Genomic DNA, 57,671 nt, shown 5'->3' on the forward strand with positions numbered 1-57,671 from the left:
TTTTTTCGGACCCGAAAGTCCTGCTCAATGAATTCTGTCGATTCGATGATAAATCACCGAATTTGCATGTTATGCGGACATCTTCGTTGAAGTCTCTTGCGAGACGTTTTAAATCGTTGTCGATTTATCAACTACTGTGAATGTCCACACAGATTTGCTTGTCTTCTACTTGTTAAAGAACGTTGCCGCTGTGGGCTAGGGATGCGTATTCTACGCATTTCCTTGAGTGGGTCAAGCCCTTTATCAGGCCTTGAATCTAAGTGGTTAAACTTTCGCCTAGCGCCACTTAATTCACTCAGGGTCACTTACCTTGTAAGTCCCGTCCTGACTGGTGTTCGGTTGCTTTGCAGCGCCGTATTCCGTGTCAGTGGGGCGCATTATAGGGGCTTGCGCAGATTGCGCAAGGGCTATTATAAATAAAATTAGTGGTTTCACGTCGTTCGCTTAGATTTCAACCTGACTGCTGGTTTTTTTAGCTTTATACTGGCTTTTTTGCCGGATGATGAGAATTTTTGATGAACCATTTACGTTGCTACCAAGGCATTAGCCCACAATTCGCTGATTCTGCGTATATCGATAAGAGCGCCGTGTTAGTGGGAGACATTCATTTAGACGATGATGCCAGTATTTGGCCTTTGGTTGCCGCTCGCGGAGACGTCAATCACATTAGGATAGGTAAACGCAGCAATGTACAAGATGCTTGCGTATTACATGTGACACGAGTGTCGGCAGCCAACCCGCAAGGATACCCACTGATCATTGGTGACGATGTCACCATCGGACACAAGGCCATGCTGCACGGTTGTACCCTTGGTAATCGTATCTTAATTGGTATGGGCGCCATTATCCTCGATGGGGTGATCATTGAAGACGATGTAATGGTGGCAGCGGGATCATTGGTTCCTCCCAATAAAACCCTTAAATCTGGTTTCTTATATGTAGGGAGTCCCGTTAAAGCGGCGAGACCCTTGAGCGCTGAAGAAATGGCATTCCTCGCGCAATCAGCCGATAACTATGTACGCCTTAAGAATGATTACTTAGCTGAGTGTTAACTCAGTAAGATGGGGGCATCAAACTCGCCCCCACTGTCTTCGATAAATTGCTCTATCTCATCTTCAATATCAAAGCGCTTGGCATTGAATACCTTCATAAGTTGTGCCACATCAGTGCTATGGGCTTGTCCGTCCAACAGGTACTTGACGCTAATATGGCAATCTACCGTCACGCCATTAATTTGTACTGGCAGCACCATCACATGTAACTCGGGTTGCCAATACTGTAATTCGGTAAAAATAATTGCTTGATTCATGCTTGTTCCAATTGCTGCCTTAGTGCAGCCAATACAGGCTTAGTTATAGGTTGTTGATTACGCCACCAGCCAAAACTCACCGCGGCTTGGCCTACCAGCATTCCTAAGCCATCATAGACTTGACGAGCCCCAGCCGCTAATGCCCATTGATTAAATACTGTGTTGCCCTTGCCATACATCATGTCATAACAAATGCAATCTGTTACTGTGTGCTCTGGAATAGCTGGTAGCTCTCCGGTGAGACTCGCTGAGGTGGAGTTGATGATGATGTCATAATCGTTACTAAGATTTGCTAGCTCGTCACACTTAAACTCAACACCAGCTGGAACGTGTGGGGCAAACAATGAAACTAATTGCTGCGCTTTGCTTGCCGTCCGATTGCTCAAAGATAGCGATGCAATCCCAGCCTGCAACAAAGGTAAGATACAGCCTCGCGCAGCCCCTCCGGCACCGATTAACAATATCCGTTTATTGGTCAGCGTGGTGATCACTTGTAAGTCATTAACCAACCCTAGCCCGTCAGAGTTATCCCCCTTAATCTTACCTTGGGGAGTAACGATTAAGGTATTGACGGCCCCAGCCAGCTCAGCCGCCACTGAAAGCTCATCACACACGCTAATCGCCAACTCTTTATACGGGACAGTCACATTCGCACCTTTGCCTCCATTTTGGATAAAGGCCTGCACCTTCGCGGTAAATTCATCCGGATGGTTAATGCAAATTGCTTGATAGTCGATAATTTGATTAAACTGACCGGCAAAGCAAGTGTGGATATATGGCGAGCGACTATGACTCACTGGATTGCCAAAGAGTGCGTATTTTTCAGTCATTTATCAACCTTAATCCTCATCAATATTGTCAGTCTATTCAGGGCAACACCATGCGCTACTTATCAAAGTTATTCGCATGCACCCCCTAGTAAGTAACAAGGTGTCATTATTTACCATGAAGTGGTTTTCTAAGATATTTAGCCGCCAGCGGCGCACTCCAGAGACACTCGGTCAAGCCGAATAATCTAATGCCTACCAGCTTATCGGTGGCGAACCTACCATTGCTAACCTGGCAGCAGCCTTCTATCAAGAAATGCAGCAAAACCCCAACACCCGAGCACTATTGGCAGTGCATCGAGCACCCATTGCAGAATCACAACAAAAATTATATGAATTTTTAAGTGGTTGGCTTGGTGGCCCAGACCTTTATCAACAAAAATATGGCCACCCGGCCCTTCGCGCCCGACATATGTCTTTTGCTGTCACCCCAGCATTAAAAGACCAATGGTTGCTTTGTATGGATAAAGCTATCTCAACTCAAATAAAAGATCCGGCCCATCAGGTCGTTATCTATCGAGCTATTAGTCAATTAGCCGCGAATATGGTAAACCAATAACCATTGATTTAGATTATTGGTTATTCATAGCAAACAATTATAGCGATAACCAATCTCTTGGGACTAAAAAGTCACGATAGAGCTCGGCTTCGGGGCTGTCGGTTTCAGGCTGGTAATTATATTGCCAGCGCACCAAAGGCGGCATCGACATCAAAATAGATTCAGTGCGACCTCCCGTTTGCAAACCAAACAAGGTACCGCGGTCATAGACTAAGTTGAACTCAACATAGCGACCTCGACGATATAGTTGAAAGTCACGCTGACGCTCACCATAAGGTGTGTCTTTACGGCGGTCGACAACGTTGGCATACGCCGGCAAGAAACCTTCACCGACAGCACGCATAAAGGCAAAACTATCGTCAAATCCCGCTTGATTGAGATCATCAAAAAATAAGCCTCCGACCCCGCGAGTCTCTTGACGATGTGGCAGATAAAAGTAATCGTCACACCAAGATTTGTACTTTGCATACATCTCGAGACCAAAAGGATCACAAATATCTTTGGCCGCTTGATGCCACTCCACCACATCCTCTAAAAAAGGATAGTAAGGTGTTAAGTCAAAGCCGCCACCAAACCACCACACAGGATCCGCGCCAGGTTTTGACGCAATAAAAAAACGAACATTGGCATGAGTGGTTGGCACATAAGGATTACGGGGATGGATGACTAATGACACTCCCATAGCCTCAAAGCTTCGACCCGCTAATTCTGGTCGATGAGCCGTGGCCGATGCAGGCATTGCGACTCCAGTCACGCGGGAAAAGTTCACCCCGGCCTGTTCAAATACAGCGCCATCGGTGAGCACTCGACTGGCGCCGCCACCACCTTCTGCTCTTTGCCATGAGTCCGTCGCAAATCGGACGCGGCCATCGAGTTGCTCTAACCCTTGCGCTATGTTTTGCTGAAGTTCAAGCAAGAAGGCTTTTACTGCATGTATATCTGGAGCGGTCATCTTATTATCCCTGTCTAAGTACTCGACCCGTGATGGCATCCATGATGGTCGAAGGTTGCTCGCTGCCACCGAGTTCACCCACAATTAACGCGTCCACTTTGCCATTAAATTGTTCGACAATATCAGTTGCCAATACGACTGGCGGCTCACCGGCAAGATTAGCGCTGGTCGACACCAACGGTTTGCCCAAGGCTAAACATAGCTCTTGCACCACGCGATGAGCCGAGATACGAACTGCAATAGAATTAAATTCACCTCGTAATAAGGTCGAGGTAGACGGTAGCGTTGGCATAATAAAGGTAAACGGACCAGGCCAATGACTGGTGACAAACGCCAATTGTTGCTGGCTCAACTGAGAAAAATCAACAAAGTCATGGAGTTGTTCCGTATTGGCCGCGACTAAAATCAATCCCTTCTGCCACGGCCTTTGTTTAATGGCTAAGATTTTTTCGACTGCGGCTGCATTATCAGGATCACAACCCAAGCCATACACAGCTTCGGTGGGATAGGCGATGACACCGCCTTGTTGCAACAAAGACACCGAATCAGATGGGTTAATTTGCTTCATGCCGTAGATACCTTCCATTCAAATTTATGTTTGATTATTTCACCAGTAAATAATCCGCCTCACCGTAACCCCATCTATTACAGTGGCGAAATTATACATAAGGCGAGATGTCCTGCAAAACTTTGATGATCGAGATCACACTAATCGACTGCACACTTATATTTGCAAGGTTTATTCGGACATTCGAGACGATTGCCGGCCGCACCTTTGCGCTCAACCAATATGCCAAAATCACAACTAGGACAAGCTTGAGCCACTGGGGGGTAATTGACTAAATATTTGCATTTAGGGTAATGGTTACACGCGTAAAAGTTTTTGCCATAACGGCTAGTTCTTTGCTCTAAGCTGCCCTTGCGGCATTGAGGGCAAGCAACCGGCTGATGATCATCCACTGTTTTTTCAATGTGTTGGCAAGAGGGATATTGAGTACAACCAATAAAAATACCAAAACGCCCTGATTTGACGGCTAACTCATGACCACACTCAGGGCATTCAGAACCTTCAATCACTTGTGCTTCTATGCTTTCATGTTGAACCAGCGGCCGAGTGTAATCACAATGGGGATAATTATTACATCCGATAAATCCACCGTGTTTACTGTGTCGCACCGATAATTCAGATCCGCACACAGGACATTGTTCATAGGCCTTTTCTAGCGCATGCTCATGAGCCGTAAATAATTGCTGATCTATTTTAGACATCGCACTCTCAATGCTTAGTAAGATTGGTCATTTTACTCGCAAGCCCCTTGTGAGGATACCGCTAAATCACGCGTTATCGATAAAGACTGGTCATGACACTAAGGCTTGTTATATTGTATACAAAAAATATTCAAGGAATGAATCATGCCCCCCCATCGCCTCGCATTATGCTTACTCTTATCGTTACCCTTAGGGGCATGTCAGCAATTGAGCTTGCCACCAGCCCCCTTAGCCAAAGCTGATCGACTGTTAGCATTAAACAGCGACGACTTTTTCGCTGCCAGCCAACATCATTTATTGACCCCTGCCTTCTATAACGAGGTGGTTGCTAAGCTTGAGCGGAAACCTACACCTGCACAGCAGGAGATCTTATTCGGTTATTTGCGCGCCTATAGTTACTATGGAGATATGCAAACGATTGCCAGTCAGAGCCCAGCTCTCGCCTCGGCCCTGGCGACCATTAGTGATACTAATGAGTTTAGCTCCAACCCAAGATTGCAGGAGCATTTTGCGGTTACTTTATATCGCTATTTCCAAGATGATGCGCAAGACAGCCAATATATTGCGGCGCTCTTGCCACGGCTTAAGCATCAACTACAGCAATTAGCTTGCCAAGAGGTCACGCTCGCCAACGATTACGCCCTGTGGGAATCTTTGCGCGCAGCAGGCTTTTTGTATTATCGCAGCAGTAGAGATAACACCAGCGCGCTGGCGCAAGTATTGTTGTCGAGCCAACTTGATCAAGCTCTGCTCCATATCGCTCAGGTTAACGGAGTAAGACATGGCCAAGATTGGGTTAAACAGAATGCCTATTGGGCTATCGCACAGTATCGTTTAAGTCTACCAAGCAATCAGGATGGCTCCAGTAGTGATGCGAAGACCGCCATCGATGCCAAAGTGGCTCAAATTGCCGCTGAAGATGTAAATCAGCGTGGATTAGCAGCCAAACAAGCGTATACCCTAGGCTACCATGTCAATATTTTTGGCCGTAAAGCCCGCTGTGAACAACAAGCAAATATTTGTCACATCCCCGATATCTCTGAGGTTTTACCCATACGTCATCAATGTAATGAGCGCCTATCGATTGTGACTCAAGCGCTGAGCCGTGAACAGATGCTATCGAGTTGCCAGACGCTCGAACAGCAAGAGCTCGGCTTCCATCGCTTGTTGCAAACTCAATCGGTGGCCGTCGCCAATGATTTTAATCAAACACTTGAGTTAGTGATCTTTGATAATTGGAGTCAATACAACGCTTATGGTCAGTTAATTTTTGATATTGATACTGATAATGGTGGCATGTATATCGAAGGTCAGCCGGCTAAGCCTGGTAATCAAGCGCGATTCTTTGCGTTTAGACAATGGTGGGTCGAGCCAGAATTTGCTATTTGGAACTTAGCCCATGAATATGTGCATTATCTTGACGGCCGTTTCGTCAAGTATGGGGGCTTTGAGCACTTTCCCAGTAAACAGGTGTGGTGGTCAGAAGGATTAGCCGAGTATGTCGCTAAAGGCAATCATAATCCGGTCACGTTATCCTTTGCCCAAAAACAATGGCAACAGGGCCTCAATGCTGGGCAGCAAACTCTGGATGACGATATTGAGGCCATTCCAGACTTAGCGACTATTTTTGCCACCGAGTATGCTGACGGCCAAGCGCGGACCTATAAGTGGAGTTATCTCGCCATTCGTTTCTTAGCTGAACATCACCCGCAGCAGCTAGTTAACTTGAGTCAATTTTTAAAAACCGATTATTTCCAAGGGTATGAGCAACTGTTAGCTGAACTGACACAGTATCAGTCGCAATATCAATCTTGGTTAACCACGTTACTTGAGGACGCGCCAAAGAGCTCACTCAGCCCAGCAACAACGCTTAAGCCCAATCGGATTGCACGTTATGCATATCGGGACTATTTAATCCCAAGTCACCTACCGTCAGTGACCAAGCACTGGTACTTGTAGAAACAAACAAGGAGGCAATGCCTCCTTTTATTCACCGACTTAGGAGTGCAGCATGCCATCGGGCTCTTCAAAGATTAAATCTTCCATCTGCTCGTAGGCAGATTCATGACCCGGCACGTTAAATAGCACCATTAAGATCACCCATTTAAGATCATCTAGAACCATCACTTGTTCATCAAGCTCCATGACTCTATCGATAACCATTTCACGGGTTTCAACATTCAGCACTTGGATTTGCTCTAAAAACAGCAAGAATCCCCGACATTCAACATCGATTTTGGCCATTTCAGCCGCAGTATATATGCGAAATGACGTTTGCTTATGATTGCATAAATACGGCTTATCGCTTTCCTGAAGCTCGGCGAGACGCTCCAACCAGCTGAGGGCTTTGAGGATATCTGCTTGATGAAAACCGGCACGGGTTAATTCTTGTGTCAGCTCATCTTCATCCACCATTAGCTCTACTTCACTGTGAACATAGTTCTCAAATAAGTACATGAGGATATCGAACATAACTAGTTCCTCTTTAGTCTGACGTAACCACCGGGTACCGCAGCAACCCACCCTTGTAACTCAAGTTCAAGCAATTGCTCTAATACAAGATCCACTGGTTTCCCACTATGCTCAATGACCTCATCTATTGATGTCGCTTCATATTTTACACTAGCTAACAGAGAGGCAAATGGCAACTGACAGTTGTCCGAGTCGACCTTGGGCGCGCATTTTCGCATTTCTTGCAAATGTAGACCACCTAAACCGTGTAACTCTTCAATAATATCGGCCGAATTCTGCACAAGCTTAGCGCCTTGTTGAATAAGATAATGACACCCTTCGTAATCGCCACTGGCCACACTGCCAGGAACAGCAAAGACTTCCCGCCCTTGTTCTAACGCTAATCTTGCGGTCACTAATGAGCCACTTTGCAGCCGAGCCTCCGTCACCACGACCCCAAGACTCATGCCCGCGATAATCCGATTACGCCGCGGAAAATTGCCGGCAAAGGCCTGAGTGCCTGGCCAATACTCTGAAATGAGACAACCTTGAGCGGCAATCTGATGATAAAGGCTATGGTGACGCTTTGGATACACAACATCTACGCCAGTCCCCAACACGGCCACCGTGCTTCCTTTTTGGGCTAACGCCCCTTGATGCGCCACGCCATCGATCCCCGCCGCCATCCCACTGCTAATGGCCAACCCTTGCGTCACTAACGCCGCACTTAAGTCATAGGTGAATGCTTTGCCGGCAAGCGAAGCCTGACGACTCCCCACCAATGCAATACAAGGCTGCAGCAAGTGATCACAGTCTCCCTTGGCAAATAAAACTAAAGGAGGATCGCTAATCTTCTTTAATAACGGAGGATAATGCCCATGGTTGATATCAATAATATGATGAGAACGAGATTGAGCTTGCCACGCTAGGGCTTGATCCACTTTTTGGGGTTGTAACTGTAGGCTAGTTTTTACCGCGTTAGACAAAGGTAAAGAATCGATATCAGACTCGAGTCGCTGCCTTAATTCAGGCAGCGACATCTGGTGTAATAGTTGTTGGATCCTAGCCGGCCCAAGGCCAGAAACAGCTGCAACAATTAATGCATCAGGCACATATGCGCTAATGGTTATTCTCGAAGTACAGTCACTAGCTCAGGACTTAATAAATTATCGTTTATCCGAACAGGACGCTCATTCACCATGATCAAACCTAGGCTGGTATTATCAAAGGTTTTAAATACCATAATGTTGCCACGATAAGTCGCGGGCATCTGCTTAGATCGGTCATCAGAAATCATGGCAACGACTTCATCATAGGTGGTTCTGTCACTACTCGGAACCGGCACACCCTCCTTGTTAATCACCACGACATCACCATCACGGCTAATCGCAAAGACATCGCCCGCACTCACACCATCGAGCTGACCGCGATCGATATAAGCAACATCCAATTTACCCATTTCACGCATATTGATGGCCGAAGCTAATATTTTAGCCTGGCTAGTTGAGGCGGCCTTTGGCATAAACTGAGCCGACATTAACGAATCATCTTCCAATGCCAGCACTCGGTCGCCAGGTTTGGTTTCTCGATAACTGCTTAACAGCTCCACTTTAGACACATCACCGGTTTCGATCACCCGCCCAGTTGCCGTCAAAATGGCCTCTTGGCCCAATTCAGAACCATCATGCGACCGAACAAACTCTCTGCCCTGCTGGTATAAACCCACTTTAGCGCCTAAGGTCATTGCCGAGGCGATATATATAATTTCATTCGCCACATGGTGGCGTGACGGGCTTTCACCGCCTAACACCATAGGTTGCTGGGCAAGCCAGTCGGCATCAACTACCCTATTATGTAATAAATAAGGACGGATCAACGCCAAATCAACCACCGGGATCGCGCCACCTTTAGGCTGAATTCGCCCCTGGGGTTGCTTTGATAGCATGGGCTTTTTGACTAATCTTGGCTGGCCATCAATAAAGACTAAGGTCAGTTTATCCCCAGGAAAGATAAGGTGCGGGTTGGCAATTTGAGGATTGGCCCCCCACAACGTTGGCCATCGCCAAGGGTTTTGTAAAAAATGAGCAGAGATATCCCACAAGGTATCCCCTTTTTCAACCACATAGGTCTCAGGATGACCCGGTTTGAGTGTAATCGTATCAGCATGAAGTGGGGCTGCACTCAATAATAGAGTCACTGAAAGTAGCAGTCGTTTCATCGGACCATCCTTGTAATCAACACCTTCAACAAGCTTTTACTGTTATTGCTTGCCATGAAGGATTAAAATTAATCCAATTCTTGTTGCCAGTATAACCAACTGGTGTAATTTTGACAGACTTGTTAAGAGTTTATCCATGGCTTTACTAAATGTTTTACGCTTTCCCGACGAACGGTTACGCACTGTCGCTACTCCGGTTACCGATTTTGGTGATGCACTGCAACAGCAAATAGATAACATGTTTGAAACCATGTACCACGAAAAGGGCATTGGACTGGCTGCGACTCAAGTCGACTTTCATCAACAATTAATCGTCATGGATTTACAGGATGAAGTTGAACGCCCTAAAATCTTCATTAATCCGGTACTATCAAAGCAAAGCGGCGATTTCAGTAATGATGAAGGCTGCTTATCTGTGCCGGGCATTTACGCCAAGGTTGACCGTTTCGAACAAGTCACCATCACGGCGCAAGATCGGCTGGGTGAAACCTTTACGGTAGATGCTGATGAACTGTTTGCCATCTGTATTCAACATGAAATGGATCACCTGATGGGCAAGCTATTTGTTGATTATTTATCGCCGCTCAAGCGCCAGCGTATCCGACAAAAGCTTGAAAAAGCCGCCAGACAACAATCAAAAGACTGAGACAATAGGAAAGCACTTGAAAGCACTAAATATTATTTTTGCCGGTACCCCGGATTTTGCCGCTCGCCATCTGCAAGCCTTGATTGACTCACATCACAACATTGTCGCGGTTTATACTCAGCCAGATCGCCCCGCCGGTCGTGGCAAAAAACTGACACCAAGCCCAGTGAAGTCACTGGCACTGGAACATGATATCCCTGTTTATCAACCCGCATCCCTGCGTAATGAAGAAGCGCAGCAGGAGCTGGCCGCACTGAACGCCGACCTGATGGTGGTTGTAGCCTACGGCCTTATCCTGCCCAAAGTAATACTGGATATGCCAAAGCTGGGCTGTATTAACGTCCATGGTTCTATTCTGCCCCGCTGGCGCGGTGCTGCGCCGATCCAGCGCGCACTGTGGGCCGGTGATGAAGAAACCGGTGTCACCATTATGCAGATGGATGTCGGTCTGGATACTGGCGATATGCTGCTCAAGACTCAGCTGAAAATTGAAGATGAAGATACCTCCGCCAGCCTGTATGAAAAGCTGGCTGCTCAGGGGCCTGAAGCTCTGTTGGAAGCCCTGGATGGTTTGGCTGCGGGGACCTTGCCACCGGAAAAGCAGGATGAATCTTTGGCTAACTATGCTGAGAAGCTGAGCAAAGAAGAAGCCCGCTTGGACTGGAGCAAGCCTGCGCTGAATCTGTGGCGTGAAATCCGAGCCTTTAACCCATGGCCAATCAGCCACTTCGATCACGAAGGCAATACCATTAAAGTCCAGCAGGCAAGCGTGAAAGTCGAACCTGCAAATGCTGCGCCGGGCACGATTATTGCCGCCGGTAAGCAAGGGCTGGAGATCGCCACCGGCGAAGGTATTCTGGTACTTAATATGATGCAATTGCCGGGCAAGAAACCTCTGGCCGTTGCCGATATCCTCAATGCCCGCGGTGAATGGTTTACCCCTGGTACTGTATTGGCCGGTCCACAAGCAGAGTAATCAATGAATATTCGAGCACTGGCGGCCAAAGCCGTCTATGACGTTCTGGAACGCGGCGTATCGCTATCAGTCGCCCTTCCTCAGCAACAACAAGCGCTTGCCAATGGTAAAGACAAAGCCTTATTGGCCGAAATTTGCTATGGCGTGATGCGAGCGCTGCCACAATTAGATAACTGTGTCAGTGACTGTTTGAGTAAACCCTTTAAAGGAAAACAGCGGATAATCTACCAACTCTTATTGGTCGGTTGTTATCAACTGTATTTTACTCGTATCCCCGCTCATGCTGCTATTTCTGAAACCGCAGAAGCCTGTCGCCAGTTGAAGTTTGAGGGCATGGTTAAGGTGGTTAATGGAGTACTACGCACCATCCAGCGTAACGAGACTCCACTCAGTGAAGCCAATGACACCCTAAAATTTAATACGCCCGCTTGGATCATCAAACGTCTACAGCAAGCCTATCCTGATGATTGGCAAGCGGTCATTGAACAAAGCCATCAGCGGCCACCGATGTGGCTGCGCAACAATCGCCGCGGCCAAACTAGAGACGCCTACTTAGCGCAGTTACAGCAAGCCGATATTAGTGCATCTGCCGGTTCTAGCCCCGACGCTATCTTACTCGAAAGCCCCAAAGATGTGGCCTTGCTGCCCCACTTCTTTGACGGTGCGGTTTCAGTTCAAGATGGTGCGGCGCAATGGGCTGCAACCTTATTAGCCCCTCAAGATGGCGAGTTAGTGCTTGATGCCTGCGCCGCCCCTGGTGGCAAAAGTTGTCACTTATTAGAGCAAGCCGACATCAATCTAGTTGCGGTTGACTTTGATGAGGCTCGACTGCAACGAGTCAAAGACAATCTCCAGCGCTTACAGTTAAGTGCCGAAGTTATCCATGGTGATGCCGCCAATATCGATGCGTGGTGGCAGGGCAATAAGTTTGATCGCATTCTGCTCGACGCCCCTTGCTCAGCGACAGGAGTGATCCGTCGCCACCCTGATATTAAGTGGTTACGTAAATCACAAGATATTGAAGAGCTGGCGCAGTTACAGCGCCAAATTTTAGATCATTGCTGGCAATGGTTGCAGCCAGGTGGCCAGTTACTTTATGCAACTTGCTCTATTTTGCCCCAAGAAAATGCTCAGCAAATCCAAGCCTTTCTTGAACGCACAAAAGATGCCACACTGCTGCCAATTGCACAGCAATCTCCGGCGGAAATTGGTTGGCAAATTTTGCCAGGCACCCAAGGGATGGACGGCTTTTATTACGCCATATTGCAAAAATCAGCACAATAAAACACAGGCAACGACATGAAAATTATTATCTTAGGCGCAGGCCAAGTGGGCGGCACCTTAGCTGAAAACTTAGTTGATGAAAACAATGACATCACCATAGTCGACAGTGACCGCGACCGCTTAAGAATGCTGCAAGATAAATTCGATTTACGTGTCGTTGTCGGTCATGGGGCTCACCCCGATGTGTTGAAGGAAGCCGGGGCCGAAGACGCCGACATGCTCATTGCGGTCACCAATAGCGATGAATGCAATATGGCGGCATGCCAAATTGCATTCACCCTCTTTGGCACCCCAACGAAGATCGCTCGTATCCGCTCAGAACCCTATCTTAATATGCAGGATAAACTGTTTATTAACAGTGAAACCAAGAACGCAGATTGCCGACCTCGCGGGGGGTTTGTGATTGATGAGCTGATTGCCCCCGAACAGTTGGTGACCGCTTACATACAGCGATTGGTAGCATATCCTGGCGCTTTGCAAGTCATGGAGTTTGCTGAAGGCAAGGTGAGTTTGGTGGCAGTGCGTGCTTATTATGGCGGCCCTCTGGTGGGTAATGCCTTGGCAGCACTGCGCGAACACATGCCAAATATTGATACCCGGGTGGCCGCCATTTTTCGCCAAGGGCGACCGATTATGCCGCGGGGCACAACGATTATTGAGGCTGACGATGAAGTTTTTTTCGTTGCCGATAGTCGCCATATTCGTGCGGTAATGAGTGAAATGCAAAAACTGGATAACTCCTACCGCAATATTATGATTGCCGGTGGCGGCAATATCGGTTTAGGTCTGGCGAAGAAATTAGAGCGCAATCATTCGGTCAAACTCATCGAACATAATGCCATTCGCGCCGAGGTGTTATCGGAAAAGCTCGAAAACACCACCGTTTTTTGTGGCGATGCTTCAGATCAAGAATTATTGCTCGAAGAGCACATAGATCAAACCGATGTGTTTATCGCCGTCACCAATGATGATGAAGTCAATATCATGTCGGCCCTGCTCGCTAAACGCATGGGGGCCAAGAAAGTCATGGTGCTTATCCAGCGAGAAGCCTATGTCGATATTGTTCAAGAAGCCAATATTGATATTGCTATTTCACCACAACAGGCCACAATTTCAGCGTTACTTACCCATATTCGCCAAGGGGATATCTGTAACGTTTACTCGTTAAGACGTGGTGCCGCCGAAGCCATTGAAGCCATTGCTCACGGTGATGAAAGCACCTCGCGAGTCGTGGGCAAACAAGTCGGAAGTATTAAGTTACCGCCGGGCACGACCATTGGTGCCATTGTTCGTGATGATGAAGTCTTGATGGCACACGACCGCACGGTGATAGAACAAGGTGACCACGTCATCTTATTTTTGGTGAATAAGAAATTTATCGGTGAAGTAGAGAAGTTGTTCCAGCCGAGCGCCTTTTTCTTTTAAAAATTTGGTAGTGCCCATGCTCAACCTGCGGCCACTGATGTTTATCTTGGGGGTTTTTCTCTCCATGATGGCAGGCTTTATGCTAATCCCGTTAATTTTCTCGTTACTCAATGGCGAGGAAACTTTAGGTGCTTTTAGCATATCGCTGCTAGCGACTGGCGTCGTCGCGACCTTGTGCCTACGCGGAGGTCAACGTCGGCAGTTGCAACTCAATATTCGCGATATGTTTTTACTCACCAGCCTCACTTGGCTTGTGGTTAGCCTCTTTGCCGCCCTGCCGTTTACTCTCTATCATGGTATCAACTATACCGATGCCTTTTTTGAAACCATGTCTGGCGTCACGACCACCGGCTCGACCGTACTATCCAATTTAGATCAGATGGCGCACAGTATTTTAATCTGGCGCTCATTACTGCAATGGCTCGGTGGCATTGGCTTTATCGTGATGGCGGTGGCAATCTTACCCTTTCTCAATGTCGGCGGTATGCGCCTTTTTAGAACAGAATCGTCTGATTGGAGCGATAAAACCGTACCTCGCACTCAAAACATGGCCAAGCACTTGTTCTATGTCTATGTTTTTCTAACGTTCCTTTGTGCGCTTGGATACCACTGGGCTGGCATGAGTTGGTTTGATGCCTCAAATCATGCCATGACGACCTTATCGACAGGGGGCTACTCGACCTCTGATAAGTCCATGGCTAACTTTAGTGATTCCGCTCAATGGATTGGCACTATTTTCATGTTTGCCGGCGGCCTGCCATTACTGCTATTTATGCAAAGCTTACGGCAAAAGAGTCTCAAGGTTTGGCAAGATGCCCAAGTGATCGGCTTCTGTAAATTTGTCACCTTAGTGTCATTCTGCCTAGCGCTGTGGTTATGGTCACAACATACCTTCACCTTCAATGATGCCATTCGCCTAGCCAGCTTCAACGTCGTCTCGGTTGTCACAACCACCGGATACGGCTTAACCGACTACAGTCAGTGGGGCGCACTGGCTAATATCACCTTTTTATTTTTGATGTTTGCTGGCAGCTGTTCGGGTTCAACGTCGGGCGGAATTAAAATCTTTAGATTTCAAATTGCTGGCGCCATCATGCGCGAGCAATTGAAGCAACAAATTCACCCGAGCGGCGTGTTCCGCCAACGCTACAATCGCCGCCTGATCGCCGATGACATCGTGCGTTCAATCGTTACGTTTTTCTTATTATTTTTTGGCGTTATCGTGGCGCTGTCGATTGTGTTGGTGCTGACAGGCCTAGATCCTGTCACCAGCTTTACTGGTGCATTAACCGCGGTATCGAACGTTGGCCCTGGGCTTGGAGACACTATTGGGCCGGCGGGTAATTTTGCCAGCCTTCCCGATGTAGCCAAGTGGGCACTGGCCGCAGGCATGCTATTAGGTCGACTGGAAATTCTTACTATTGCGGTATTGTTTCACCCTAGTTTTTGGAAATACTAGGGCGAAGCTTGATGCTAGCGATTTAACAGGGTCGGCAAATGATCGGCGTAAGTATCAACATCTTGCCAATCGGTGTAGTCAATCACTGCTTTCGGATCGGTGGGGCCATCAGTCATTTTCATGATAAATCGAATGGCAATACTGTCGAGCCACGGCCATGACGGATAGTCCACCTTACCGGCAATGATTTTGACGTCTTGCGGATGCCAAGGCGATAGAGTTAAAAATTTCTGCAAATACTTATTGTTTTCCGGAATGCGCTTTTCAGGTTTGCGCGCCACCACGTTGACACAAAAAAAGCTATTCGCTAACGAGGCCAATTGCGCTTGATGTTGCTCAATGAATTTAAACACTGACTTATCATAAGTGCCGTAGAGAACGCAGGCACCAAAGCAGACCACATCATAATCAGCCCAGCGGATCTCTTGAGGTAAGGCGTTAATATTAAAGCAGTCGCAATGATGTCCTTGGCTGCTGAGCCGAGTTGAAATCGCGTTGGCGATCTTAGCCGTGTGCCCACCGCGCGTAAAATACAATACCAATACTGAAGCCATACTGTTCCTTGCTGAAAGTTTTGCTGATTGTGGCAATATTTCGCCAGAGTGTCATGTGCCGAGTCACTAATTACCAAGCTCCATCACACACCATTAGCGTAGCAATAATTGGGTTAACCAATTAGAATAAGCTAATGAATTGGTTGAGAGGATCTTAAAAAGCATGGAAAAAGTTATTGATAAGACTGAAATGGTCAATAATGCCGAGCAAGCTGCTAAGTGGCTCAAAGCGATTGCTAACCCTTATCGCTTAATGATTTTGTGCCAATTACTCGACCATGAATATTGCGTTAACGAGATGAATGAGCATATTCCACTAAGCCAATCAGCCCTGTCACAACACTTGGCCGTGTTACGCAAAGAACAATTAGTCGATTGCCGAAAAAGCTCGCAAATCGTGTATTACCGCCTTAAAAACGATAAGGTGCGCGAAGTTATCGCCATCATGTACAAGCAATTTTGCAGCTAAAGTTGAGCGAATTTTTCAGCCAAATCATCGACACTCTGCCAATCGGTAAACTCATAACTTTGACGGGTATCCGTCGGTCCCTTGGTCATCCATAAGATAAATTGGATCATTCTTTTATCAAACCACCCCAAGGCAGGAAAGTTAATACGACCGGCTAACACCCACACTAATTTAGGCTGCCACGGACTCTTTATTAAGAATTTAACCATATAGGGGTTGGTGTTAGGGCGATTTTTATTGGCTTTCCTTGCCACCAGATTCACGTTAAAAAAGCCACTCTGGCATTGATTTAAGCGCTGCTGATGACGCTCAATAAAGCGACACAGCTCTGGACGATAGTGTCCATAACGAATGCTAGCGCCAATTAATATCTTGTCACTTTCAGCCAAATCCTGAGCACTGGCTTGCTCAATCGATAGCAATTTAACCGCATGATGGGACAAACAATGCTGCTGGATCCGCTCAGCAATCCGTAATGTTTGTCCATCAACGCTAGAATACAAGATTAAGGCTTGGCGCATTAATTTTTCCAAAATGTCGGGGTGAATAACACCAATAACGTGAAGACTTCCAGTCGACCAAACATCATAGCCACCAATAACACCCACTTGGCACCATCTGAAATACCAGCGTAATTACTGGCCACCTCACCGAGCCCTGGGCCCAGGTTATTTAAACAGGCGGCTGTCGCACTAAAGGCGGTAATGTTATCAAGCCCAAGCGCCATTAGGATCAGCATACAAACCACGAACACTAAGGTGTATGCCGAAAAGAATCCCCACACCGCATCGATCACTCGATCCGGCAATGCGGTGTTACCTAAACGAATCGAAAACAGCGCCTTGGGATGGACTAAGCGCTTGAGTTCGCGTGAACCTTGCAACAACAACAAGATCATTCGCATGACCTTAATGCCACCAGCCGTCGAGCCACCACAGCCACCGATAAAACTAGAAAAGAGCAGCAACATAGGTAAAAACAACGGCCATAAATGGAAGCTTTCTGTGCCAAAGCCGGCGGTGGTCGAAATAGAAACCGATTGAAACAAGGCGTAATCTAAGGTTTGCTCGGCGGAATCATAAATCCCACTTTGATAGAGAGTTACAAAACAAATAGCCGTTAATATCAGCTGGATGGCGATTAATATTTTGAATTCGGTATCGCGAAAATAGACTTTAAAATTAATCCCGCGCCGTGAAAACGCCGCAAAGTGGACACTAAAGTTCACTGCGGCCACCAATAGGAAAAACACGCAAATAAGATTAATCGCAGGACTATTGAAATAGCCCATACTGGCATCGTGAGTCGAAAACCCGCCAATGGCAATAGTGGAGAATGAGTGACAGACGGCATCAAAAAAACTCATACCAGCGACCCAATAGGCCAATGCACAGGCAATAGTGAGTAACAAATAGATATACCACAAGGCTTTCGCGGTTTCCGCTATCCTTGGCGTCATCTTACTGTCTTTGACTGGCCCAGGTATTTCTGCTCGATAAAGCTGCATCCCCCCAACCCCCAATACTGGCAGAATCGCCACCGCCAGCACAATGATCCCCATGCCGCCTAGCCATTGCAGTAAATGCCTATAAAACAAAATGGCTTTTGGCAGGGTATCTAAGCCAACAATCACCGTCGCTCCCGTGGTGGTCAAGGCTGAAAATGATTCAAAGAAACTGTCAGTGACGCTGAGATCTGGCTGATTAGAGAAAATAAACGGCAGCGCACCGATGGACCCCAGTACGCCCCAGAACAACACCACAATCAGAAAGCCTTCGCGAGTGCGCAACTCACTCTTAAATTGACGGTTCGGATACCACAGGACAAACCCCATCAACAGGCTCACAAAAAATGACTGAATAAAGGCCGCCCCACCGCCGTCTTTATACAGAACAGCCACCATCGCTGGTGGCAGCATTGTGATAGAAAACAGGCCTATCAATAGCCCGGTAATTCTAATAATTGTTCGATATTGCATGATTTTTATGTTGTCGCCCTAATGAGGCTCATTCAATTAAACGCTATTTTGGCATAACTCGCTGATTTGGCATAACACCAAGACTAGTTTAACCGCACGCTCAAGGCCATTAGCTGCAACCGTCCTTGAAATTGTGCCTGCACTGCCGTTAGTAACGCTGGCCATTGCTTAATGCTTACTTCAAACTCGACCCGCACTTCTTGCTCGAAGTAACGGGCCGTCAATAAAGCATCAAATTTATTCAGTAAATATTCCATATCCATCAGCTCGTGATAACCGCAGACGACTTGTGCCGGATACCTTAACTGTTTTTGCCGCTTTGCCACCAAGGTCAGGCAGTGACGCACCCCTGAAGTATATGCTCGAACCAAGCCCCCGACACCAAGCTTGGTGCCGCCATAGTATCGTACGACCACCGCGCCAACCTCCCCTAAATCACTGCCTGACAATAACGCTAACATGGGCCGGCCCGCGCTGCCCGCCGGCTCACCATCGTCACTGGATTTGATGCTGACATCATTATCTGGCGCAGCCCACCTCGCCGCATAACAATAGTGGCTGGCATTGGGCCATTGCTGGCGGATCTCCGCCAGTCGGTGGTTAAACTCAGGTTCACTGGTCACTGGAAACACAAAAGAGATAAAGCGACTCTGCTTTATCTCTTCTTCAAACTGTACCTCTTGATCAGGTACAAAGTACGATTCAATCAATTAAGCCCGACTCCCGGGTCATATTCTCAGTGCGATCACTGTGAATAATGACATTATCTTCAATGCGGATCCCGCCAAAAGGCCTAAACGCATCAACCCGTGACCAGTTTATCAGTTGCTTTGCCGGTGTGTCGGCCAAATCAGCCAACAGACTATCGATGATATACAGTCCTGGTTCAACGGTTAGCACCTGATTAGCCGCTAACGTTCGAGTACAACGTAAAAACGGATGCGCGGGTGGTGGCGCCATATGGGTGCCGCGTTCATCATGCATAAAGCCGCCCACATCATGCACTTGCAAACCAAGCATATGGCCCAAACCATGCGGGAAAAAAGTGCGGGTCACGCCTGACTCAATCAGGGAATCAACATCGCCACTGGCCAACTGATGGTCAAGTAACACCTGTGCCAACAACTGATGAGTTTGCACATGCAGATCGACATAGCGCACTCCGGGCTTCATCTGGGCAATGATCTTGCACTGGAGCGTATCCATATCTTGGATAAGGTGATAAAAATCATTGTGCTCAAATGCATAAGTTCGCGTGATATCGGCGGCGTAACCCCTTACTTGTGCGCCTGCATCAATCAGTAATGAACGATGAGCACTGGGCGCTTCATAGGTTAGATCGGTGTAATGCAAAATAGCCGCATTTTCATTTAACGCAATAATATTGCCATAGGGCATATCGTTTTCTAATTGACCAGTGGCCTGTAAATACGCCTGCTGTACCCCATACTCACTGGCACCGGCAAAAAAAGCCTCTTTGGCAGCATGATGGCCAAGCACAGCCAAGCGGTTAGCTGCGCGCAGGCAGTCAAGCTCGTAAGCCGTTTTCTCAACGCGATGGAAATGAAGGTAATTCATCACACCATCAGGGTTACGATGCTTAAAGCCAAGTACCTCGGCCACATCTAAGTGTTCACCAACATAGGCCCACTGCTGAATATTCGCCGGCAATAGTTCAGCGATTTTATCTACCTTGGTTAAAATTTTGATATTTACGCTGGCGGTCCAGTCATCCGTCGGCACATCACTGACTTTATGCCAAAAGTCGCTCGGGCGGTAAAAGACTAAGGTAGGCTTATCAGTGCCATTGATGATTAACCAAGAGTTTGGGAGGTTTAACAAAGGTACCCAAGCCTTAAAGTGCGGATTCACTTTAAAGGGGTAGTTCATATCATCCAAAAATTGACGATGAGGCTGGCCAGAATGTATCACCAAGCCTTGCAGGCCTTCGCGAGTCAGTATTTGTTGGGCTCTATGATTAAGTACGTCAATATGCTCTTGATAATGTTCTGAATTCATTGTTGTTTTCTCATCCTTTAGCCATACAGCTTAATTTTTTACACCTCGTTAAGCCTAACACAGCCACCGCCACCATCCCATAGCAACAAAAATTAAACGATCGTTTAAATTGGTTGTTGAATTTTTTTTCATTTAGTCGCACACTGAGCAACAAACAGCCAACATCAGTTTACATCAATGGCGGCTGGCCCACTTGCTCACTGAGTGCAGCAAAATCAAAACCTAACTAATCATTAGAACAAGGTTTAGCAAAAAGGAAGCGTGCAATGATTTACCAAAGTCCCATGATTCAGGTTGACCTGCTAGACGACAATATTGCTCGGTTGTGTTTTAACGCACAGGGATCCGTCAATAAATTCGACAAAGCAACCCTTACTTCATTTAACGAAGCGCTCGATGCTATTAATGCCCACCAGAAGATTGCCGGGTTAGTCCTGACCTCAGCCAAGGACGCTTTTATTGTTGGAGCGGATATTTCTGAGTTTTTAGGCATTTTTGCCCAAGAGGATGCCGTACTACTCCAATGGCTTGAACAAGCTAATGATATATTTAATAAGTTAGAAGATTTACCTTTCCCAACGATTTCAGCCATCAATGGCTATGCACTGGGTGGCGGTTGTGAAACCATCCTCGCTACCGACTTACGCATTGCCGATACAAACGCACGCATTGGCTTACCGGAAACCAAGTTAGGGATTATTCCAGGATTTGGCGGCACGGTTCGTTTACCACGCGTCATCGGCGCAGATAACGCCTTGGAGTGGATCACCTCGGGTAAAGATAATAAGGCAGACGCAGCCCTTGCGGTTGGCGCCATTGACGCTATCGTCGAGCCCGCCAACTTACTTGAGGCAGCGCTGCACATGCTAAACGATGCCATTGGTGAAAAAATTGATTGGCAATCTCGCCGTCAACGTAAGCTAGCACCCCTGAATTTGCCCAAGCTTGAAGCCATGATGTCGTTTACCACGGCCAAAGGCATGGTCTTTAGTATTGCAGGTAAGCATTATCCGGCGCCGATGGCAGCGGTCAATGTGGTTGAGTCTGCCGCGACCATGGACAGAACCCACGCCCTCAAAGTTGAGCATCAAGCCTTTTTAACCTTAGCAAAAACGCCTGTCGCCACTGCGCTGATTGGTATTTTCTTAAATGATCAGGTCGTTAAAGGTAAAGCCAAAAAAGCCAGTAAAATAGCCGCGCCAGTGAATCAAGCGGCTGTGCTAGGTGCTGGCATTATGGGTGGCGGCATTGCCTATCAAAGTGCCAGTAAAGGCACTCCAATTGTCATGAAAGACATTGCCACGCCAGCGTTAGAGTTGGGATTGAATGAAGCCTCTAAATTATTGACTAACCAAATCAAGCGCGGTCGCTCGACCCCAGCCAAAATGGCACAGGTGCTCAATAATATTACTCCAAGCTTAGAATACTCTGCCATTAGCCATGCCGACATCGTGGTTGAAGCTGTGGTTGAAAACCCGAAGGTTAAGGCGAGTGTGTTGGCAGAAGTTGAGCAACATGTGGCTGAGCAGACAGTGATCACCTCCAACACTTCGACCATCTCCATCAACTTATTGGCTAAGAGCCTGAAAGATGCCAGCCGCTTCTGCGGTATGCACTTCTTTAACCCGGTTCATAAAATGCCCTTAGTCGAGGTGATTCGAGGCGAACACACCTCAGATGAAACCATTGCCACCGTCGTCGCTTACGCCAGTAAGATGGGCAAGACCCCAATTGTCGTTAATGACTGCCCTGGCTTCTTTGTTAACCGAGTGCTGTTCCCTTACTTTGCGGGTTTCAATGGCTTGTTGGCTGACGGTGCTGATTTTAGCGCTATCGACAAAGTCATGGAGAAGCAATTTGGCTGGCCAATGGGCCCGGCCTACTTGTTAGATGTTGTCGGTTTAGATACCGGCCATCACGCCCAAGCCGTAATGGCTGAAGGCTTCCCTGACCGTATGGCAAAACCAGACAATGATGCCATTGACATCATGTTCTCCAACCAACGTTTTGGCCAAAAGAATGGTAAGGGCTTCTACCAATATGGCTTAGATAAAAAAGGTAAAGTCAGCAAAGCTATCGATCCCGTCAGTATTGATTTGCTCCAGCAAGCTTATGGCGAAATACAAGCTTTTGATGCTGATACCATTATTGCCAGAACCATGATCCCGATGATTATCGAAACCGTTCGTTGCCTCGAAGAAGGCATAGTCGCCAGTCCGGCCGAAGCGGATATGGGCTTAGTGTTTGGACTGGGCTTCCCCCCATTCCGCGGTGGTGTATTCCGCTACCTAGATACCATGGGCTTAGCAAACTTTGTGGCATTAGCTGACAAATTTGCGCATTTAGGTGGACTGTATCAAGTCACTCCAACCATGCGCGAAATGGCTGCCAACAACACTAGTTATTACCAAGCTTAATCTCGGGTAAAGGAATTTAATCATGAAACAAGCTGTTATCGTAGACTGTATTCGCACTCCCATGGGCCGCTCTAAAGCCGGGGTATTTCGTCATGTACGCGCTGAAACGCTGTCGGCGGAATTGATGAAAGGACTGATGTTGCGCAACCCACAATTGGATCCCAACACTATTGAGGATGTCATTTGGGGATGTGTACAGCAAACTCTCGAGCAAGGTTTTAATATTGCCCGCAATGCCGCCTTGTTAGCTGGCGTACCGAAAACGGCTGGCGCCGTAACGGTTAATCGCTTATGTGGGTCTTCCATGGAAGCAATTCATCAAGCCGCGCGAGCCATTATGACTGGCATGGGTGACACCTTTATTATTGGTGGTGTTGAACATATGGGCCATGTTCCAATGAATCATGGTGTCGATTTTCATCCCGGCCTAGCCAATAATGTCGCCAAAGCGTCGGGCATGATGGGCTTAACCGCCGAAATGCTGGGACGCATGCATGGCATTAGCCGCCAAATGCAAGATGAATTTGCCGTGCGCTCGCATCAACGCGCCCACGCGGCCACCCTAGAGGGACGCTTTGCTAATGAGATTTATGCTATCGAAGGCCATGACGCCCAAGGCGCCTTGATTAAGGTCAGCCATGATGAAGTGATCCGCCCCGAGACCAGCCTTGAGTCATTGGCAAGCCTGCGCCCTGTATTTGACCCAGCGAATGGTACCGTTACTGCAGGAACATCCTCGGCGTTATCTGATGGTGCTAGTGCTATGTTAATCATGGAAGAGTCGAAAGCGCGCGCCTTAAACTTGCCTATTCGTGCTCGCATTCGCTCAATGGCTGTGGCCGGTTGTGATGCGGCCATCATGGGTTATGGCCCAGTACCAGCCACCCAAAAAGCATTGGCTCGAGCCGGCTTAACGATTCAAGATATGGATGTCATTGAACTCAATGAAGCGTTTGCCGCGCAATCACTCCCTTGCGTCAAAGACTTAGGTTTACTCGATGTGGTTGACGACAAAGTGAACCTTAATGGTGGCGCCATAGCTCTAGGCCATCCATTGGGATGTTCAGGGGCGCGCATTTCAACCACCTTGATTAACTTAATGGAGCATAAAGATGCCCAACTAGGCCTCGCCACCATGTGTATCGGCTTGGGTCAGGGCATTGCCACCGTGTTTGAACGAGTCTAATCCTGTCTGACTAAAAGCCGGAGTTTATCTTCGGCTTTTTATTCACTTTTTATTTGAAAATCAGTGCTCAATAAACTTTACTTGAACAATATTGCTAGTGTGCAACGAGCAAGAAAATCAAGGATAGATAATGCAGCAAACTGAGCAAACGCTGGTTGAACAATTACACATCACTGAAGCTGAAATTGAGTTCCGCAAATCCCTCTTTTCCCTGTCAGACAGCGACATCGAGGCCTTAACTCAATGTAAAAGACTGATCGAAGACAACATAGATGAGTTAGTCGAATCCTTTTACAAAATGCAAACGGACATTGCCGAAATAGCCCTGTTAATTGGCGATTCCGATACGCTCATGCGTTTACGCAATGCCCAAAAACAATACGTACTCGACTTATTCAATGGCAATGTTGATCTTGAGTATATTAACAATCGCCTACGGATTGGCTTAGTACACAAACGCATAGGTGTTGAACCTAAACTATATCTCTCTGCAGTCCACAGCTTAAAATTTCTAATCATTGAGATGCTGACCAAAACCATTAACGATACTAAGCAGCTACGGGCGGTGACAGTAGCCTTGGATAAATTAGTCTTGTTTGACGTCAACCTAGTCTTTGATACTTACATTCGCAGCCTAGTATCAGAGATCAAGAGCGCCAAATTAAAAGCGGAATTGTACGCCCAAAACATGGAAAACATGGTTAAAGATAGAACCCGCCAACTAGAAGAGTTATCGCAAACAGATCCATTAACTTCCTTACTCAATGTTCGTCATCTGGATGAAATTGCCAATCGATTATTTAAAACGGCACAGCGCCGTCAAGAGTTTGTGTGTGCGATTTATCTGGATATCGATAATTTCAAGCTGATTAATGATACCCTCGGCCATCAAGCGGGTGATGATACCTTATGCTTGGTAGCCAACACTATCCTAGCCAATACCCGCGTTGAGGACTATTGTTTTCGTTATGGCGGCGATGAGTTTCTTTTATTATTACCGGCGTGCAATCACCAGCAAGCTGAAGCAGATTTCATGCTTAGAATCCTCAAGCATATTGAGGAACAAACAAATACTAAAGTCCGCCTTAGTTATGGTATCGCTGAAACAGGCCCTGAACAGTTTTGTTCTACCAAAGAGCTAATCCAAGCTGCCGACCGGCAGATGTACAAGATGAAACGCAGCGCCAAGAGTGACTAAAGTAAATCCTAACACCGTCAATATCATATTGGTTGGTCATGTAAATAGCTGCATGTTTCACGTGAAACACTGTTAGCCCGTCATCGAAAACTCAGGAATCTTAAGTCATTTCCTTGGCATATTTGAGGCGCGAGAGTAACATTACTTCATTAATATTTCGGATTATGCTGTTATGTCGACTCCCTTTGATCAAGCGCAACACCAGTTAGATACCCTTGGGCTTCGTTGTCCAGAGCCGGTCATGATGATACGTAAAACCGTCCGTCACATGGCCGAAGGTGAAACTTTATTGATCATCGCCGATGATCCAGCGACTACTCGAGATATTCCGAGTTTTTGCCAATTTATGGACCATACCCTTATTTCAAGCGAGACAGCCACCGCCCCCTACCGTTATCTTATTCAAAAAGGAACCTAACCATGAAGCTCATCGGTATCGCTTATAAATCAAAAAAGTCTGGGCCGATGATGACGCTCACCCGCGCGGATGTCAGTCTTGAACATGGGGTCGCACAAGATGTATTTGGCAAGCCGGGTAAGCGACAAGTCACAGTGATGTCACAACCGCAATGGCAACAGGCATGCGAGCAAATCAATATGGATCTCGATTGGCTGTGTCGGCGCGCCAATTTACTGATCGCCGATTATCAATTTAGCCCCGCAGATATGGGTAAACACATCTTGATTGGTGCCGAGGTTAAACTGTTAATTACCGGCGAAACCGACCCCTGTTCAAAAATGGAAAAACAAGCCAGCGGTTTACTGCAAGCACTGTTGCCTGACTGGCGCGGCGGCGTGACCTGCCGAGTTATCTGTGCCGGCCAAATACACCACAATGATGCCATTCAAATCGTTTAAACCAGCTGCTACCGAATAAGCGCAGCTCGAGTTGCATTTATTCGGTAAATCAACCGCCCAACTTGTTGCTAAAAAATGATAATGACGTAAAGTTGCTGTCAAATAATAAAGCAATAACAATGGAGTGGTTATGAAAAAGCGTCTACTTACCCCACTTGCGTTAGCCATCGCATTTAATCTTCAAGCAGATCCTAGCCCTGAGTGGCAAGTGAATGCTCCAACCAATGCCCCGCTAGAAATGGTCAACATTCAAGTGAATGAAGGCACCTGGATGAATATCAGCAGTAGTCCCGACAATCAATATATTGTGTTTGATCTACTAGGTGATATTTACCGCATTCCCGTTAAAGGCGGTAAAGCCGAAGTCCTCGCCAGTGGTATTGCTTGGCAAATGCAGCCTGTGTACAGCCCAGACGGCCAATACATTGCATTTACCTCTGATGAAGATGGCGCGGATAATATTTGGGTAATGAATGCCGACGGCACCAATCCACGTGCGGTAACTAACGAATCATTTCGGTTATTAAACAGCCCTGCTTGGAGTCCTGATTCGCAATATCTGGTCGCTCGCAAGCATTTTACCGCACAGCGCAGTCTCGGCGCCGGTGAAGTCTGGATGTATCACTTGGCAGGCGGAGAAGGGATTAAGCTCACCGAACGTCCGAATGATCAGAAGGATTTGGGTGAACCGGCTTTCTCGCCGGATGGCCGCTATATCTACTTCAGTCAAGACGCCACCCCGGGTAAAACCTTCCATTATTCCAAAGACTCAGTACAAGGCATTTACAAGATAAAACGCTACGACCGCCAAACTGGGGACATTGATGTATTACTCGAGGGAAGCGGTGGCGCAATCCGTCCAACTCCCAGCCCTGATGGTAAAAAGCTTGCCTTTATTCGCCGTGATGGTTTTCAATCAAGCCTCTATTTATTAGATCTCGAGTCAGGCCAGGTGGATAAGTTATATGGCGATCTTGATCGAGATATGCAAGAAACTTGGGCAATCCATGGCGTCTACCCACACATGAGCTGGCGCCCCGATAATCAGGCCATTCGCTTCTGGGCCAAAGGTCAAATTCATGAACTCGCCCTTAATGATGGCACAACTAAGGTCATCCCTTTTAGCGTAGATACCAGTCTCAAAGTACAACCTGCGGTACGTTTTACTCAAGATCTCGACCAAGACAGTTTCCCAGTCAAAATGTTACGTATGGCGCAGGTCTCACCCAATGGCAAGCAACTTGTCTTTGAAGCATTAGGGAAACTGTGGATTAAGACATTACCCGATGGCAAGATAAAGCGCCTGACCAAGGGTAAAGACGATGAACGCGAATTATTTCCGCAGTGGTCGCGCGATGGCAAATCAATTGTCTTCGCCAGCTGGGATGATGTTAAGCAAGGTGCACTTCACAGCATTAAACTGTCATCAGGTAAAGTGAAAACCCTCACAGATAAGCCCGGGAAATACGTCGAACCCACCCTTTCCCCAAATGGTGAGATCTTAGTATATCGCCAAGTAAAAGGCGGATATATCACCCCAACCACCTGGTCACAAGAGCCCGGTCTCTATGCCTTAAACCTCAAGACTAAGCAACGAACTAAGCTGGATACCTCCGGCTACCAACCCCAATTTGGCGCTGATAATAACCGCGTCTATTTTATGGAACAAGGTGAAACACCTCAGTTAGCCTCGGTGTCGCTGAGCGGACATGACAAGCGAGTTCACTACCAAAGTCAACATGCCACCGAATTTAGAGTATCGCCCGATGGTCAGCAATTAGCATTTGCCGAACGGTTTAAGGTATTTATTACCCCTTTCGCTAAGCATGGCGAAACCGTCGACATTGGTCCCAATGCCAACAACTTACCCGTGGTGCAACTCAGTACTCGTGCCGGCGAAAACATTAGCTGGCGCCAAGATAATCAGCAGTTATATTGGACCTTGGGCCCTGAGCTCTATCAAGTGGATATCGACAGCGATTATCAAGCTGACGCTTCTGCGGAACCGACTGTGACAGACATTGGTTTTGAGCAAAAAGCTTACGTTCCACGTGGAACAACCGCCTTTGTTGGCGGTCAGGTCATTACCATGGACAAGGACCGGGTTATTAGCGATGGGGTCGTCATCGTCACAGACAATAAAATTGTCGCCGTTGGCCAACGCGATCAAACCAGTATTCCTAACGATGCTAAGGTTATCGATATCAGTGGCAAGACCATTATGCCGGGGCTATTTGATGCTCATGCTCATGGCGCTCAGGGTGAAAATGAAATTATCCCGCAACAGAACTGGGGTAACTTTGCCAGCTTAGCCCTCGGTGTTACTGCTATCCATGATCCATCCAACGACACCACCGAAATTTTTGCCGCCAGCGAGCAGCAAAAAGCAGGTAATATCGTTGGCCCGAGAATTTTCAGTACCGGCACCATTCTTTACGGTGCCAATGCTCCTGGCTATACCTCACACATTGATTCACTCGATGATGCTAAGTTTCATCTAGAGCGCCTCAAAAAAGTCGGAGCTTTCAGTGTTAAAAGTTATAACCAACCCCGCCGCAATCAACGACAACAAGTCATTGCCGCCGCCAGAGAATTAGAGATGATGGTGGTGCCAGAAGGTGGCAGCCTGCTTCAGCACAACTTAACGATGATTACTGATGGTCATACCGGCATTGAACATTCCCTACCTGCCGCTGCAATATATGACGATATTAAGCAACTGTGGCAGCAGACTGAGGTCGGTTATACCCCAACCTTAGTGGTCGCTTACGGTGGTATTTGGGGAGAAAACTATTGGTATGATAAGACCGACGTGTGGGCGCACCCACGACTATCTCAGTTTGTTCCCGACTATATTCTCAAGCCACGAGCCATGCGTAGAACCACGGCGCCCGATGAACACTATAACCACTTCAATGTGGCCAAGGTTGCAAACGACTTAGGTAAACTTGGGGTCAAATCCAATATTGGTGCTCATGGTCAACGGGAAAGTCTTGGTGCTCACTGGGAAATCTGGATGTTTGAACAAGGCGGCATGACACCACTCGAGGCCTTGAAAACGGCAACCATTAACCCTGCCATTCACTTTGGGATGGATCATCAATTAGGATCAATCAGTCCTGGAAAACTGGCTGATCTCATTGTTATAGATGGCAACCCGTTAGCTGATATCCGCGACTCAGATAACGTGACATACACCATGGTCAATGGTGCGCTATTTGATGCCGAAACCATGAATGAACTTAATGGGCAACAACGAACTAAGCAACGCTTTTTCTTCGAATAGCACGCTACTCGGTTAACGTCTCTTCAGGGTGTTTCACGTGAAACACCCTATTTTTTTGGGCAACAATCGAAATAACAAGGACAGTTGATCAGATGATCGTTCACCATACCGACGGCCTGCATAAAGGCATAACAAATGGTTGGGCCAACAAAATTAAAGCCAAGCGCCTTTAGTGCTTTCGACATGGCTTGTGATTCTCGAGTCTGGGCGGGTACCTCGGCCAAGGTTTCAAACTGATTAATGAGCGGTTGGCCGCCCACAAAGGACCACAAAAATTCAGAGAAACTATGTTCACCATTCTTGGTAAAAGCTAGATAGGCCTTTGCATTACCAATAATGCTATTGACCTTCGCCCTATTACGAACAATTTTTGGATCTAGTAATAAACGCTCAACATCTTCAGCCGTCAATGTGGCTATTTTATCAGGCCAAAAATCAAAGAAAAGCTCTTCATAGCCTGCCTGTTTTTTTAAAATGGTTAACCATGATAAACCCGCCTGTTGGCCATCCAAACACAACTTGGCAAACAATTCACGGTCATCATAAACCGCTCTTCCCCAGACGTGATCATGATACTGCTGATAGAGAGGATCGTTAGATACCCAAGGGCAAGTTTGATAATTTTTCGTCATGGATGACCTCAACCAGTCAATTGTCATTAAATACGTTAAAAATTAGCCTACATAAGACCCAGACGACAAGGTATAATTTATCTCATTTTCTATGACAGCCCGAAGCAGTGGATATGACTAGCAAACATGACGTAAAAACCTTTCAAGGGTTTATCCTGACCCTTCAGGAATATTGGGCACAACAAGGCTGTGCCATCGTTCAACCGCTGGATATGGAAGTTGGTGCCGGTACCTTTCATCCAATGACATTCCTGCGTTCATTGGGCCCAGAGCCGAATAACAGCGCTTACGTGCAACCATCACGCCGACCAACCGATGGTCGCTATGGTGAAAACCCTAATCGTCTCCAACACTACTACCAATTTCAGGTCATGTTGAAGCCTTCACCAGATAATATTCAAGAATTATATCTGGGTTCATTAGAAGCGTTAGGCATTGATACACAAGTGCATGATATCCGCTTTGTTGAAGATAACTGGGAATCCCCAACTTTAGGCGCTTGGGGCCTCGGTTGGGAAGTCTGGTTAAACGGCATGGAAGTGACCCAGTTTACCTATTTCCAGCAAGTGGGTGGCATTGAATGCTCACCGGTGACCGGTGAAATCACTTATGGTCTTGAACGTCTTGCCATGTATATCCAAGGCGTCGACAGCGTCTATGATCTGGTGTGGGCTGACGGGCCATTGGGCAAGATCAGCTATGGAGATGTTTTCCATCAAAATGAAGTTGAGCAATCAACTTATAACTTTGAACATGCCGATGTCGATTTCATGTTTACCGTGTTCGATCAGTGTGAAAAAACTTGCATGCATTTATTGTCGCTAGAGAAACCGCTGCCATTACCGGCTTATGAACAAGTGATGAAAGCCTCCCACGCCTTTAATTTATTAGATGCCCGCCATGCTATTTCGGTGACCGAACGCCAACGCTACATCCTGCGCGTACGAACCATGGCCAAAGCCGTGGCAGAAGCCTATTATCAGGCCCGCGAAGCCCTTGGCTTCCCTATGTGTAAGTAAGAGGTATCGCAATGAATGTTGAAAACTTGCTGATTGAAATTGGCACCGAAGAATTACCCCCAAAGTCACTGCGAACCTTAGCTGAATCTCTGTTAGCTAACTTCACTGACGAATTAACCAAAGCCGACTTAAGCTTTACTCATGCCACTTGGTACGCGACCCCAAGACGCTTGGCCATTAAACTGGATGGCTTAGCCTTATCACAAGCCGACAAAGTGGTCGAGAAACGTGGGCCAGCGGTGACATCCGCCTTTGATGCCGACGGTAATCCAACCAAAGCTGCTGAAGGCTGGGCTCGTGGTAACGGTATTACGGTTGCCGAAGCTGAACGCTTAGTCACTGATAAAGGCGAATGGTTAATCCATTATGCCAAAGTCACTGGCGCCCGCACTGCGGAGCTCATCCCTGCGATGGCACAAAAGGCCTTAGATAAATTACCTATCCCAAAGCCTATGCGTTGGGGCAGCAATAAGACCCAGTTTATTCGCCCGGTGCACACTGTCACCATGTTGTTAGGCGAGCAATTGATCGCCGGCGAGCTGCTGGGTATTCAATCGGCACGCACCATTCGCGGCCACCGCTTTATGGGCGAAGCCAGCTTTGAATTGGATCATGCCGATAATTATTTAAGCCAGCTGCTTGAGCGCGGCAAAGTTATGGGCGATTATTTTTCCCGGATGGCAATCATCAAGCGTGACGCCGAACAAGCTGCCGCAGACATTGGTGGTGTGGCAGATATTCAAGACTCATTGCTGGAAGAAGTTTGCTCACTGGTTGAATGGCCAGTGGTATTAACCGCGAGTTTTGAAGAAAAATTCTTAGATGTCCCAGCTGAAGCCCTGGTGTATACCATGAAAGGGGATCAGAAATACTTCCCAGTATTTGATAACAATGGCAACTTGCTGCCTAACTTTATCTTTGTGACTAACATTGAATCGAAAGATCCTAGCCAAATCATTGCCGGTAATGAAAAAGTGGTTCGCCCTCGCCTGGCTGATGCTGAATTCTTCTTCAATACCGATAAAAAACACAGCTTAGCGTCGCGTCTGGACAGTCTGCAATCGGTTGTTTTCCAACAAAAACTGGGGACCTTAAAAGACCGCGTGGAACGCATTTCAGCATTGGCAGCCTACATTGCCACCAGCATTGGCGCCGACAGCCAAGATGCAGCACGCGCCGGCTTGTTATCCAAGGCCGATTTGATGACCAATATGGTCATGGAATTCACCGACACCCAAGGCACCATGGGGATGCATTATGCTCGCCTAGACGGTGAAACCGAAGCGGTCGCTATCGCGATTGAAGAGCAGTATAAGCCTAAATTCTCGGGCGATAGCGTACCAACCAATGGTGTCTCTTGCGCTGTTGCTTTGGCCGAAAAGCTTGATACTCTCACCGGGATCTTCGGTATTGGTCAAGCACCAAAAGGTGCTGCAGATCCTTTCGCGCTGCGTCGCGCCGCCATTGGGGTCTTACGTATCATTGTGGATAACAAGCTGCCATTAGATCTTGTCGATTTGATTGCTCATGGTATTAAATTACACGGTGACACCTTAACCAATATCCAAGCCAATGAAGATATTCTTGAGTTCTTGATGGCCCGCTTCCGAGCCTGGTACCAAGATAAAGGCATTGGCGTCGATGTCATTTTAGCAGTATTAGCACGCCGCCCGACTCGTCCCGCTGATTTTGATGCCCGTATTCAAGCGGTGGCTCATTTCCGCACCTTAGACGCTGCGATGGCGTTAGCCGCAGCCAATAAGCGTGTCAGTAACATTTTGGCCAAGGTTGAGGGTGAACTGCCTCAAACCATTCAAACCGAATTGTTGAGTGCCAAAGAAGAAGTTGAACTTGCCGCCCATTTACGTCAGTTACAGCCGCAATTGGCACCTTTATTTGCTGACGGAGATTACCAGCAAGCCTTAATCTTATTGGCTGGCTTACGTACCGACGTCGACAACTTCTTTGAAGCTGTGATGGTCATGGCGGATGATTTAGCCTTACGCCAAAACCGCTTAGCGCTGTTAAACCAGCTGCGTCAGCAGTTCTGGCATGTGGCAGATATCTCTCTGCTTCAGTAGATTTTGCTCATAAAAAAATACCAGTCAATTGACTGGTATTTTTTTTGCACTATTAATACTCAATCTCAAGCAAGCGCTGGTGGATAACTAAAAAGTCATCGATACTCAAGTCTATGCGGTTGAGATACTTAGGTAAACTCTCGTCATCAAGCCGTTTAGCTTCATATAACATTGAAATTTCACTGATGGCATTGGCTCGCCAAATCACTGCCGCCATACCGCTATCGGGACGACCGCTAACATTGGCTAATATTTCCAGTTGTTCAGAGTAAATCGCGGGTAATTGCCAACACTTTGCCAACGTTGCACTGAGCACTAAGCTGCGACTGGTCATCGCCTGTCTAAATAGATTCGAGCGCGGTTGCTCACCAGCGTCAGCGTGAATAAAGGCATCAATTAAAATTTTAAAGATAGCAATTTTACCGACATCATGGAGCAGGCCCATTAAAAAAGCAGTATCACCATCGTCTTCAGCCATTTCTCCGGCCAACAACGCCACCTGCAACGAGTGATGCCAAATTTGGGCACCGAAACGTCGATAGTAAATAGGTTTAATATCAATAACTTCTTTAACCATGCTCGAGGTGATAAACCGCCTTATTTGGTCTCGTCCGAGTGACACCAAAGCCTGCTGTAAATTGGTCACGTCGTTGCTACCCCGCCTAAAAGCAGGCGAATTACATAGCTTGAGCACTTCGACACTAATGACCGGATCTTGCTGCAACATTTTCAGCAAGCTATCAGTATCACACTCAGGATCGGCGAGCTTATTATCAATATCGATCACTCGGCTCGATAACTTAAGAATATTATCGGCAATGGCTTGAGGATCTCTCAGGGCTTTGGCGACGTTCTCAATTACTTGTTTTTCGAGATTATTGGCCACCCCACCCGTGTCGGTTGAATTCACTTGAAACAACAGGCTATAAAACATTGCCGTTGAATCTATGCTACTAATCAATGTTGACTCAGCGTTGTTCGATTGAGGTGACGCTTTAGCGGCTAAAGTTTGAGATTGCTGAACATCCTGCACGGCGGCCTGGGATGATCGTTTAGAAATACTGACCTCGGCGTTATCCCTAATATTAAAAATCTTACCAAATATTTTTCTCACTATGCCACCTTGGCTCTTAATAACACCCTGTCGGTTAGTATTAATTTTAGGCAATTTATTTATAAACAAAGGTATTAATTTCCTGTGAATGGACTTTTAAGATGATAGATATTGCCTTGATTCTCTAAGAGTGATGAGGGCAACACCGAATAAGACAGTGGGGAGTGTATTTGTACAAATGAAGAGATTACCCCCCTAATTTGCGATTGAGGAAGTCAATCAAAAAACGCGGCTAATTAGCCGCGTTTTTTAATTAAAGCAATGTATTACACATCGAGGTTAGCCACATTGAGCGCATTGGCCTCAATAAACTCACGTCGAGGTTCAACATGATCACCCATCAAGGTAGTGAATAACTGATCCGCACCGACCGCATCATCGATGGTCACCTGCAGCATACGACGCTGCTCGGGATCCATGGTGGTTTCCCACAGTTGCTCAGGGTTCATTTCACCCAGTCCCTTATAGCGCTGGATATACAGGCCGCGCTGGGCTTCCTGCATCAACCACTCGAGGGCTTCGACAAAGCTAGCAACCGGCTTAGAACGCTCACCACGTTGTACATAACCATTTTCTTCAACCAATCCATCGAGCTCACTCGCTAAACGGACCATCCGCTGGTAATCAGCCGAATTAAAGAAGTCATGCCCCAATAAATAATGAGTATCAATACCGTGCTTACGAATCGTGATTTGCGGTAAATATTGCTGACGCTCAGGATCAAACATGGTTTGTGCTGAATACAATACGCCACTGCTTTCACGGTCACGCAAATCGCTGATCAGCGCATCAGACCAAGCGGTCATTAAGCCTTCATCTTGCAGCATAGTGGCTGATACTTCGGGGTGATAAAGCATGCGTTCAGTCACAATACGTGGGTAACGTAACGACAAGCGCTCAATCATGGCTTCCACTTCACGGAACTGGTTCACTAGACGCTCTAATGGACCACCACTCATTCCAGGAATACCAGGAGCCGAGTATAACGTCGCGCCGTCAAGTGCTTGCGTGGTCAAGTACTGTGTTCTTGCCGCTTCATCTTTCAAATACTGCTCTTGCTTACCACGCTTAACCTTATACAAAGGTGGCTGAGCGATATAGATATATCCGCGTTCAATTAATTCAGGCATTTGACGGAAGAAGAAAGTCAACAGCAAGGTACGAATGTGCGAGCCGTCGACGTCAGCATCCGTCATGATGATGATGTTGTGATAACGCGTCTTATCAGGGTTATATTCATCGCGGCCAATACCACAACCTAAGGCGGTGATCAGCGTGGCGACTTCTTGTGAAGATAACATCTTATCGAAACGTGCTTTCTCAACGTTTAAGATCTTACCTTTCAATGGCAAAATAGCTTGGTTTTTACGGTTTCGGCCCTGTTTGGCGCTACCGCCGGCCGAGTCCCCTTCCACTATGTATATTTCAGATAACCCAGGGTCTTTTTCTTGGCAATCCGCTAACTTACCTGGCAAACCGCCTAAATCTAACGCACCTTTACGGCGAGTCATTTCACGGGCTTTACGGGCCGCTTCACGAGCACGGGCCGCATCAATGATTTTGCCAACAATCAGCTTGGCATCCGCAGGGTTTTCCAGCAGATAATCATTTAGCTTTTCACCCATGGTTTGCTCAACCGCGGTTTTCACTTCACTAGAAACCAATTTATCCTTGGTTTGTGAGCTGAACTTAGGATCCGGTACTTTCACCGAAATAACCGCCGTTAAGCCTTCACGAGCATCATCACCGGTAGCGTTGGTCTTACCTTTCTTATTGAAGCCTTCACGCTCCATATAAGTATTGAGGTTACGGGTTAACGCACTGCGGAAACCGGCAAGGTGTGTACCACCATCACGCTGAGGAATGTTGTTGGTGAAGCAGAAGATGTTTTCTTGGAAACCATCATTCCACTGCATGGCGACTTCAACGGTAATGCCGTCTTCACGATCTTGAGTAAAATGGAAGACATCTTTGTTAACTGGGGTTTTATTGCGATTTAAGTAGTCAACAAAAGCGCTGATGCCACCTTCATATTTGAAGAATTCATCTTTAGCATCGCGCTCATCCACCAAGCGGATGCCAACACCCGAGTTCAAGAAGGATAATTCACGGACGCGCTTAGCTAAAATCTCATAGTGATACAGGGTATCAGTAAAGGTTTCTTTGCTAGGCCAAAAACGAATGGCAGTACCGGTTTTGCTGGCATCACCAATGGCGGCGATCGGCGCGTCAGGCACTCCATGGGTATAAAACTGTTCGTAGACCTTACCATCACGACGAATGGTCATTTGCAGCTTTTCAGATAAGGCGTTTACTACTGAAACACCCACACCATGAAGACCACCAGACACTTTATAAGAGTTATCGTCAAACTTACCGCCGGCATGCAGTACCGTCATGATAACTTCGGCAGCAGAAACGCCTTCTTCTGGGTGAATGGCTACCGGAATACCACGGCCATCATCCTGAACCGATACCGAACCATCGGTATGAATGGTAATAGTAATATCATGACAATGGCCAGCCAAAGCTTCGTCGATAGAGTTATCGACCACTTCGAACACCATGTGATGTAGACCTGTACCATCATCGGTATCACCAATATACATCCCAGGTCTTTTACGTACCGCATCAAGGCCCTTAAGGACCTTAATACTCGAAGAATCGTAACTATTCTCTGACATATTATTCTCTCATCGTGTGTTCAATTTGCGTAACCAGCCCCTGTTCCACATGGAACACCCTGCTCGGTGCTATGTGTAAGCAATCGACAATGGCTGCAGGTTCAATAGCGGTCACAAAAATCTGCGCGCCCGTATCGGTCAGTTGTTTCAGTAATAACTGCCGGTGTTGAGCATCGAGCTCAGAGGGCAGATCATCAACTAAATAAATACTGTTTTTGCCTGTTTGCTGGCGTAATAAACGGCCTTGGGCAATTCGTAAGGCGCATACTAATAACTTCAGTTGCCCTCTCGACAATGCATCTTGGGCGGGTAAATTTGCCACCCGCAATCGCAAGTCTGCCTTATGAGGACCACTTACGGTATGCCCCATCCCCAGATCGCGTAGGTATTGCTGCTCAAGCAACTGATTTAAATCAGTTTTACTATCCCATCCCCGCGTAAAAGATATCTTTAATTGTACCTGGGGTAAAAACTCTTCGATTATACCCTTTAGTCGCTCATTTAACGAGTCCACATAGCGTTTTCTTGCCTCAGTCACAGGCTCAGCATATCGCACTAACTCATTATCCCAATACTGAATTTGCTGATAACTGGCACCGTCACGTAACAGTTGATTACGCTGCTTCATGATGCGGCGAACATTGACCCATGCCGGATAGAAATTGGCATCCGCATGAAAGGTGCCCCAGTCAATAAATTGCCGACGACTCTGCGGCCCTTCAAACAACAATGAGAAACTTTCAGGGGTGATCACTTGTATAGGCAAGGTTTCAGCCAATACCGACAGGCGTTTAACTCGTGAGCCATCAATTTTGACGTCAGTATCACCATTGCGGTGTTTTCTAAAGCCGACTTTGCTGCCCTGAGCAGGGTGTTCTTGTTGCAGCTGAGCAAACAAGGTGAGTTGATCAGCCTCTCGTTGGATAACGCGCTGGGTAATATGACTGCGAAAAGAGCGCCCCATGCCTAAAAAATAGATGGCTTCGAGCACACTGGTTTTACCACTGCCATTGGCGCCATAGATCAAATTCAGCCCATCGCCAGGAGACAATTGGGCTGAAGATAGATTACGAAAGGATTCAATCGTTAAGCGAGAAATGCTCATACTAATGGCAGAGAACTCTGCCATGTTCTCCTACAAACGCATTGGCATGACAACATACATAGAATCTTGATCTTGATAATTTTCGAGTAAAGCACTGGAATTACCATCAATCAGGGTAATACGTACATCTTCATTTTTAAGATTATTCAGCACATCTAAGAGGTAACTGACGTTAAAGCCGATTTCCAGCGCTTGTGATTGGTAATCCACGTCAATTAACTCTTCCGCTTCTTCCTGCTCAGGATTGTTGGCGGTAATTTTCATTAATCCAGGCTCTAACAGCATCCGCACCCCGCGGAATTTTTCGTTAGATAATATTGATGCCCGGGTTAATGCTTGCTTTAAATGATGACGACTGGCAATCACTATCTTATCGCCGCCCTTAGGTAAGACTCGGCGATAATCAGGAAAACGACCATCAACCAGCTTACTGGTAAATACGGCGTTAGCGGTTGTGGCACGAATGGCATTTTCACCAATGGCTAAGGTAATGTCTTGATCGTCTGCATCCATGAGTCGAGCGAGTTCCATCACCCCCTTGCGCGGCACAATCACTTGCTTTTCTGGCAAGTTGGCCTCAATGGTGCGATGACTCAAGGCTAATCGATGACCATCGGTGGCGATAGCCCGCAGCACATTGCCTTCCGTTTCAAGCAATAATCCGTTCAAATAATATCGAACGTCTTGATTGGCCATAGAAAATTGGGTGGCATCAATTAAGGACTTTAATGTGCCCTGCTTGATGGTAAGCGAGATTTCAGCCTGGAAGGACTCAACATTCGGATACTCTTGTGCCGGTAACGTGGCTAAAGAGAACCGACTGCGACCACAACGCAGCAACCATTTGTTGTCCTGTTGCTCAATTTTTATTTCAGTTTGTTCTGGTAAGGATTTTACGATATCCAATAATTTCTTAGCAGGAACCGTGGTTTGACCTTCGACTATATCTCCATGCACCAGCGCTTGACCAACTAGCTCCACCTCTAAATCAGTGCCAGTTAGCGTGAGTGAGTGACCACTAACATCCACAAGGAGGTTGGCGAGGATGGGCAAGTTATGACGTCTTTCAACGGCACCACTGACAAGCTGCAATGGCTTTAAAAGGGCATCCCTATCGATTGAAAATTTCATGGTTTGCTGTTCCCTGCCTAAATTAGGAAGATAAAGTTCTAATCAAGTTAGCATAATCTTCTTTAATGTCATGACTCTCTTCGCGCAATTGCGCGATTTTACGACAAGCATGCAATACCGTCGTATGATCACGTCCACCAAAGGCATCACCGATTTCAGGCAAGCTTTGGTTGGTTAATTCTTTAGATAATGCCATGGCGACCTGTCGTGGACGCGCCACACTGCGTGAACGTCGTTTAGATAACATATCAGCCATTTTAATCTTGTAGTACTCTGCCACAGTTTTTTGAATGTTATCAATAGTGACTAACTTCTCTTGCAGAGCCAATAAATCACGTAAAGCTTCGCGAACAAAATCGATAGTAATCGGTCGGCCGGTAAAATTCGCATTGGCAATGACCCGATTAAGCGCCCCTTCTAATTCACGCACATTAGAACGCAGGCGTTTAGCAATAAAGAAGGCCACTTCATCAGGCAGATTAATGCCACTTTCTTGCGCCTTACGCATTAAAATGGCAACTCGGGTTTCTAGTTCAGGCGGCTCAATGGCAACGGTTAGGCCCCAACCAAAACGCGACTTCAATCGGTCTTCAACCCCATCAATTTCTTTCGGATAACGATCAGAGGTTAAAATAATTTGATGATTACCTTCTAATAATGCATTGAAGGTATGGAAGAATTCTTCTTGAGAACGATCTTTATTAGCAAAAAATTGAATGTCATCGATAAATAACGCATCAACGCTTCGATAATAACGCTTGAACTCTTCAATAGCATTGTTTTGTAATGCTTTTACCATATCTTGAACAAAACGTTCCGAATGCATATAAACCACTTTTGCATTGGGATTATTTTTAATAATGCCATTACCCACGGCGTGCAACAGGTGAGTTTTACCTAAACCCGTACCGCCATAAAGGAACAAGGGATTATAGGCTCCACCGGGATTTTCAGCGACTTGCAACGCTGCCGCCTTACCCAACTGGTTAGACTTACCTTCAACGAAATTATCAAACTGATAAGTTGGATTGATATTACTTCGATGATTAATATTAGTGGTTGTATCACGCTGAGTTTGGAAGCCCGAGGCCACTTGAGGGCGGACCATGGCTGGACCAGAAGTTCTCACTGGGGCTGGGGCTGCAACCGGTTTTGCTGACGGGCGACTACCAATATCAAATCTCAACTTGGGCGCATTACTCCCCAATTGCTCAGTAAAAAACTGATTAATGATATTGATATATTTGTCTCGCACCCAATCAAGAACGAAGCGATTGGGTGCGTAAAGCACCAGTGTCTCTCCGTCCATTTCGGCCTGCAATGGTCTTATCCACATACTGAATTGTTGAGCAGACAGCTCGTCTTGCAGTCGTCCGATACATTGTTGCCAAAGTGAAACCGCCACTGAACTTATCCCCAAAAAGACTCACCGAAAGGATAAGTATTCTATAGGGAGATCGTTAAGATCGCTATCCTTAAAATATATTTATCCCCAAGGAATATCTTGGACCCAAAAAGCCACGATCAGTCAAGATCTAATGCGATCAATTTTATTGATTTCTTAGTAAATTGGCGCTTTGTAAAGGGATCTCGCCTGATCTATAATTGCGGCGTTTGATCTAGATTATTCGCCAATGAAACACCAGATGTAGTGGTACTTCACAGACTTATCCACATTTTCTGGTGTATTTAGCGGAAGATCTTGATTAACTGAGGCGAGAGTATTTCAGTTTCATTTGGGGTTTGTGTTGACGGCCTCCAATAAAGTGATTACAATTCGGCCTCTTTTTCCACCTTAGTCTCAATTTTGACGCTAAGGCACATTAACTAAACAAAGACGGATTGCCATCATGAGTAAACGTACTTTTCAACCTAGCAACCTGAAGCGCAAGCGTTCTCACGGCTTCCGCGCTCGTATGGCTACTGCTAACGGCCGCAAGGTGCTGGCTCGCCGCCGCGCCAAGGGTCGTGCACGTCTGTCAGCTTAATAGCGCAGCATTGCAGGTGACTAGCTACACCTTTACGCGGGAGTTACGTTTGTTAACTCCCGCGCAATTTAAAACTGTATTCAACAACCCTCTAAAAGCATCTTCTGCTGATATTACCTTGCTTGCAATTTCTAATGGTCAGGAACACCCTCGCCTTGGATTAACTGTGCCTAAACGCCAAGTTAAACATGCAAACCAGCGTAATCGCATCAAAAGAGTCATTAGGGAGAGCTTCCGCTTACATCAAAATCAACTACCCGATGCAGATATCGTGGTATTGGTTCGCCATGGATGCTTAGCTATGGACAATACAGAACTACACCAGTTGATAGAAAAGCTATGGCGAAAACTCAATCGCCGATTCAATGGCTAGCCACCACGTTTATTCGTGGCTATCAAATCTTCATCAGCCCTTTACTGGGTCCTCGATGTCGTTTCACTCCCTCTTGCTCACATTACGCGATAGAAGCAATTCAAACTCACGGATCGGTAAAAGGGAGTTGGTTTGCTCTCAAACGCATATTAAAATGTCACCCATTACATCCCGGCGGTAGTGATCCCGTCCCCCCTAAAAACGACAGGTGCGATAAATAAGGTTATGGAATCTCAACGTAATATATTGCTAATCGGTTTACTGTTCGTCAGTTTCCTGCTGTGGCAACAATGGCAGACTGACAACGCGCCTCAAGCGCCGATACCCACGACTGTAGCTTCTCAAACCGCTACTGCAGATCATAATTCCGATGTTCCTATGTCGGATGGTGAAGTTCCTGCTCTCCATACTGCGGCTTCAAAAGACTTGATCAGTGTTAAAACCGACCAATTGGATGTGAAAATTAATCCTGTTGGTGGTGATATAGTTTATGCGGCCTTAGTTGCCCACAAACTTGAACAAAACAAAGATCAGCCTTTTGTGTTACTTGAGCAAACTCCAGCTTATACCTACATTGCCCAAAGTGGTTTGATTGGTCCCAATGGCATAGATACTGTTAACAGACGAGCTCACTTCACTGCAACACAACAAGATTACACGATGGCGGCAGGCGAAAAGACACTCGAAGTGCCTTTAACCTATAAAGATGCCGATGGTGTGACTTACACTAAAATCTTTACTTTCCATCAAGGTCAGTTCGATATTGGTGTCGATTACCGCATTAATAACACCACAGATAAACCATTGCATGTAAAAATGTATGGTCAAATCAAGCAAACCATCAAAGCCAGTGAATCTAGCATGATGATGCCGACTTATCGTGGTGCCGCTTACTCAACTGCCAAAGAACGTTACGAAAAGTATTCGTTTGAAGACATGAGCAAAGCCAACTTAGAAACCAACACCCAAGGGGGTTGGGCAGCGATGTTACAGCATTATTTTGTCTCTGCTTGGGTACCTCAAGCAAATGAGCAAAATAACCTGTTTTCTAAAGTAAGCTCAGGCATGGCAAATATTGGTTTCCGCAGTGAAATGCAAACTGTTGCGCCTGAAGCGACCGCCAATATTTCAGCACAATTCTATGTTGGTCCTAAGTACCAAGAGCAGTTGTCTGCGTTATCACCTACCTTAAACTTGGTGGTTGATTATGGCTTCTTGTGGTGGTTAGCCGTCCCAATTTACAAACTGTTGATGTTCTTCCAGTCAATCGTTGGTAACTGGGGTGTGGCCATTATCCTGATAACTCTGACAGTTCGTGGCTTACTGTACCCATTAACCAAGGCACAATACGTGTCTATGGCAAAAATGCGTAACCTGCAGCCCAAACTGGCCGATCTAAAAGAGCGTTTCGGTGATGACCGTCAGAAGATGGGTCAAGCCATGATGGAACTGTACAAGAAAGAAAAAGTTAACCCTATGGGTGGCTGTTTACCTATCTTGCTGCAGATGCCAATCTTTATTGCCTTGTACTGGGTACTGTTAGAAAGCGTTGAATTGCGTCATGCGCCGTTTATTTTGTGGATCCACGATCTCTCGGTTCAAGATCCATACTATATCCTGCCGCTGCTGATGGGTGCTTCTATGTGGTACATGCAGAAGATGCAACCCATCGCTCCAACCATGGATCCAATGCAAGTGAAAATGATGCAGTGGATGCCTGTGGTATTCACCGTATTCTTCTTGTGGTTCCCTGCAGGTTTGGTTCTTTACTGGTTAGTCGGTAACTTAGTTGCCATCATCCAGCAGAAGATTATTTATGCCAACCTAGAGAAAAAAGGCTTAAAATAAGCCAATAGCTTAACCAGCAAAAGGCGGCTTATTGCCGCCTTTTTGTTTTCTTTTATTTGATATGGGTAACACACGTGACAACAGAGACTATCGTGGCACAGGCTACCGCCCCCGGTCGTGGCGGTGTTGGTATCATCCGCATTTCGGGAACATTGGCAGCGTCTGCAGCCATGGCTGTGCTAGGTCACGTACCTAAGACTCGCTATGCAGAATATTGTGAATTTAAACACGCTGACGATAAGGTGATAGATCAAGGCATCGCACTATTTTTTAAAGGCCCTAATTCCTTTACTGGTGAAGATGTATTGGAGCTTCAAGGTCATGGCGGTCAAATCGTACTGGATATGCTGATCAAGCGGGTCTTGGAAATCGATGGTATTCGCATCGCCCGACCTGGCGAGTTTAGTGAACAGGCATTTATGAATGACAAGCTTGATTTAACCCAAGCTGAAGCCATTGCCGACTTGATTGATGCCACCAGTGAGCAAGCCGCTAAAAGTGCCTTACAATCACTCCAGGGTGAATTTTCTAAAGAAGTGCACACCTTAGTTGAGCAAGTCACTAATTTGCGGTTATACGTGGAAGCTGCCATCGATTTTCCCGATGAAGAAGTGGACTTTTTATCCGATGGCAAAATCGCCAACGCTCTCTATAACATCATCGCAAAATTAACAGAGGTACAAGCCAGCGCAAAACAAGGTTCGATTATTCGTGAAGGCATGAAAGTGGTGATCGCTGGCCGGCCCAATGCCGGTAAATCCAGTTTATTAAATGCGTTAGCAGGCAAAGAATCCGCCATTGTCACTGAAATTGCCGGCACCACCCGCGATGTGCTGCGTGAGCATATTCACCTCGATGGCATGCCACTACACATTATTGATACCGCCGGATTACGTGATACCACAGATACCGTCGAACAAATCGGTATTGAACGGGCCTGGAGCGAAATAAATAGTGCTGACCGAGTGCTGTTTATGGTCGATGGCACCACAACATCAGCCGTCAATCCTCATGATATTTGGCCAGATTTTATTGATCGATTACCAGCCAATCTCGGAGTCACAGTGATTCGCAATAAGGCAGATCTTACTGGTGAATCATTGGCAGTAACCGAAGAAGACGGTTTTAGCGTGTATCGGATCTCAGCCAAAACTGGCCTAGGCGTTGACGCATTGAAACAACACCTAAAAGGCCTGATGGGCTACCAAAGTAACCTCGAAGGTGGCTTTATTGCTCGTCGACGTCATTTAGAGGCCCTAGATAGCGCATCACAACACTTGCAAATAGGCAAAGAGCAGCTGGAAGTATTTCAAGCTGGCGAGCTATTAGCAGAAGAGCTACGCATGACGCAGCAGGCCTTAGCGGAAATTACCGGCCAATTTACCTCTGACGATCTCCTCGGAAAAATATTCAGTTCTTTCTGTATTGGGAAATAATCAATAAGGAGCCTTAGGGCTCCTTATTTTTTGCCCATATTGTCACCAATAATGCTGTCAATACCCCCGCTAGCCACCGCCAGCATCACAACGCTTGATAATAGATTGCGATTTACCAACGCCGAACCCGCCCCCTGACTCAAACAAATAACGCCGCCTCGATTATCTACAGGCACCAGCGTAGCGCCGAAGTGACTCTAGGCCCATTAGCCTAGGATCAGTTAGTATATCGCCAATTTCGGGCCGAAAGGCCAATCAAACTAGGACAAAACATGAGCAAAATCGATGTGATCGTAGGTACCACGTTAGGCGGTACCGAGTATGTTGCCGATGAAATAGTGGCGCTATTGACCGATGCGGGTCATCAAGTTGAGCTGCATTTAAGCCCATCGTTAGCCGATATCGATAAAAAATCGCTGTGGTTAATCGTATCATCGACCCATGGAGCCGGAGAATTGCCGGATAATTTACAGCCCTTTTTTAAAGATCTTAGGCTGACGCAACCGGATCTAACCGATCTAACATTTGCCTTATGTGCCATCGGTGATTCCAATTACGATACTTTTTGTCAGGGGCCTGAAGCACTGATTTCAGAGTTATCCTTCTTAGGCGCACGCACTTTTGTGGACAAGATCCAAATCGATGTTCAACAGCAAACAGTGCCTGAAGACTTAGCAATTCAGTGGCTTAACCGCTGGATCTCTACCCTGTAATTCGATCCTCCCCCAATATAAACCAGATCTACTCACATCTTAGATCTGGTTTATCCACAAATTATGCTCTATATGTACAAATCTGTGCATAAGCTATTATTTTTCTCTGATCAAACCATGTACTATTCACATACCCAATCGCTTAAAGATCCACCCTGTGGATAAAACAGCGATCTATCCCCACCTTATTTGCCAATAGATCGCGGGTAGATCACAGGATCGCAATCTTATAAGTGCATGAATTTAAAGGTTTTATAGGCTTACCCACAGATATTGGCGATCCTAATAATAAGAGATAATAAGAGATCTATATAAAGATCTTAAGATCTATTAGTCCGATCCTGATGCGATCCTTGATTGAAAATAGATCATTCACCTTGTCTAAGACAAATGCTAAAATAGTCAGCTAGTAAAATTTCGATCTTTAAATATCAAAAGGCAGTTGTATGCATTTTCATGAACGGTTTGATGTAATTGTTGTAGGTGGTGGTCATGCCGGAACTGAAGCCGCATTGGCTGCTGCCAGAATGGGCTCAAAAACCTTATTACTGACCCATAACGTAGATACCTTAGGGCAAATGTCTTGTAATCCTGCCATCGGTGGTATTGGCAAAGGCCATTTGGTGAAAGAAATTGATGCCTTAGGTGGCGCCATGGCAACGGCTACCGATCTTGCCGGCATTCAATTTAGAACGCTTAACTCAAGCAAAGGTCCTGCAGTCAGAGCTACTCGCGCTCAAGCTGACCGAGCACTTTACAAGCAAGCCATTTTAAATATCTTGCAACACCAACCCAACTTACGGATCTTCCAACAAGGCGTTGATGATCTGGTGGTTGAAAATGATCAAGTGGTTGGTGTCGTCACGCAAATGGGCTTGGCATTCTCAGCCCCTAGCGTGGTATTGACGGCGGGTACCTTTTTGGGTGGTAAAATCCATATTGGTTTAGAGAATTACAGCGGTGGCCGCGCCGGTGATCCACCATCAATTGCCTTAGCCAACAGACTACGTGATTTGCCGATCCGTGTTGGCCGTTTAAAAACCGGTACTCCACCAAGAATCGATGCTAACACCATTGATTTTTCACGGATGACTGAGCAAAAAGGCGATAACCCATTACCTGTGATGTCGTTTATTGGTAATGTGGATCAACATCCGCAACAAGTTTCGTGTTATATCACTCATACCAATGAAAAAACCCATGACATTATTCGTGGTGGATTGGATCGTAGCCCGATGTATTCAGGAGTTATCGAAGGCATTGGTCCACGTTATTGCCCGTCAATTGAAGATAAGATCCATCGCTTTGCCGATAAAAGCTCGCATCAGATCTTTATTGAACCAGAAGGCTTAACGACCACAGAAATTTATCCAAACGGCATCTCGACCAGCTTACCTTTTGATGTTCAGATCAATTTGGTCCGATCGATCACAGGGATGGAAAATGCTGAAATTATTCGCCCAGGTTATGCGATTGAGTACGATTATTTTGATCCGCGCGATCTTAAAAACTCATTAGAAACCAAAGCGATTAAAGGCTTGTTCTTTGCGGGACAAATCAATGGCACCACAGGTTACGAAGAAGCCGGTGCCCAAGGGCTACTCGCCGGCATGAATGCCTCATTGTTTGTACAAGGTAAAGAATCATGGGCGCCACGTCGTGATGAAGCCTACTTAGGTGTGTTAGTCGATGACTTATCAACCTTAGGAACCAAAGAACCCTACCGTATGTTCACTAGCCGTGCTGAGTATCGTTTGTTATTACGTGAAGATAATGCTGATTTACGTTTAACAGAAAAAGGTCGCGAGTTAGGGTTAATTAATGATGATCGTTGGGCAAAATTTAATGCCAAGCGTGAAGCCATTGAAACTGAATTACAGCGTTTACGTGGCCAATGGGTACATGTTAACTCACCATTACTCAGTGGCTTAAACCCACATTTAAATACTCCAATATCACGTGAAGCGACGTTTGAAGATCTGCTCAAACGACCTGAACTTGATTATGAAAAATTGATGAAGATTGAAGGCTTTGGTCCTGCGATTAGCGATCCTATGGCCGCAGAGCAAGTGCAAATTCAAGTGAAATATGCAGGCTATATTCAACGTCAACAAGACGAAATTGCCAAAGCGATGCGTAATGAAAATTCACGTTTACCACTGAATTTAGACTACAGCGAAGTGCCTGGGTTATCGAACGAAGTTATCGCTAAATTAAATAGCCATAAGCCAGAAACCATAGGTCAAGCCTCTCGCATTTCTGGGATTACACCGGCCGCGATTTCGATTTTGTTAGTGCACCTTAAAAAGCGGGGATTACTGCGTAAATCAGCCTAAAGATTTCGGCTAGGTAGCACCATCACGAGGGAAGCTTAGGCTTCCCTTCTTTTATCCTGAGTCGCATAATAGCGATCAGATTACATTCATATTTTCAGAGGTGTCGAGTGCAGACTCTACTGACGAGCTATTTAGCTCAAACAGGCTTAAGCGTTACCCCAAAGCAACAAGAGCAGCTGCTTAATTTTGTCGCCATGCTGGATAAATGGAATAAGGCATATAACCTGACGTCGGTGCGCGATCCTAAGCAAATGCTCATTCGTCATATTATGGACAGTTTAGTGGTTTCGCCTTACCTGCAAGGCCAACGTTTTATCGACGTGGGGACTGGCCCTGGGTTACCAGGAATACCCCTGGCCATCATCAATCCTGATAAAGAGTTCTATTTACTCGATAGCCTAGGTAAGCGGATCCGTTTTCAGAGACAAGTTGCCTTTGAGCTTGGAATCGACAATATCACTTCGATTGAAAGTCGAGTGGAAGCATTTGAACCTGAACAGAAATTTGATGGGGTTCTGAGTCGCGCCTTTGCGTCAGTGACGGATATGCTCACTTGGTGTCATCACCTGCCAAAAGACGATGGCTGTTTTTATGCGTTAAAAGGTCAGTTAAGTGATGAGGAAATGGCATCGATCCCTGATGGCTTTAAGTTGATTGAAACCATTGAGTTAGTCTTGCCTGATTTACATGAACAACGCCATTTATTAAAACTGATAAAGCAATAATCAGGATGATATTAGGTGTCTGACTTGCAATCATGGCGGACATCAAGCAATTTGTTATTTACCGCATTGATAACTCATGCATTCTTAAGCATTACTTGCGTGAATTTTTCGATAATTTGAGTCTGACAGACAGGGTGAGAAGGTGGCGAAAATTATTGCCGTGGCCAACCAGAAGGGTGGCGTAGGAAAAACAACGACTTGTGTAAATTTAGCAGCCTCGCTTGCTGCCACAAAACGCAAAGTACTCTTGATTGATCTCGATCCGCAAGGAAATGCCACCATGGGCAGCGGTGTCGATAAGTATGATCTTGAAAATACCGCCTATGAACTTCTGGTTGAAGAAAAGCCTTTTGAGGACATCGTTATTCGCAATACGGCGGGTAAATATGATCTCATCGCTGGTAATGGTGATGTCACTGCCGCTGAAATTAAGCTCATCCAATTTTTTGCGCGAGAAGTGCGTTTACGCAATGCACTGGCACCAATCCGCGATCAGTATGATTATATTTTTATCGATTGCCCACCTTCTCTTAATATGCTGACGGTCAATGCGATGTCTGCCGCCGATTCCGTGCTAGTGCCGATGCAATGTGAATACTATGCCTTAGAAGGTCTCACGGCCCTAATTGATACCATCGGCAAGCTGGGTACCATGGTGAATCCCGGCCTCGCCATCGAAGGGATCTTGCGTACCATGTACGATCCTCGAAACCGTCTTGCCAATGATGTGTCCGATCAGCTGAAGCATCATTTTGGTGATAAAGTTTATCGCACTGTGATCCCACGTAATATTCGTTTAGCTGAAGCCCCTAGTTTTGGTGCCCCGGCCATGTATTATGATAAGACCAGTGCTGGTGCTAAAGCTTACCTTGCTCTTGCTGGTGAAATCATTCGACGTGCCGAACAGCAAGCTGAAAAAGCATAAAGGAAAAATAATGACCACAAAAAAACGGGGACTGGGTAAAGGGCTGGATGCGTTATTGAGTACCAGTCACGCTGCTAACCAAAAAATAAGTCTTGATGCGGAGACACAGCATCAGAGCGAAATCGACACGGTTCAAGACGATAGTTTACGTCATCTCGACCTCGATCAATTGCAACCTGGTAAATACCAACCGCGCAAAGATATGTCACCCGAGGCGTTGCAAGAATTAGCTGATTCCATTAGCACGCAAGGTATCATTCAGCCGATAGTGGTGCGCCCTTTGGGCACTGATCGCTATGAGATCATGGCCGGTGAGCGACGGTGGCGGGCGGCGGGATTGGCTAAATTAGACAAAGTGCCTTGTTTAATTAAGCATGTGGCTGATGAAGCGGCCATCGTCATTGCCTTGATTGAGAACATTCAGCGTGAAGATCTCAATGCCATGGAAGAAGCCATTGCATTACACCGCTTAACCCAAGAATTTAGCTTAACTCACCAACAGGTCGCCCAAGCCGTAGGTAAGTCTCGAACGACGGTCACAAACTTACTGAGATTAAACAGCCTGAACGATACTGTTAAGCTGATGTTAGAGAACGGTGACATCGACATGGGGCACGCCCGTGCTTTGTTAACGGTTGAGGGTGAAACTCAAACCGAACTTGCTAAATTAGTGATTGCAAAAGGGCTGACGGTTCGTGAAACTGAAAAGCTGGTAGCTCAAACACATAACCCGGTTAAACTTCCTGAAAATAATATTAAAGATCCCGATGTTAGTCGTTTAGAAAGCCAGTTAATTGAGCGTCTCGGGGCAAAAGTTGCAATTAATCACAATAAAAAAGGCCAAGGCAAAATTGTAATTAATTATCAAAATCTCGCTGAATTGGACGGAATTCTAGAGAAAATTCATTAAAAAAGCTGGGTTAATAGTTTATTGTGTAAATTTGTGACACTTGTTAATCTTCAAATAATCTAGTTTTGGGCCTACATCACGTTAAAAGTCTCTTTTTTAATAATCTCAGCGTTGCAAAGACTCCTTGAAAAGGTATACTTTCGCATGCTTTTTGTAGCATGGCAGACGATGTTATTTAACATGTCCGGTCATAAATACATTAAGACAGAAAGTGGAGAATGAAAATTGAGTAAAATTTTAGCGCGACGCGGCCGCTGGTCAGCCTACCGGTTAGTCCTGATGCAAGTGTTTGTTGCTGGAATTGTAACAATTATCTTCTCTGGAATGTGGGGAGTTCGCTTTGGTGCTTCGGCATTAGCCGGAACCATTATCGCTGTGCTCCCTAATTTTGTATTCGCAACCCTCGCTTTCTCTCACTCGGGAGCAAGTTCAGCAGATAAGATTATTAAATCTTTCTACTTGGGGGAAGCGGTAAAGATGCTGTTGACCATCGTATTGTTTTCGTTAGTTTTTTTGAACATGGACGTGGAGTTTATGCCATTGTTTGTGACTTATGCTATCGCGTTGACTGTACATTGGGCAGCACCTTTATACTTCAAGCAAAGTTAAGTGGGATGAATCATGGCTGCAACTGGTGAAGCGTTAACACCGCAGGGCTATATCCAGCATCACCTTACTAACTTGCAAGTGTGTGCGACCGACAGTGGTTTAGCATTCAACTCTGCATGTAGTGGGGCGGGCTTCTGGACATGGCACATTGATTCGTTGCTCTTTTCGGTTGGTCTGGGTGTTCTGTTCTTGGGGCTTTTCCGAAGCGTTGCTAAAAAAGCAACGACTGGCGTACCTGGCAAACTTCAATGTTTTGTCGAAATGGTCGTCGAGTTTGTTGATAGCAGCGTCAAAGAAACCTTCCACGGCAAAAACCCTCTGATCGCTCCTCTTGCGCTGACTATTTTCGGCTGGGTATTCATGATGAACTTCATGGATATGGTGCCTGTAGATTGGCTCCCAGAAGCTGCAAAGCTTGTTGGAATCGACTACATGAAGGTAGTGCCTACAGCGGACCTTAACATCACGCTTTCTATGGCGTTAGGTGTGTTCGTGCTGATTATTTATTACAGCATCAAGGTCAAGGGCGTATCAGGGTTCGTGAAAGAACTGACATTACAGCCCTTTAACCATTGGGCAATGATACCCGTCAACCTCCTGCTGGAGACGGTTACTTTAATCGCTAAGCCTATTTCATTGGCATTGCGTTTGTTCGGTAACTTGTACGCGGGTGAGTTGATCTTCATCCTTATTGCGCTGATGTACGGTGCCAATCTGGCAATCTCTGCCCTTGGGGTAACACTCCAGCTGGGTTGGTTGATTTTCCATATTTTGGTTATCACACTGCAAGCGTTTATCTTCATGATGCTGACCATTGTTTATTTAAGCATGGCGCATGAAGATCATTAAGGGTTGCTGAAGAAATTTTTAAACTAAATCATCAACTAAATTAAAGATTTAGAACTGGAGATACAGATGGAAACGATTCTGGGCTTTACTGCAATTGCTGTTGCTCTGCTGATTGGTATGGGTGCCCTTGGTACCGCGATCGGTTTCGGTCTTTTGGGTGGTAAGTTCTTGGAAGGCGCTGCGCGTCAACCAGAAATGGCCCCAATGCTGCAAGTTAAAATGTTCATCGTAGCTGGTCTGCTCGACGCCGTAACTATGATCGGCGTAGGTATTGCACTGTACATGCTGTTCACTAACCCTCTGGGTGCAATGCTGTAAAAAAACGCTTCTGTCTTAACTCTAAATAGGAGGCTGTTGTGAATATCAACGCTACCCTAATCGGTCAGACGGTCGCCTTTATTATCTTCGTGTGGTTCTGCATGAAGTATGTTTGGCCTCCTTTGATGCATGCCATCGAAGATCGCCAAAAAAGGATTGCTGATGGTATCGCTGATGCGGACCGTGCGGCAAAAGACCTGGAGTTGGCTCAGGCGAAAGCGACTGATCAACTTAAAGAAGCTAAGGCTACTGCCAACGAAATTATTGATGCTGCTAACAAGCGCAAAAACCAAATCGTTGAAGAAGCCAAGGCTGAAGCAGACGCTGAGCGTGCAAGAATCATCGCTCAGGGTAAAGCAGAAATTGAAGCTGAACGTAATCGCGTGAAAGAAGATCTGCGTAAGCAGCTCGCTTCTCTGGCCGTTATCGGCGCAGAGAGAATCCTTGAACGTTCGATCGATCAAGCCGCCCATAGCGACATAGTTAATAAACTAGTTGCTGAAATTTGATAAGGGAGTGGAGTTATGGCTGAGTTAACCACCATTGCTCGCCCTTATGCTAAGGCAGCTTTTGATTTTGCTGTAGAACATCAAGCAGTGGAAAAATGGGCAGAAATGCTTGATTTTGCCGCATTAGTTAGTGAAAACGACACTATGCGTCCACTGCTGTCTGGCTCCATGGCCAGTGCTCAACTCGCTAACCTGTTTATCAGTGTGTGTGGCGAGCAGATGGATACACAAGGTCAAAACCTGATCAAGGTAATGGCTGAAAACGGTCGCCTCGAGGTTCTGCCTGCTGTGGCTCAGCTGTATGCTGAGTTTCGCAATGACTGGGAAAAAGTGATTGAAGCCGATGTGGTTTCAGCAACCGAACTCAGTGAAGAGCAAGTACAGCAGATTAGTCTCTCTTTGGAGAAACGTCTCACACGCAAAGTTAAGCTGAACTGTAGTGTCGATGCTGGCTTAATCGCCGGTGTAACTATTCAAGCAGGAGACCTGGTTATTGATGGGTCGGTACGAGGTAAATTATCTCGTCTTGCTGATAGCCTGCAGTCGTAATTGGGAGTTTGAGCATGCAACTGAATTCCACTGAAATCAGCGATCTGATTAAGCAGCGGATCGAGCAGTTCGACGTCGTTAGTGAAGCTCGCAACGAAGGTACTATCGTTGCAGTAAGTGACGGCATCATTCGCATTCACGGCTTAGCCGATGTAATGCAAGGTGAAATGATCGAACTGCCAGGTAACCGTTATGCTATCGCGTTGAACTTAGAACGTGATTCTGTCGGTGCCGTAGTAATGGGTCCTTATGCTGATTTAGCTGAGGGCGTAAAAGTTAAGACTACTGGTCGTATTCTGGAAGTTCCAGTGGGCCGTGGTTTGCTGGGTCGTGTTGTTAACACCCTCGGTGCTCCAATCGACGGTAAAGGACCTATCGATAATGATGGTTTCTCACCGGTTGAAGTGATTGCTCCTGGTGTTATTGACCGTAAGTCAGTATCACAACCAGTGCAAACTGGTTATAAAGCCGTTGACTCTATGATCCCAATCGGTCGTGGTCAGCGTGAATTGATCATTGGTGACCGTCAGACTGGTAAAACAGCGATGGCGATCGATGCCGTGATCAACCAGAAAAATTCTGGTATCAAGTGTGTGTACGTCGCTATTGGTCAGAAAGCTTCTACCATTGCTAACGTAGTGCGCAAACTTGAAGAGCATGGTGCATTAGCTAACACTATCGTTGTTGTTGCTACTGCCTCAGAAGCTGCTGCCCTGCAGTTCTTAGCACCATACTCTGGTTGCTCTATGGGTGAATACTTCCGTGACCGTGGTGAAGATGCCCTGATCGTATACGATGACCTGTCAAAGCAGGCTGTTGCATATCGTCAAATTTCTTTGCTGCTGAAGCGTCCACCAGGACGTGAAGCATACCCAGGTGACGTATTCTATCTACACTCTCGTTTGCTGGAACGTGCTTCTCGCGTTAACGAAGAATATGTAGAGAAGTTCACTAATGGTGCAGTGAAAGGTAAAACCGGTTCGTTAACCGCATTGCCAATCATTGAAACCCAAGCGGGTGACGTATCTGCATTCGTACCTACCAACGTAATTTCTATTACCGATGGTCAGATCTTCCTTGAAACCGACTTGTTCAACTCTGGCTTACGTCCAGCGGTTAACCCTGGTATTTCGGTATCTCGTGTGGGTGGTGCGGCTCAGACTAAGATCATCAAGAAACTGTCCGGTGGTATTCGTACCGCACTGGCACAGTATCGAGAGCTTGCTGCGTTCTCACAGTTTGCATCAGATCTTGACGATGCAACTCGCGCTCAATTAGAGCACGGTGAGCGTGTTACCGAACTGATGAAGCAAAAGCAATATGCGCCTATGAGCGTAGCTGATCAGGCTGTGTCTATTTTCGCAGCTGAAAAAGGTTACCTGAAGGTCGTTGCGCTGAACAAGATCGGTAGCTTCGAAGCGGCTCTGCTCTCTTTCATGAACACTGAACATGCACAACTGATGAACACCATTAACGAGACTGGCGATTATAACGCTGATATCGAAGGTGAACTGAAAGCTGGCCTGGACAAGTTCATGGAAACCCAAACCTGGTAAAAATCATCGAGGTGTCGTAGACACCTCAAGGTCCAGATTGGAGAGTAGAGATGGCCGGCGCTAAAGAGATTAAAACCAAGATCGCGAGTGTTCAAAACACTCAGAAGATCACGTCCGCTATGGAAATGGTGGCTGCCAGTAAGATGCGTAGAGCACAAGAGCGCATGGCAGCGAGTCGTCCCTATGCGGAGAATATGCGTAAGGTGATCGGTCACGTCGCGCAAGGTTCTCTTGAATATAAACACCCCTATTTAGAGGTGAGAGAGGCCAAGCGAGTAGGCTACATTGTGGTAGCCACCGACCGTGGTCTTTGTGGTGGTCTGAACGTTAACCTATTTAAAAAGGTTATCGCAGACGTGAAGAGCTGGAAAGAGCAAGGTGCAGAAGTTGAATTTTGTGCCATTGGTGCTCGCAGTGTTCAGTTCTTTAAAAGCTTCGGTGGCCAAGTATCGGCTCAAGCATCGGGTTTAGGTGATGCACCTAAATTAAATGACTTGATTGGTACTGTTAAGGTCATGCTGGATGCTTACAACGAAGGCAAACTGGATCGTCTGTATGTGGTATTCAACAAGTTTGTGAACACCATGGCGCAGACCCCCGTGATCGAACAGCTGCTGCCTTTACCTAAATCCGATGAAGATGATATGGCTCATCACTGGGATTATATCTACGAGCCAGATCCAAAAGAACTGTTAGAACAGCTTTTGGTTCGTTACGTAGAATCTCAGGTTTATCAAGGTGTTGTCGAAAATATTGCGTCTGAACAGGCTGCCCGTATGGTGGCGATGAAGGCTGCAACCGACAATGCTGGCGAGCTTATCAATGACTTGCAGTTGGTATACAACAAGGCCCGTCAGGCTGCAATTACGCAGGAACTGTCGGAAATTGTGTCAGGTGCCGCAGCGGTTTAGGTTAGGTAACGAATACAAGTTTTAGAGGATTAATCATGAGCACAGGTACTGTTGTCCAAGTAATTGGCGCGGTTGTGGACGTAGAGTTTCCACAAGTTGCCGTACCTCAAGTATATGACGCTCTGAAGATCACAGGCGAAGGTGTCTGTAACGGTTTGATGCTGGAAGTTCAGCAGCAACTGGGTGGCGGTGTAGTTCGTACCATCGCCATGGGTTCTTCTGATGGTCTGCGTCGTGGTCTTGAAGTCGCAAATACAGGTTCTCCAATTAACGTTCCGGTAGGGGCTTCAACCCTTGGCCGTATCATGAACGTTTTAGGTGAGCCTATCGATGAAGCGGGTCCTATTGGTGAAGAAGAGCGTTATGTGATTCACCGTGCGGCTCCTTCATATGAAGATCAATCGAACACTACTGAACTGTTAGAGACGGGTATCAAGGTTATCGACCTTGTTTGTCCATTCGCTAAGGGTGGTAAAGTCGGTCTGTTCGGTGGTGCGGGTGTTGGTAAAACAGTTAACATGATGGAACTGATTAACAACATCGCTAAAGCCCACTCTGGTCTGTCAGTATTCGCTGGTGTAGGTGAACGTACCCGTGAAGGTAACGACTTCTACTACGAGATGAAAGATTCTGGCGTATTAGACAAAGTAGCCATGGTTTATGGTCAGATGAACGAGCCACCAGGAAACCGTCTGCGCGTAGCGTTGACCGGTCTGACGATGGCTGAAAAGTTCCGTGACGAAGGTAAAGACGTACTGTTGTTCGTGGACAACATCTACCGTTATACCTTGGCCGGTACCGAAGTATCTGCACTGTTAGGTCGTATGCCGTCAGCGGTAGGTTACCAGCCAACATTGGCTGAAGAGATGGGGGTACTGCAAGAGCGTATTACTTCAACCAAGACAGGGTCTATTACCTCTGTTCAGGCGGTATACGTACCTGCGGATGACTTAACTGACCCATCACCAGCGACAACGTTTGCTCACTTGGATGCGACAGTTGTATTGTCACGCCAAATTGCTTCTCTGGGTATTTACCCAGCGGTTGACCCACTGGATTCGACGTCTCGTCAGTTAGATCCATTGGTTGTTGGTCAAGAGCACTATGACACTGCTAACGGTGTACAAACTGTACTGCAGCGTTATAAAGAGCTGAAAGACATTATTGCTATCTTAGGTATGGACGAACTGTCTGACGAAGATAAAACGACTGTAGCACGCGCCCGTAAAATCGAGCGTTTCCTGTCTCAGCCGTTCTTCGTTGCTGAAGTCTTTACCGGTTCTCCAGGTAAGTACGTTGCCCTGAAAGACACCATCCGTGGCTTTAAAGGTATTCTGGAAGGTGAATTCGATCACATCCCAGAGCAGGCGTTCTACATGGCTGGTTCTATCGACGAAGTTGTCGAGCGAGCTAACAAAAAATAACTGAGCATTTTTGCTTAGTGTTTTAAGGAGAACCCGATGGCAGGCATTACAGTACAGCTTGATATCGTTAGTGCAGAAAACAACATCTTTTCCGGGCGAGTAGAACACTTGCAGGTTTCTGGTGTTGAGGGTGAGCTGGGCATTATGCACGGTCACTCGCCTCTGCTGACTAAGATCAAGCCTGGCATGGCGCGTATCGTCAAGCAAGACGGTGGCGAGGAAGTGTTCTATCTTTCAGGTGGTATTCTGGAAGTGCAACCTGCTTCGATTTCCGTACTGGCTGATGTGGTATTGCGTGCTAATGACATTGATGAAGCAGCTGCTTTAGAAGCTAAGCGCCGCGCAGAAGCCGATATGGCTAATGCTGGGGCAGATTTCAACTATGCTGCTGCCGCCGTTGAGTTGGCGCAAGCCATTGCTCAGTTGCGTGTGGTTGAAACCATCAAGAAAGGCCTGCACCGTTAAGGTGTAGGTTGGCTGTGAAAAGGCGTCCTTCGGGGCGCCTTTTTTGTAGATAAAAAACCTATAATCAAGATATAACTTAGGATAGTGCACCGGGAGCACTGATCTTTGAAAGGCTTTTGGG

At 46.5% G+C, this 57,671-nt stretch carries 54 protein-coding genes and 1 pseudogene; 36 read left to right on the plus strand and 19 right to left on the minus strand.

The annotated features are described in order from the left end of the window. Positions 1-515 precede the first annotated feature (515 nt). A complete protein-coding gene (locus KU855_RS07745; protein ID WP_371316332.1) occupies positions 516-1,052 on the plus strand; it encodes a gamma carbonic anhydrase family protein in 537 nt (178 codons plus the stop codon). Here KU855_RS07745 and KU855_RS07750 read toward each other — a convergent pair. Both KU855_RS07750 and aroE read right to left on the minus strand, forming a co-directional pair. Continuing rightward, positions 1,049-1,309: a DUF1488 domain-containing protein gene (locus KU855_RS07750; RefSeq protein WP_218529728.1), complete on the minus strand. Its 261-nt coding sequence runs from the start codon at positions 1,307-1,309 to the stop codon at positions 1,049-1,051. The genes KU855_RS07745 and KU855_RS07750 overlap by 4 nt on opposite strands. Continuing rightward, positions 1,306-2,139: a shikimate dehydrogenase gene (aroE, locus tag KU855_RS07755; RefSeq protein WP_218529729.1), complete on the minus strand. Its 834-nt coding sequence runs from the start codon at positions 2,137-2,139 to the stop codon at positions 1,306-1,308. The genes KU855_RS07750 and aroE overlap by 4 nt, the downstream gene beginning before the upstream one ends. A 115-nt stretch (positions 2,140-2,254) precedes the next feature. On the opposite strand from aroE, the pseudogene KU855_RS07760 reads away from it, so the two are divergent. Beyond that, positions 2,255-2,695, plus strand: a pseudogene (locus KU855_RS07760) (group II truncated hemoglobin). A 37-nt stretch (positions 2,696-2,732) separates the two neighbouring features. On the opposite strand, the gene hemF reads toward KU855_RS07760, so the two are convergent. From hemF to KU855_RS07775, 3 genes are all read right to left on the minus strand, one after another. Beyond that, a complete protein-coding gene (gene hemF, locus KU855_RS07765) occupies positions 2,733-3,647 on the minus strand; it encodes an oxygen-dependent coproporphyrinogen oxidase (RefSeq protein ID WP_218529730.1) in 915 nt (304 codons plus the stop codon). 4 nt (positions 3,648-3,651) lie between these two features. Further along, the gene (locus KU855_RS07770; protein ID WP_218529731.1) at positions 3,652-4,215 is read right to left on the minus strand and encodes an L-threonylcarbamoyladenylate synthase; all 564 of its coding nucleotides are present in this window, start codon (positions 4,213-4,215) and stop codon (positions 3,652-3,654) included. Between the two features lie 140 nt (positions 4,216-4,355). Continuing rightward, positions 4,356-4,916 (minus strand): type I DNA topoisomerase, encoded by a 561-nt coding sequence (locus KU855_RS07775; protein WP_218529732.1) that lies wholly within the window; start codon positions 4,914-4,916, stop codon positions 4,356-4,358. A 144-nt stretch (positions 4,917-5,060) separates the two neighbouring features. On the opposite strand from KU855_RS07775, the gene KU855_RS07780 reads away from it, so the two are divergent. Beyond that, positions 5,061-6,875 carry a collagenase gene (locus tag KU855_RS07780; RefSeq protein ID WP_256260925.1) on the plus strand — a complete coding sequence of 605 codons (1,815 nt, stop codon included), beginning with the start codon at positions 5,061-5,063 and terminating at the stop codon, positions 6,873-6,875. A 39-nt stretch (positions 6,876-6,914) separates the two neighbouring features. On the opposite strand, the gene KU855_RS07785 is transcribed toward KU855_RS07780, so the two are convergent. The 3 genes from KU855_RS07785 to KU855_RS07795 form a co-directional block, all read right to left on the minus strand. Then, positions 6,915-7,388, minus strand: a complete 474-nt coding sequence (locus KU855_RS07785) for a DUF494 family protein (protein WP_218529733.1) — start codon at positions 7,386-7,388, stop codon at positions 6,915-6,917. A 2-nt stretch (positions 7,389-7,390) separates the two neighbouring features. After that, a complete protein-coding gene (gene dprA / locus KU855_RS07790; protein WP_218529776.1) occupies positions 7,391-8,407 on the minus strand; it encodes a DNA-processing protein DprA in 1,017 nt (338 codons plus the stop codon). Between the two features lie 86 nt (positions 8,408-8,493). Continuing rightward, entirely contained in the window at positions 8,494-9,585 is a 1,092-nt protein-coding gene (locus KU855_RS07795) for a LysM peptidoglycan-binding domain-containing protein (protein WP_218529734.1), read from the minus strand. Positions 9,586-9,721: 136 nt separating this feature from the next. On the opposite strand from KU855_RS07795, the gene def reads away from it, so the two are divergent. Genes def through KU855_RS07820 form a run of 5 tightly spaced genes read left to right on the plus strand, consistent with a single transcriptional unit; the run spans position 9,722 to position 15,375 of the window. After that, complete coding sequence (gene def, locus KU855_RS07800) at positions 9,722-10,231, plus strand: peptide deformylase (protein WP_218529735.1); 510 nt, start codon at positions 9,722-9,724, stop codon at positions 10,229-10,231. A 16-nt stretch (positions 10,232-10,247) separates the two neighbouring features. Beyond that, entirely contained in the window at positions 10,248-11,207 is a 960-nt protein-coding gene (gene fmt, locus KU855_RS07805) for a methionyl-tRNA formyltransferase (RefSeq protein WP_218529736.1), read from the plus strand. Positions 11,208-11,210: 3 nt separating this feature from the next. Beyond that, the gene (gene rsmB, locus KU855_RS07810) at positions 11,211-12,491 is read left to right on the plus strand and encodes a 16S rRNA (cytosine(967)-C(5))-methyltransferase RsmB (RefSeq protein ID WP_218529737.1); all 1,281 of its coding nucleotides are present in this window, start codon (positions 11,211-11,213) and stop codon (positions 12,489-12,491) included. 15 nt (positions 12,492-12,506) lie between these two features. Continuing rightward, a complete protein-coding gene (gene trkA, locus KU855_RS07815) occupies positions 12,507-13,916 on the plus strand; it encodes a Trk system potassium transporter TrkA (RefSeq protein WP_218529738.1) in 1,410 nt (469 codons plus the stop codon). A gap of 16 nt (positions 13,917-13,932) precedes the next feature. Further along, a complete protein-coding gene (locus KU855_RS07820; RefSeq protein ID WP_218529739.1) occupies positions 13,933-15,375 on the plus strand; it encodes a TrkH family potassium uptake protein in 1,443 nt (480 codons plus the stop codon). 14 nt (positions 15,376-15,389) lie between these two features. Here KU855_RS07820 and hemG (KU855_RS07825) read toward each other — a convergent pair whose 3' ends face one another. Further along, positions 15,390-15,929, minus strand: coding sequence for a menaquinone-dependent protoporphyrinogen IX dehydrogenase (gene hemG / locus KU855_RS07825; RefSeq protein WP_218529740.1), 540 nt, complete (start codon positions 15,927-15,929; stop codon positions 15,390-15,392). Between the two features lie 163 nt (positions 15,930-16,092). On the opposite strand from hemG (KU855_RS07825), the gene KU855_RS07830 reads away from it, so the two are divergent. Beyond that, the gene (locus KU855_RS07830; RefSeq protein ID WP_218529741.1) at positions 16,093-16,398 is read left to right on the plus strand and encodes a metalloregulator ArsR/SmtB family transcription factor; all 306 of its coding nucleotides are present in this window, start codon (positions 16,093-16,095) and stop codon (positions 16,396-16,398) included. Here the strand turns inward: KU855_RS07830 and hemG (KU855_RS07835) are convergent. The 4 genes from hemG (KU855_RS07835) to pepQ form a co-directional block, all read right to left on the minus strand. Continuing rightward, positions 16,395-16,919 carry a menaquinone-dependent protoporphyrinogen IX dehydrogenase gene (hemG, locus tag KU855_RS07835; RefSeq protein ID WP_218529742.1) on the minus strand — a complete coding sequence of 175 codons (525 nt, stop codon included), beginning with the start codon at positions 16,917-16,919 and terminating at the stop codon, positions 16,395-16,397. The genes KU855_RS07830 and hemG (KU855_RS07835) overlap by 4 nt on opposite strands. Further along, entirely contained in the window at positions 16,919-18,376 is a 1,458-nt protein-coding gene (locus tag KU855_RS07840; RefSeq protein WP_218529743.1) for a TrkH family potassium uptake protein, read from the minus strand. Before KU855_RS07840 ends, hemG (KU855_RS07835) begins: the two co-directional genes overlap by 1 nt. 83 nt (positions 18,377-18,459) lie before the next feature. Continuing rightward, on the minus strand, positions 18,460-19,086 hold the full coding sequence (locus tag KU855_RS07845; RefSeq protein ID WP_218529744.1) for a YigZ family protein: 627 nt from the start codon (positions 19,084-19,086) through the stop codon (positions 18,460-18,462). Next, on the minus strand, positions 19,079-20,395 hold the full coding sequence (gene pepQ, locus KU855_RS07850) for a Xaa-Pro dipeptidase (protein WP_218529745.1): 1,317 nt from the start codon (positions 20,393-20,395) through the stop codon (positions 19,079-19,081). Before pepQ ends, KU855_RS07845 begins: the two co-directional genes overlap by 8 nt. 266 nt (positions 20,396-20,661) lie before the next feature. Here pepQ and fadB point away from each other — a divergent pair, with 266 nt between their 5' ends. The 6 genes from fadB to KU855_RS07880 all read left to right on the plus strand — a co-directional run bounded on the left by fadB (position 20,662) and on the right by KU855_RS07880 (position 29,340). Continuing rightward, on the plus strand, positions 20,662-22,812 hold the full coding sequence (gene fadB, locus KU855_RS07855) for a fatty acid oxidation complex subunit alpha FadB (protein WP_218529746.1): 2,151 nt from the start codon (positions 20,662-20,664) through the stop codon (positions 22,810-22,812). A gap of 22 nt (positions 22,813-22,834) precedes the next feature. Continuing rightward, entirely contained in the window at positions 22,835-23,998 is a 1,164-nt protein-coding gene (fadA, locus tag KU855_RS07860) for an acetyl-CoA C-acyltransferase FadA (protein WP_218529747.1), read from the plus strand. Positions 23,999-24,128: 130 nt separating this feature from the next. Further along, positions 24,129-25,196, plus strand: a complete 1,068-nt coding sequence (locus KU855_RS07865) for a GGDEF domain-containing protein (protein WP_218529748.1) — start codon at positions 24,129-24,131, stop codon at positions 25,194-25,196. 172 nt (positions 25,197-25,368) lie between these two features. Beyond that, a complete protein-coding gene (gene tusA / locus KU855_RS07870; protein ID WP_218529749.1) occupies positions 25,369-25,614 on the plus strand; it encodes a sulfurtransferase TusA in 246 nt (81 codons plus the stop codon). A 2-nt stretch (positions 25,615-25,616) separates the two neighbouring features. Beyond that, positions 25,617-26,054, plus strand: coding sequence for an MOSC domain-containing protein (locus KU855_RS07875; protein ID WP_218529750.1), 438 nt, complete (start codon positions 25,617-25,619; stop codon positions 26,052-26,054). 130 nt (positions 26,055-26,184) lie between these two features. Continuing rightward, positions 26,185-29,340: an amidohydrolase family protein gene (locus KU855_RS07880; protein WP_218529751.1), complete on the plus strand. Its 3,156-nt coding sequence runs from the start codon at positions 26,185-26,187 to the stop codon at positions 29,338-29,340. A 47-nt stretch (positions 29,341-29,387) separates the two neighbouring features. Here KU855_RS07880 and KU855_RS07885 read toward each other — a convergent pair whose 3' ends face one another. Continuing rightward, complete coding sequence (locus tag KU855_RS07885) at positions 29,388-29,972, minus strand: DNA-3-methyladenine glycosylase I (protein WP_218529752.1); 585 nt, start codon at positions 29,970-29,972, stop codon at positions 29,388-29,390. A gap of 113 nt (positions 29,973-30,085) precedes the next feature. Between KU855_RS07885 and glyQ the strand changes: the two genes are divergently transcribed. Further along, a complete protein-coding gene (gene glyQ, locus KU855_RS07890; protein ID WP_218529753.1) occupies positions 30,086-30,991 on the plus strand; it encodes a glycine--tRNA ligase subunit alpha in 906 nt (301 codons plus the stop codon). Positions 30,992-31,002: 11 nt separating this feature from the next. Next, a complete protein-coding gene (glyS, locus tag KU855_RS07895; RefSeq protein WP_218529754.1) occupies positions 31,003-33,072 on the plus strand; it encodes a glycine--tRNA ligase subunit beta in 2,070 nt (689 codons plus the stop codon). A gap of 52 nt (positions 33,073-33,124) precedes the next feature. On the opposite strand, the gene KU855_RS07900 is transcribed toward glyS, so the two are convergent. From KU855_RS07900 to dnaA, 5 genes are all read right to left on the minus strand, one after another. After that, on the minus strand, positions 33,125-34,189 hold the full coding sequence (locus KU855_RS07900; protein ID WP_218529777.1) for an HDOD domain-containing protein: 1,065 nt from the start codon (positions 34,187-34,189) through the stop codon (positions 33,125-33,127). A 263-nt stretch (positions 34,190-34,452) separates the two neighbouring features. Beyond that, positions 34,453-36,870, minus strand: a complete 2,418-nt coding sequence (gene gyrB / locus KU855_RS07905; RefSeq protein WP_218529755.1) for a DNA topoisomerase (ATP-hydrolyzing) subunit B — start codon at positions 36,868-36,870, stop codon at positions 34,453-34,455. 1 nt (position 36,871) lies between these two features. Continuing rightward, on the minus strand, positions 36,872-37,975 hold the full coding sequence (gene recF, locus KU855_RS07910; protein WP_218529778.1) for a DNA replication/repair protein RecF: 1,104 nt from the start codon (positions 37,973-37,975) through the stop codon (positions 36,872-36,874). Between the two features lie 30 nt (positions 37,976-38,005). After that, complete coding sequence (gene dnaN / locus KU855_RS07915) at positions 38,006-39,106, minus strand: DNA polymerase III subunit beta (protein ID WP_218529756.1); 1,101 nt, start codon at positions 39,104-39,106, stop codon at positions 38,006-38,008. 22 nt (positions 39,107-39,128) lie between these two features. After that, on the minus strand, positions 39,129-40,511 hold the full coding sequence (dnaA, locus tag KU855_RS07920; protein ID WP_218529757.1) for a chromosomal replication initiator protein DnaA: 1,383 nt from the start codon (positions 40,509-40,511) through the stop codon (positions 39,129-39,131). A 445-nt stretch (positions 40,512-40,956) separates the two neighbouring features. Between dnaA and rpmH the strand changes: the two genes are divergently transcribed. The 19 genes from rpmH (at position 40,957) to KU855_RS08015 (ending at position 57,550) form a co-directional block, all read left to right on the plus strand. After that, the gene (gene rpmH / locus KU855_RS07925; RefSeq protein WP_011758135.1) at positions 40,957-41,094 is read left to right on the plus strand and encodes a 50S ribosomal protein L34; all 138 of its coding nucleotides are present in this window, start codon (positions 40,957-40,959) and stop codon (positions 41,092-41,094) included. A gap of 16 nt (positions 41,095-41,110) precedes the next feature. Beyond that, positions 41,111-41,467 (plus strand): ribonuclease P protein component, encoded by a 357-nt coding sequence (gene rnpA / locus KU855_RS07930; RefSeq protein ID WP_218529758.1) that lies wholly within the window; start codon positions 41,111-41,113, stop codon positions 41,465-41,467. Beyond that, on the plus strand, positions 41,434-41,688 hold the full coding sequence (gene yidD, locus KU855_RS07935) for a membrane protein insertion efficiency factor YidD (protein ID WP_218529759.1): 255 nt from the start codon (positions 41,434-41,436) through the stop codon (positions 41,686-41,688). The genes rnpA and yidD overlap by 34 nt, the downstream gene beginning before the upstream one ends. A 4-nt stretch (positions 41,689-41,692) precedes the next feature. Beyond that, positions 41,693-43,315 (plus strand): membrane protein insertase YidC, encoded by a 1,623-nt coding sequence (gene yidC, locus KU855_RS07940; RefSeq protein ID WP_218529760.1) that lies wholly within the window; start codon positions 41,693-41,695, stop codon positions 43,313-43,315. Between the two features lie 74 nt (positions 43,316-43,389). Then, the gene (mnmE, locus tag KU855_RS07945) at positions 43,390-44,751 is read left to right on the plus strand and encodes a tRNA uridine-5-carboxymethylaminomethyl(34) synthesis GTPase MnmE (RefSeq protein ID WP_218529761.1); all 1,362 of its coding nucleotides are present in this window, start codon (positions 43,390-43,392) and stop codon (positions 44,749-44,751) included. Positions 44,752-45,023: 272 nt separating this feature from the next. Beyond that, positions 45,024-45,464, plus strand: a complete 441-nt coding sequence (gene mioC, locus KU855_RS07950; RefSeq protein WP_218529762.1) for an FMN-binding protein MioC — start codon at positions 45,024-45,026, stop codon at positions 45,462-45,464. A gap of 446 nt (positions 45,465-45,910) precedes the next feature. Continuing rightward, on the plus strand, positions 45,911-47,800 hold the full coding sequence (gene mnmG / locus KU855_RS07955) for a tRNA uridine-5-carboxymethylaminomethyl(34) synthesis enzyme MnmG (protein WP_218529763.1): 1,890 nt from the start codon (positions 45,911-45,913) through the stop codon (positions 47,798-47,800). A 107-nt stretch (positions 47,801-47,907) separates the two neighbouring features. Further along, positions 47,908-48,525 (plus strand): 16S rRNA (guanine(527)-N(7))-methyltransferase RsmG, encoded by a 618-nt coding sequence (gene rsmG, locus KU855_RS07960; protein ID WP_371316333.1) that lies wholly within the window; start codon positions 47,908-47,910, stop codon positions 48,523-48,525. Positions 48,526-48,667: 142 nt separating this feature from the next. After that, a complete protein-coding gene (locus KU855_RS07965) occupies positions 48,668-49,450 on the plus strand; it encodes a ParA family protein (RefSeq protein ID WP_218529764.1) in 783 nt (260 codons plus the stop codon). A gap of 10 nt (positions 49,451-49,460) precedes the next feature. After that, a complete protein-coding gene (locus KU855_RS07970) occupies positions 49,461-50,360 on the plus strand; it encodes a ParB/RepB/Spo0J family partition protein (RefSeq protein ID WP_218529765.1) in 900 nt (299 codons plus the stop codon). A 225-nt stretch (positions 50,361-50,585) separates the two neighbouring features. After that, complete coding sequence (locus tag KU855_RS07975; protein WP_218529766.1) at positions 50,586-50,969, plus strand: ATP synthase subunit I; 384 nt, start codon at positions 50,586-50,588, stop codon at positions 50,967-50,969. A gap of 12 nt (positions 50,970-50,981) precedes the next feature. Next, positions 50,982-51,818, plus strand: coding sequence for a F0F1 ATP synthase subunit A (gene atpB, locus KU855_RS07980; RefSeq protein WP_218529767.1), 837 nt, complete (start codon positions 50,982-50,984; stop codon positions 51,816-51,818). Positions 51,819-51,884: 66 nt separating this feature from the next. Then, on the plus strand, positions 51,885-52,136 hold the full coding sequence (gene atpE, locus KU855_RS07985) for a F0F1 ATP synthase subunit C (RefSeq protein ID WP_011761755.1): 252 nt from the start codon (positions 51,885-51,887) through the stop codon (positions 52,134-52,136). A gap of 38 nt (positions 52,137-52,174) precedes the next feature. Further along, on the plus strand, positions 52,175-52,645 hold the full coding sequence (gene atpF, locus KU855_RS07990) for a F0F1 ATP synthase subunit B (protein ID WP_218529768.1): 471 nt from the start codon (positions 52,175-52,177) through the stop codon (positions 52,643-52,645). 15 nt (positions 52,646-52,660) lie between these two features. Continuing rightward, positions 52,661-53,194 (plus strand): F0F1 ATP synthase subunit delta, encoded by a 534-nt coding sequence (gene atpH / locus KU855_RS07995; RefSeq protein ID WP_218529769.1) that lies wholly within the window; start codon positions 52,661-52,663, stop codon positions 53,192-53,194. A 14-nt stretch (positions 53,195-53,208) separates the two neighbouring features. Then, entirely contained in the window at positions 53,209-54,750 is a 1,542-nt protein-coding gene (atpA, locus tag KU855_RS08000) for a F0F1 ATP synthase subunit alpha (RefSeq protein WP_218529770.1), read from the plus strand. A 50-nt stretch (positions 54,751-54,800) separates the two neighbouring features. Continuing rightward, positions 54,801-55,661 (plus strand): F0F1 ATP synthase subunit gamma, encoded by an 861-nt coding sequence (atpG, locus tag KU855_RS08005; protein WP_218529771.1) that lies wholly within the window; start codon positions 54,801-54,803, stop codon positions 55,659-55,661. A gap of 35 nt (positions 55,662-55,696) precedes the next feature. Further along, entirely contained in the window at positions 55,697-57,085 is a 1,389-nt protein-coding gene (gene atpD / locus KU855_RS08010; RefSeq protein ID WP_218529772.1) for a F0F1 ATP synthase subunit beta, read from the plus strand. A gap of 36 nt (positions 57,086-57,121) precedes the next feature. Then, positions 57,122-57,550, plus strand: coding sequence for a F0F1 ATP synthase subunit epsilon (locus tag KU855_RS08015; RefSeq protein ID WP_218529773.1), 429 nt, complete (start codon positions 57,122-57,124; stop codon positions 57,548-57,550). Positions 57,551-57,671 lie beyond the last annotated feature (121 nt).

This window comes from Shewanella sp. NIFS-20-20 (genome assembly GCF_019209865.1).
In the GTDB taxonomy this organism is placed as follows: domain Bacteria; phylum Pseudomonadota; class Gammaproteobacteria; order Enterobacterales; family Shewanellaceae; genus Shewanella.

Excerpts from the sequence above, each read along its gene's own strand:
- mioC (WP_218529762.1), top strand. The coding sequence starts at position 45,024 with ATGAGCAAAATCGATGTGATCGTAGGTACCACGTTAGGCGGTACCGAG.
- atpG (WP_218529771.1), top strand. The coding sequence starts at position 54,801 with ATGGCCGGCGCTAAAGAGATTAAAACCAAGATCGCGAGTGTTCAAAAC.
- rpmH (WP_011758135.1), top strand. The coding sequence starts at position 40,957 with ATGAGTAAACGTACTTTTCAACCTAGCAACCTGAAGCGCAAGCGTTCT.
- KU855_RS07775 (WP_218529732.1), bottom strand. The coding sequence starts at position 4,916 with ATGTCTAAAATAGATCAGCAATTATTTACGGCTCATGAGCATGCGCTA.
- atpA (WP_218529770.1), top strand. The coding sequence starts at position 53,209 with ATGCAACTGAATTCCACTGAAATCAGCGATCTGATTAAGCAGCGGATC.
- rsmB (WP_218529737.1), top strand. The coding sequence starts at position 11,211 with ATGAATATTCGAGCACTGGCGGCCAAAGCCGTCTATGACGTTCTGGAA.
- dnaN (WP_218529756.1), bottom strand. The coding sequence starts at position 39,106 with ATGAAATTTTCAATCGATAGGGATGCCCTTTTAAAGCCATTGCAGCTT.
- yidD (WP_218529759.1), top strand. The coding sequence starts at position 41,434 with ATGGCGAAAACTCAATCGCCGATTCAATGGCTAGCCACCACGTTTATT.
- trkA (WP_218529738.1), top strand. The coding sequence starts at position 12,507 with ATGAAAATTATTATCTTAGGCGCAGGCCAAGTGGGCGGCACCTTAGCT.
- pepQ (WP_218529745.1), bottom strand. The coding sequence starts at position 20,395 with ATGAATTCAGAACATTATCAAGAGCATATTGACGTACTTAATCATAGA.
- KU855_RS07785 (WP_218529733.1), bottom strand. The coding sequence starts at position 7,388 with ATGTTCGATATCCTCATGTACTTATTTGAGAACTATGTTCACAGTGAA.
- hemF (WP_218529730.1), bottom strand. The coding sequence starts at position 3,647 with ATGACCGCTCCAGATATACATGCAGTAAAAGCCTTCTTGCTTGAACTT.
- KU855_RS07885 (WP_218529752.1), bottom strand. The coding sequence starts at position 29,972 with ATGACGAAAAATTATCAAACTTGCCCTTGGGTATCTAACGATCCTCTC.
- atpB (WP_218529767.1), top strand. The coding sequence starts at position 50,982 with ATGGCTGCAACTGGTGAAGCGTTAACACCGCAGGGCTATATCCAGCAT.
- KU855_RS07780 (WP_256260925.1), top strand. The coding sequence starts at position 5,061 with ATGCCCCCCCATCGCCTCGCATTATGCTTACTCTTATCGTTACCCTTA.
- glyS (WP_218529754.1), top strand. The coding sequence starts at position 31,003 with ATGAATGTTGAAAACTTGCTGATTGAAATTGGCACCGAAGAATTACCC.
- def (WP_218529735.1), top strand. The coding sequence starts at position 9,722 with ATGGCTTTACTAAATGTTTTACGCTTTCCCGACGAACGGTTACGCACT.
- glyQ (WP_218529753.1), top strand. The coding sequence starts at position 30,086 with ATGACTAGCAAACATGACGTAAAAACCTTTCAAGGGTTTATCCTGACC.
- KU855_RS07840 (WP_218529743.1), bottom strand. The coding sequence starts at position 18,376 with ATGCAATATCGAACAATTATTAGAATTACCGGGCTATTGATAGGCCTG.
- KU855_RS07745 (WP_371316332.1), top strand. The coding sequence starts at position 516 with ATGAACCATTTACGTTGCTACCAAGGCATTAGCCCACAATTCGCTGAT.
- KU855_RS07865 (WP_218529748.1), top strand. The coding sequence starts at position 24,129 with ATGCAGCAAACTGAGCAAACGCTGGTTGAACAATTACACATCACTGAA.
- KU855_RS07795 (WP_218529734.1), bottom strand. The coding sequence starts at position 9,585 with ATGAAACGACTGCTACTTTCAGTGACTCTATTATTGAGTGCAGCCCCA.
- KU855_RS07880 (WP_218529751.1), top strand. The coding sequence starts at position 26,185 with ATGAAAAAGCGTCTACTTACCCCACTTGCGTTAGCCATCGCATTTAAT.
- atpH (WP_218529769.1), top strand. The coding sequence starts at position 52,661 with ATGGCTGAGTTAACCACCATTGCTCGCCCTTATGCTAAGGCAGCTTTT.
- fadA (WP_218529747.1), top strand. The coding sequence starts at position 22,835 with ATGAAACAAGCTGTTATCGTAGACTGTATTCGCACTCCCATGGGCCGC.
- dprA (WP_218529776.1), bottom strand. The coding sequence starts at position 8,407 with ATGTCGCTGCCTGAATTAAGGCAGCGACTCGAGTCTGATATCGATTCT.
- tusA (WP_218529749.1), top strand. The coding sequence starts at position 25,369 with ATGTCGACTCCCTTTGATCAAGCGCAACACCAGTTAGATACCCTTGGG.
- KU855_RS07820 (WP_218529739.1), top strand. The coding sequence starts at position 13,933 with ATGCTCAACCTGCGGCCACTGATGTTTATCTTGGGGGTTTTTCTCTCC.
- fadB (WP_218529746.1), top strand. The coding sequence starts at position 20,662 with ATGATTTACCAAAGTCCCATGATTCAGGTTGACCTGCTAGACGACAAT.
- gyrB (WP_218529755.1), bottom strand. The coding sequence starts at position 36,870 with ATGTCAGAGAATAGTTACGATTCTTCGAGTATTAAGGTCCTTAAGGGC.
- KU855_RS08015 (WP_218529773.1), top strand. The coding sequence starts at position 57,122 with ATGGCAGGCATTACAGTACAGCTTGATATCGTTAGTGCAGAAAACAAC.
- hemG (WP_218529742.1), bottom strand. The coding sequence starts at position 16,919 with ATGCGCCAAGCCTTAATCTTGTATTCTAGCGTTGATGGACAAACATTA.
- aroE (WP_218529729.1), bottom strand. The coding sequence starts at position 2,139 with ATGACTGAAAAATACGCACTCTTTGGCAATCCAGTGAGTCATAGTCGC.
- mnmG (WP_218529763.1), top strand. The coding sequence starts at position 45,911 with ATGCATTTTCATGAACGGTTTGATGTAATTGTTGTAGGTGGTGGTCAT.
- atpD (WP_218529772.1), top strand. The coding sequence starts at position 55,697 with ATGAGCACAGGTACTGTTGTCCAAGTAATTGGCGCGGTTGTGGACGTA.
- KU855_RS07750 (WP_218529728.1), bottom strand. The coding sequence starts at position 1,309 with ATGAATCAAGCAATTATTTTTACCGAATTACAGTATTGGCAACCCGAG.
- hemG (WP_218529740.1), bottom strand. The coding sequence starts at position 15,929 with ATGGCTTCAGTATTGGTATTGTATTTTACGCGCGGTGGGCACACGGCT.
- KU855_RS07770 (WP_218529731.1), bottom strand. The coding sequence starts at position 4,215 with ATGAAGCAAATTAACCCATCTGATTCGGTGTCTTTGTTGCAACAAGGC.
- KU855_RS07830 (WP_218529741.1), top strand. The coding sequence starts at position 16,093 with ATGGAAAAAGTTATTGATAAGACTGAAATGGTCAATAATGCCGAGCAA.
- KU855_RS07875 (WP_218529750.1), top strand. The coding sequence starts at position 25,617 with ATGAAGCTCATCGGTATCGCTTATAAATCAAAAAAGTCTGGGCCGATG.
- atpE (WP_011761755.1), top strand. The coding sequence starts at position 51,885 with ATGGAAACGATTCTGGGCTTTACTGCAATTGCTGTTGCTCTGCTGATT.
- recF (WP_218529778.1), bottom strand. The coding sequence starts at position 37,975 with ATGAGCATTTCTCGCTTAACGATTGAATCCTTTCGTAATCTATCTTCA.
- KU855_RS07970 (WP_218529765.1), top strand. The coding sequence starts at position 49,461 with ATGACCACAAAAAAACGGGGACTGGGTAAAGGGCTGGATGCGTTATTG.
- yidC (WP_218529760.1), top strand. The coding sequence starts at position 41,693 with ATGGAATCTCAACGTAATATATTGCTAATCGGTTTACTGTTCGTCAGT.